This window comes from Pseudomonas sp. Marseille-Q0931, assembly GCF_940789645.1.
GTDB lineage: Bacteria > Pseudomonadota > Gammaproteobacteria > Pseudomonadales > Pseudomonadaceae > Aquipseudomonas.
This window is the reverse complement of record NZ_CALNWT010000002.1, coordinates 1-56,126: the sequence shown is the minus strand read 5'-3', so window position 1 is coordinate 56,126 and position 56,126 is coordinate 1. Positions and strand designations below refer to the sequence as shown.

Sequence of the window (56,126 nt, the reverse complement as noted above, 5' to 3'; positions counted from 1 at the left end):
TGCATCGCCTCGGCTTCGATGCCGCCAGCCTGCGCCAGTGGCATGCGCAGCTTGAAGACGCCGAACAGGTCGCCGAGCTCAACCTGCTCAGCCATTTCGCCTGTGCCGACGAGCGTGGGCATCCGCTCACCGAGCAGCAGGTCGAGCGTTTTCTCGATCTGCTGGACCTGGACTTCAATCATCGCTCGCTGGCCAACTCAGCGGCGGTGCTGACCATTCCCGCCACGCATATGGATTGGCTGCGTCCCGGCATCATGCTCTACGGGGCGACGCCGTTCGCCGAGCTGAGTGCGCGCGAGCTTGGGCTGAGGCCCGCCATGACTCTGGCTGCGCGGGTAATTGCCGTGCGTGAAGTGGCGGCTGGTGAAAGTGTCGGTTATGGCGCGAGCTGGGTGGCGCAGCGGCCCTCGCGGATTGCCACGGTCAGCTGCGGTTATGCCGACGGTTACCCGCGCCATGCGCCGAGCGGCACGCCGGTACTGGTCGACGGGCAACGCGCGACACTGGCGGGCCGGGTGTCGATGGACATGCTGGCGGTGGATATCACCGACCTGCCCGAGGCCGATGTCGATTCGCCAGTGGAGCTATGGGGCGCCAATCTGCCGCTGGATGAGGTGGCGGCAGCCTGCGGCACCATCGGCTATGAGCTGCTGAGCAAAGTCACAGCACGAGTACCGCGTCGCTATATCGGCTAGGCCAGGCCGCTGGGTACTTTGAGAATGTCCAGCTGCAGGCAGGCCTGCTCGGTCAGCTCGCCATCATCACCGTGCACGCGCGCGCCTGAGCGTCCCAGTTCCTTGACGCGGTAGAGCGCTTGGTCGGCGATCTTGTACAGCCCGGTGAAATTCTGCGCATGGAGTGGATAGAGCGCCACGCCGATGCTGATGGTCACACGCAGGCGCTCGGCACCGTAGTGCACCGGCTCGGACAGCTCCGCCAGCAGGCGCTCGGCGATTTCGCGGGCCTGGCTTTCGGCGTCGCTGCCACAGATCAGCACGGCGAACTCGTCACCGCCCAGGCGCGCCACCGTGTCACCCAGGCGCACGTGTTCGCGCAGGCGCCTGGCAATCACCTGCAGCATCAGGTCGCCGGCGGCATGGCCGAAGCGATCGTTGATCGGCTTGAAGTGATCCAGGTCGATCAGCAGCAGCGCCACGCTTTCCTTGTGTCGCTCGGCATGCGCCAGGGCCGACTCGCAGCGCTCGACCAGGTAGCGGCGGTTGGGCAACTCGGTCAGCAGGTCGTGGAAGGCAGCATGCTGCAGCTCGCACTCGCGTTCACGCAGTTGTTCGTTGGTCGCGGCCAGTTCGGCGGTGCGTGCGGTCACCGCAGCCTGCAGCTCATCGGCGCTGGCCTGGAGTTGGGCCAGGCGTGCGGTCTTCTCGCGATCCGCTTGCTGCAGGGCCACGGCGCGCTCCTGCTTGAGTATCTGGATGCGATACGCCAGGGCAAAAGAGAACAGGATGGATTCCGCGGCCACCGCGAGTGGAAATACATAGGCATTCCATTCGGCCGGTTGTAATAAGCCGGTGGTGCGTAGCAGCAGGATGGCCACGCTGCCCAGCACCAGGCCGTAGCCATAAAGGTACAGTTGCGCAGGAAAAAAGCCCTGGCGCCAGCGCACCACTGCACTGCCCAGCGCGGCAGGGATGCTGGTCAGCGACAGCAGCGCGATGGCCCAGGCTGCCAGATAGCGTTGATCGAGCAGGGTCAAGACAATGGCGAAGAGATAGATCACGCAGGCCATGTTCAACAGGTGGTGGGCCCAGCGCACATACTGCTTGGTCTGCAGCAGGGTCTGGGTGAATCGGCTGGCGAACAGGCCCCACAGCGACGGCAGGGTGATGCGGTCGAGCCACGCCGGCACGGGATGATGCGGCCACAGGTACTGCGCACCATGCCCGGTCATGCTCATGATGAATAGCAGGGCGAAGGCGGTGGTCAGCACATACCAGAAGTAGGCTTTGTCGCGCAGCGAGATAAGGATGAACAGGTTGTACAGCAGCAGCGCGAAGACCACGCCGTAGATGGCGCCGAGCGCCAGGTTCTCGCGTGCGGCCAGTTGCGTGAGTTCATCAAGCTGCCAGATGCGCAGCGGGAAGGAATTGCCGGCAGGATCAAAGGTGCGCAGGTAGAAGGTCGTCGGCTGTTCAGTGAGCGGCTGCAGGTCGAACACCATGCGTCGGTAGGGATGGTCGCGACTCTCGCTGAAGGGCACGCGCTCGCCGGACTGGCGCAGCTGCCAGACGCCCTGGCCATTGGGCTGGTAGAGCTGCAGGTCGAGCTGTGTCACCGAGCCGACTTCCAGCACCCAGCGAGCCGGTGCGCGCATATCGCGCTGCAGGGTCAGTTTTATCCACCACGGGTTCAGGCTCTGGCCGACGCTGGCACGACCATTGGCCGGGCGAAAGCGCGACTGCAGCTCAGGGGCCGCGATGTCGTCGATACTCAGGCTGCCTTCCGTGTCTTCCAGCAGCTCGATATGGGCGTTGAGCGGCATGCCGCTGCTGGCGTCGGTGAGCGTCACGGATGCCATGGCCAGGCCCGTGGTCGACAGTCCGAGTAGAAGAACTAGCAGGAAGGCGAAGCGCAGTAGCATAGGTGTCCTGAAGGCGACTGGCCGAATGTTTGAGTATATGCACAGGATTATTATCGGAAGAAAACAATATGGCGTCTGGCTATCGCCGGAAAATGCCTGAATTATCTGCTCTTTCGAGCCCATAACTGGTGGCCGAGACGCCGCATGATGAATTCCAGCCGGGGCGCTTGAGCGCTTGTCATCGAGGCTGCTCACGGCATTAAACCCAGTGGAATAGTCTGGTTTGGTCAAAATTTGTGCTATTATCCGCGCCCCTCGTGATAGCCCATTGATCAAAAAATATGCAAGCTGCCAAGCCGCTGTTCGACTATCCCAAGTATTGGGCCGAGTGTTTCGGGCCTGCGCCCTTCCTGCCAATGAGCCGGGAAGAGATGGACCTGCTCGGCTGGGACAGCTGCGACATCATCATCGTCACCGGCGATGCCTACGTCGATCATCCTTCGTTCGGCATGGCGATCATCGGTCGTCTGCTTGAGGCCCAGGGGTTCCGCGTAGGGATCATTGCCCAGCCGGACTGGCGCAGCAAAGACGACTTCATGAAGCTCGGCGAGCCGAACCTGTTCTTCGGCGTGGCGGCGGGCAACATGGACTCGATGATCAACCGCTATACCGCGGACAAGAAGATCCGCTCCGACGACGCCTACACCCCCGGCGGCATTGCCGGTAAGCGCCCCGATCGCGCCAGCCTGGTCTACAGCCAGCGCTGCAAGGAGGCTTACACCCATGTGCCGGTGATTCTTGGCGGAATCGAGGCGTCGCTGCGTCGTATCGCCCATTACGATTACTGGCAGGACAAGGTGCGTCGCTCGATCCTGATGGACGCCACCGCCGATATCCTGCTCTACGGCAACGCCGAACGCGCCGTGGTCGAGATCGCCCAGCGCCTGTCGCGAGGCGAGCAGGTCGAGGCCATCACCGATGTGCGCGGCACCGCGTTCATTCGTCGTGATACGCCGGATGGCTGGTTCGAGGTCGACTCGACCCGCATCGATCGCCCCGGTCGCGTCGACAAGATCATCAACCCCTACGTCAACACGCAGGACACCGAAGCCTGTGCCATCGAACAGGCTAAAGGCGAGGTTGAAGACCCCAACGAAGCCAAGGTGGTACAGATTCTCGAAAGCCCGCGCATGACCCGCGACAAGACGGTGATCCGTCTGCCGTCGTTCGAGAAGGTGCGCAACGATCCGGTGCTCTACGCCCACGCCAACCGCGTGCTGCACCTGGAAACCAACCCGGGCAACGCCCGCGCGCTGGTGCAGAAGCATGGCGAGGTGGACGTCTGGTTCAACCCGCCACCCATTCCCATGACCACCGAGGAAATGGACTACGTGTTCGGCATGCCCTACGCACGCGTGCCGCACCCGGTGTATGGCAAGGAGAAAATCCCGGCTTACGAGATGATCCGCTTCTCGGTGAACATCATGCGCGGCTGCTTCGGTGGCTGCACCTTCTGCTCGATCACCGAGCACGAAGGCCGCATCATCCAGAACCGTTCCCACGACTCGATCATCCGCGAGATCGAGGAGATGCGCGACAAGGTGCCGGGCTTCACCGGCGTGGTCTCCGACCTTGGCGGGCCGACCGCCAACATGTACCTCATCGCCTGCAAGGACCCGGAAATCGAGCGTCACTGCCGCAAGCCGTCCTGCGTGTTCCCTGGCATCTGCGAGAACCTCAATACCGATCACAGCTCCCTGATCGAGCTGTACCGCAAGGCCCGTGCGCTGCCCGGCGTGAAGAAGATTCTGATCGCCTCGGGCCTGCGTTATGACCTGGCCGTCGAATCGCCAGAGTACGTCAAGGAACTGGTCACCCACCACGTTGGCGGTTACCTGAAGATCGCCCCGGAGCACACCGAGCGCGGTCCGCTGGACAAGATGATGAAGCCGGGCATCGGCAGCTATGACCGCTTCAAGCAGATGTTCGAGAAGTTCTCCAAGGAGGCGGGCAAGGAGCAGTACCTGATCCCGTACTTCATCGCCGCGCACCCGGGCACCACCGACGAGGACATGATGAACCTCGCCCTGTGGCTCAAGCGCAACGGTTTCCGCGCCGACCAGGTGCAGGCGTTCTACCCCTCGCCGATGGCCACCGCCACGGCCATGTATCACTCGGGCAAGAACCCGCTGCGCAAGGTGACCTACAAGAGCGACGGCGTGGAGATCGTCAAGAGCGAGCAGCAGCGTCGCCTGCACAAGGCCTTCCTGCGCTATCACGATCCGAAGGGCTGGCCGCTGCTGCGCGAGGCGCTGGAGCGCATGGGCCGTAGCGATTTGATCGGTAACGGCAAGCACCAGCTGATCCCGACTTATCAGCCGCAGACCGACGAGTACCAGAGCGCGCGGCGCAAGAACTCTACGCCGGCCGGCAGCAAGAAAGTGGGTGCTGGCGGTAAGATTCTGACCCAGCACACCGGCCTGCCACCACGCGCCAGCGATGGCAGCAAACCCTGGGACAAGCGCGAACAGGCCAAGGCTGCTGCCGAAGCGCGCAACCAGCAGGCCGCGCGTGAACGTTCTGGCGCGGGTAAAGGCAAGGGCAGGAAACCGGCGAAAAAGCCTGCCGTACCGCGCTGAGGCAGTCGCAGCACAACGCTTCGCGGACAAGTCCGCTCCCACAGGGTTAAGCAAGCCTGCTGATGTTGTGGGAGCGGGCTTGTCCGCGAATTGTTTTGGCGGCGCAAATGCCTCACGGTTGAGTCACTCCTACGATGGCGCAGGTGGCGTGGAGTGTTGCAGCACTCTCAGCGACGTTCTCCCACCGAGGTAAGCCCACCTATCTTGTGGGAGCGGACTTGTCCGCGAATTGTTTTGGTGGCGCAAAAACCTCGCGGGTGAAGCCTTTCCCAAGGTGTGCGGAAGGCCGTTGCGAAGCTGCGCGGGATTGGCGTATTTCTTATCTGGCACTATAGTGCCAATAATATAAGAACAAATCCGGAGTCCCGCCATGCGTATAGTCGTGCCATCACTGCTCGCCATCTCCCTGACACTTGCCGCTTGTGGGGAACCCGAGGCACCGCCACCTGCTGCCAGTCAGGATTTCCAGAAAGAACTGCAGACCCGGCTGATCAAGGCCAAGCCTGGCGAGGTGATCGAGCTGCCCGAAGGCACCTGGCAACTGGATCGTAGCCTCAGCCTCAAGATCAGTGGGGTGACGCTGCGTGGTGCCGGGATGGGCCAGACCATCCTCAACTTCAAGGGCCAGAAGTCCGGCGCCGAAGGGCTGCTGGTGAGTGCGTCCGACTTCACCATCGAGGACCTGGCGCTGGAAGACACCAAGGGCGATGCGCTCAAGGTCGTAGGCGGCGAGAACATCATCATCCGCCGCGTGCGGACTGAGTGGACCAATGGCCCGGCGACCGAGAATGGCGCTTACGGCATCTACCCGGTGCAGACCGAGAACGTGCTGATCGACGGCGTGGTCGCCATCGGCGCCTCGGATGCCGGCATCTACGTCGGCCAGTCGCGTAACGTGGTGGTGCGCAACAGCCGTGCCGAGCGCAACGTCGCCGGCATCGAGATCGAGAACACCATCGGCGCTGACGTCTATGACAACGTCGCCACCGGCAATACCGGCGGCATCCTGGTCTTCAACATGCCCAATCTGCCGCAGCCGGGGCACACCACACGGGTCTATCGCAACAAGGTCGAAGGCAACAACCACAAGAACTTCGGTCATAAGGGCACACCTGTGGCCAGCGTGCCGGCGGGCTCCGGAGTGTTGGTCAACTCCAACGACAAGGTGGAAATCTTCGACAACGATATTGGCGACCACCGCACCGCCAATGTCATCGTCAGCAGCTACTTCAGCACCGGCTACACCGATCTATCCACCAGCGAGGATTTCGATCCCTATCCGGAGGCCATTCATATCCATGGCAACCGCTTCGGCCCGGCGGGCGATAGCCCGGACAACCTGGAGCTGAAGGCGCTCAAGCTGGCGAAGTTCGGCCTCAACGGTCGTCTGCCGGACATTCTCTGGGACGGCTACGTCAATCCTTCCAAGCTGGAAGGCGGCAAGCTGCCACCCGAACTGGCGATCTGCATCGACAATGGTGACGCCGGCATCGTCAATGTCGACGGGCCTGGTGGTTACAAGAACATCAGCACCGATATCGAGCCGCATCGCTGCGAGCTGCCCCGTTTGCCCGCCGTCGAACTGCGCGCCGCGCTGGAAGAAAAAGGCGAGGGCGCATGAGGAACGGCTGGATATTGCTGTTTGCCGCGCTGCTTGCCGCCTGCGAGCAACAGCCGCGAGCGCCTCTGTATCTGCCCAGTGGCGAGAACTATCCGGAAAAGCTCAGTGGCTGGGGCGTGCTGCAACAGCGCGACGGCCAGCTGCAGCCAGTCGACGGCGTATTGCCCTATGACCTCAATACGCCGTTGTTCACCGACTATGCGCATAAGCTGCGCACCCTCTGGATGCCGCAAGGCAGCAGCGCGCAGTACGGCGAAGCGCGTTTCGATTACCCGCTGGGTACGGTGCTGAGCAAGACCTTCTATTACCCGCGCGACGCGCAGGGACGTTTGCAGCGTAGCGAGCAGCGCGACGCCGAAGCGATAGAGCTTGAACAGGTGAGGCTGATCGAGACGCGTATTCTGCTGCGTCAGGAGCAGGGCTGGGTCGCCTTGCCCTACGTCTGGGATGACGCCCAGCGCGAGGCGACCCTGGACTGGGCGGGCGCCAGCTTCGATCTCGAGTTGGACGGTGAGCGCGGCGAGGTGCTGGCGATCGACTATCAGGTTCCTGACGCCAATCAATGTGCGGGTTGTCATGAAGAGCAGGCCGGCAAGGGCGTGCAGCCGCTGGGGCCGAAGGCGCGCCATCTGAACAAGGATTTCGCCTATGCCGATGGCGCGGCCAACCAGCTGCTGCGTTGGCAGACGGTCGGTTTTCTGCAGGGCGTCCCGGCGCAGGTGAGTGATCTGCCACGCAATGCGCGATGGGGCGAGGCGCGACAGGGAGAAAATCTACAGGCCCAGGCGCGCAGTTACCTGGATGCCAACTGCTCGCACTGCCATAACCCAGAAGGGCCGGGGCGCACCTCCGGCCTGTATCTCGATCCCACCACTCCGCTGAGCATCGCCTACGGGCTATGCAAGCAGCCGGTGGCGGCTGGCAAGGGCTCCGGCGACCGTCTGGTCGACATTCATCCCGGTGCGCCGGAGAAGTCGGTGCTGAGCTTCCGCCTGCACAGCACCGATCCCAGCATCATGATGCCCGAACTGGGACGCTCCACCTCCCACCGCGAAGGGCTGGAGGTGATCGACCGCTGGATCGCCAGTCTCGTTGGCGAGTGCTGAAGTCGGTGTCCGCCTTTCTCAGCTCCTGATCCTCCTTGCCCTGGAGTTGTGCATCCATTCGACCTTGGTGCAGGCGATGCGCCAACGTGGGGCTTGCCGCGGTCGACGGAGCGCAAGAAAGCGGCTTAGCCGCTGGCATAAGTCTTGCGCTGCACAGCCCATCGTCCAGGCTAGCAGGAGGCCGCCGTGTCGATTCATGTCGCGCTGCATCACGTCACCCACTACCGCTACGATCGCGTGGTCAACCTTGGGCCTCAGGTGGTGCGTCTGCGCCCGGCGCCGCACAGCCGCACGCGCATCCTCTCCTACGCCTTGAAGGTCGAGCCGAGTCAGCACTTCATCAACTGGCAGCAGGACCCGCAGGGCAACTACCTGGCGCGCCTGGTGTTTCCGGAGAAGACCCGCGAATTCAGGGTCGAGGTGGATCTGGTCGCCGAAATGGCGGTGTTCAACCCCTTCGACTTCTTCCTCGAGCCCTACGCCGAGCGCATTCCCTTCGCCTATACCGAGGGCGAGCAGCGCGAGCTGGCGCCTTATCTGATCAAGCTGCCGGCCACGCCATTGTTCGCCAGGTACCTGGCCGGTATTTCCCGCGAGCCGGTGCCCAGCATCGACTTCCTGGTCGAGCTGAACCAGCGCCTGGCACATGACATTCGCTACTTGATCCGCATGGAGCCGGGCGTGCAGACGCCCGAGCAGTCGCTGGAGCTGGCCTCCGGTTCCTGCCGCGACTCGGCCTGGCTGCTGGTGCAGTTGCTGCGGCACCTGGGGCTGGCCGCGCGCTTCGTCTCCGGCTACCTGATCCAGCTCACCGCCGACGTCAAATCCCTCGACGGCCCGAGCGGCACCGAACAGGACTTCACCGACCTGCATGCCTGGTGCGAGGTGTACTTGCCTGGCGCCGGCTGGATCGGACTCGACCCAACCTCGGGCCTGTTCGCCGGTGAAGGCCATATCCCGCTGGCCTGCAGTCCGGAGCCGTCCTCGGCGGCGCCGATCACCGGTGGGCTGGACGAGTGCGAGGTGACGTTCGAGCACCTGATGAGCGTCGAGCGCGTGTGGGAGGCGTCGCGCGTCACCAAGCCTTACAGCGAGGCACAGTGGCAGGCGATCCAGGCGCTGGGGCGGCGCATCGACGATGACCTGCAGATGCATGACGTACGCCTGACCATGGGCGGCGAGCCGACCTTCGTCGCCCTCGACTATCCCGATGACGACGAATGGAATACCGCCGCGCTCGGCCCGAACAAGCGCCGTCTGGCCGCCGACCTGTTCCATCGCCTGCGCGAGCACTATGCCCCCAATGCGCTGGTGCATTTCGGTCAGGGGAAGTGGTACCCGGGCGAGCAGTTGCCGCGCTGGTCGCTGAACTGCTTCTGGCGTCGCGACGGCGAGCCGCTGTGGCATGACCCCAAGCTGCTGGCCGACGAGAAGCGCGGCTATGGCGTCACCGCCGAGACCGCCGCTCGCTTTCTCGCCACTCTGGCGTCGCGCCTGGACGTCGATGCCGGCAATGTATTCCCTGCCTATGAAGACTGGTTCTACTACCTGTGGCGCGAGCGTAAGCTGCCGGACAACGTCACCCCGGACGACCCGCGTCTGAGCGACCCGCTGGAGCGCGAGCGCCTGCGCAAGGTGTTCGATCAGGGCCTGGATAAGGTCGTTGGTCATGTTCTGCCGCTGGCGCGACAGGTGATCGGTGAAGGCTGGCAGAGCGGGCGCTGGTTCCTGCGCGACGAGCATTGCCGGTTGCTGCCGGGCGACTCGCCACTGGGCTACCGCCTGCCGCTGGATTCGCTGCCCTGGGTCAGCCAGGCCGATTACCCCTACATCAATCCGGTCGACCCCAGCCAGTCGTTGCCGCCGTTGCCCAGCCCGGCGCAGATCCAGCGGCAGCTGCGTGGCGTCTGGCGTGGCGCCAGTGCCAACGTGCAGAGTGCACGCCCGGCCAGCGGGCAGTCGGCGGCCGGTATCGTGCGTACCGCGTTGTGCGCCGAGCCGCGCGAAGGCCGGTTGTACCTGTTCATGCCGCCGCTGGCGCACCTGGAGGACTACCTGGAGCTGGTCGCGGCCATCGAGTCCGTCGCCGCCGAACTGGATTGTCCGGTGCTGATGGAGGGCTACGAGCCACCGCTCGATCCGCGTCTGCAGTATTTCCGCGTCACTCCCGATCCGGGCGTGATCGAGGTGAACATTCACCCGGCTGCCTGCTGGGACGAGCTGGTCGAGCGCTGCGAGTTCCTTTACGAGGCGGCGCGCCAGTCGCGTCTGTCCAGCGAGAAGTTCATGATCGATGGGCGTCACACCGGTACCGGCGGCGGCAACCACTTCGTCCTTGGCGGCGCGACACCGGGCGATTCGCCCTTCCTGCGCCGCCCCGATCTGCTGCGTAGCCTGATCAGCTACTGGCACAACCACCCGTCGCTGTCCTACCTGTTCAGCGGTCTGTTTATCGGCCCGACGTCGCAGGCGCCGCGTGTCGACGAGGCGCGCAACGACACCTTGTACGAGCTGGAGATTGCCTTCGCGCAGATGCCCGAGCCGGGCCGCGACTGCCCGCCATGGCTGGTCGACCGCCTGCTGCGCAACCTGCTGGTGGACGTCACTGGCAATACCCACCGCGCCGAGTTCTGCATCGACAAGCTGTACTCGCCGGACTCGGCCAGCGGTCGCCTTGGCCTGCTCGAACTGCGCGCCTTCGAGATGCCGCCGCACGCGCAGATGAGTCTGGCCCAGCAACTGCTGCTGCGCGCGTTGATCGCCCGCTTCTGGCAGGAGCCCTACCGCCCGGCCAGGCTGGTGCGCTGGGGCACCGAGCTGCATGACCGCTTCCTGCTGCCGCACTTCGTCGAGCAGGATTTCGCTGACGTGCTGCAGGAACTGTCGGCCTTCGGCTACCCGCTGCGCGCCGAGTGGTTTGCCCCGCACTTGGAATTCCGCTTTCCCAAGGCCGGCGACTTTGCGGTCAAGGGCATCGACCTGGAGCTGCGCCAGGCCCTGGAACCCTGGCACGTGCTGGGCGAGGAGGGCGCCATCGGCGGCACGGTGCGCTATGTCGACTCGTCGCTGGAGCGCATGCAGGTGAAGGTGGCCGGCATGGCGCCGGATCGCTACGTGCTGACCTGCAACGGCGTGCCGGTGCCGTTGCGCCCGACGGGCAAGGTCGGCGAGTTCGTCGGTGGCGTGCGCTTCCGTGCCTGGCAGCCGGCCAGTTGCCTACAACCGACCATCGGCGTGCATGCGCCGCTGGTGTTCGATCTCATCGACACCTGGATGCAGCGTTCGCTGGGTGGTTGCCAATACCATGTCGCGCATCCGGGCGGCCGCAACTACGACAGCCTGCCGGTCAACGCCTACGAGGCCGAGAGCCGACGCCTGGCGCGGTTCTTCCGCCTGGGCCACAGCCCGGGCAAGCGCCTCGTCATGCAGCCGATGGACAATAATGAACTGCCGTTGACCTTGGATCTGCGTCGAAGCTGACGTCGATCCCTACTGTGGGAGGCGCTTTAGCGGCGACGGTTCGCGGCTGAAGCCCCTCCCACAGGTGGGGCCACATCAACCTGCATCATGCTGCACTGCCGAGCCTGCCATGCACGACCTGCTAGCCGATTACCCGCCCCCTGCCGGGGCTTACCACGAACTGCTCGATGCCAAGGGCAACGTGCGCCCGCACTGGCGCCGCCTTTACGAGCAGCTGGCGCGTAGCCGCCCCGAGCACCTGGCGCAGCGCGAGGCCATGCTGGCCCGTCAGATTCAGGAAAACGGCGTCACTTACAACGTCTACGCCGACCCGGACGGTGCCGACCGCCCGTGGGAGCTGGATCTGCTGCCCAACCTGATCCCGGCTGATGAGTGGCAGCAGATCGCCGCTGGCGTAGCGCAGCGTGCGACCCTGCTCAACCGCGTGCTGGCCGATCTCTACGGGCCGCAGAAACTGATCGCCGAGGGTCTGCTACCGACCGAGCTGGTGTTCGGCCACAACAACTTCCTCTGGCCGTGCCAGGGCATGCAGGCACCGGGCGGTACCTGGCTGCATCTGTATGCGGTGGATCTGGCACGGGCACCGGACGGCCGCTGGTGGGTCACCGCCGACCGCACCCAGGCACCCTCCGGCGCCGGCTATGCGCTGGAGAACCGGCAGATCGTCTCGCGCGCCTTCCCCGAGCTGTACCGCGACTTGCGCGTGCAGTACCTGGCTGGTTTCTTTCGCACCCTGCAGGACACCCTGGCGCGCCAGGCACCGAGCGGCGGCGAGACGCCGCTGGTGGTGCTGTTGACGCCGGGGCGCTTCAACGAAAGCTATTTCGAGCATCTGTACCTGGCGCGTCAGCTCGGCTACCCGCTGGTCGAGGGCAGCGACCTGACCGTGCGCGACGCTACCCTCTACCTCAAGACCCTGGCCGGCCTGCGCCGCGTGCATGCGGTGCTGCGCCGCCTCGACGACGACTACTGCGACCCGCTGGAGCTGCGCACCGACTCGGCCCTTGGCGTGCCTGGCCTGCTCGAAGCGGTGCGTCGTGGCCGCGTGCTGGTGGCCAATGCCCTGGGCAGCGGCGTGCTGGAGTCGCCCGGTCTGCCGGGTTTCCTGCCTGCGATCAGCGAGCATCTGCTCGGCGAGGAACTGCTATTGCCGTCCATTGCCAGTTGGTGGTGCGGCGAGCCGCCGGTACTGGACGAGGCGCTAGAGAAACTCGACCAGTTGCTGGTGCGCCCGGCCTTCCCCTCGCAGAGCTTCACCCCGGTGTTCGGTCGTGACCTCGACGAGGCGCAGCGCGTCAAGCTGGCGGCACGCCTCAAACAGCGCCCCTACGCCTATGTGGCGCAGGCGCGGGCCAAGCTGTCGCAGGCGCCGGTGTGGGATGGCAGCGGCCTGCAGCCGCGCGCCATCGGCATGCGCGTGTTCGCCGTGGCCAGTGCCGACGGCTACCGGGTGATGCCCGGTGGTCTGACCCGCGTCGCCGCCGAGGCCGATGCCGAAGTGGTCTCGATGCAGCGTGGCGGTGCGAGCAAGGACACCTGGGTGCTGGGCACCCGGCAGAGCGCGGGTGAGCCCTGGCAGACGCAACGCACCCTCGGCACCGCCGACCTGGTGCGCAGCGACCCCTTCCTGCCCTCGCGCGTGGTGGAGAACCTGTACTGGTTCGGTCGTTACGCCGAGCGCTGCGAGGGCAATGCGCGGCTGCTGCGTATCATGCTGGCGCGCTACGTCGACGATGACGACGATCCGCAGGCGCTGCAGAGCGCCCTGGCGCTGGCGCAGGATCTGGGCCTGCTGGCAGATCCGGAGGAGGGTGAGTTGGAAGCGCGCCTGCTGCAGGCATTGCTTGGCGGCGACTGGCCGGCCAGCCTGCGCGCCAATCTGCAGCGCCTGCAATGGGCGGCAGGCAGCGTGCGCGGCAAGCTGTCCCAGGCCAACTGGCAGGCGCTGGTGGAGCTGCAGCGCGAGGCGCAACTGCTCGAAGGCCAACCGGCCGACTTCGGCGAGCTGCTGGATTTTCTCAATCGCCTGCTGATGTCGCTGGCGGCGCTTTCCGGCTTCGCCCTCGACGACATGACCCGCGACGACGGCTGGCGCTTCCTCATGCTCGGCCGCTACATCGAGCGTCTGCAGTTTCTCTGCGACAGCTTCGCCGGCTTCCTGCGCAGCGGCTCGGCCACCGACCAGTCGGCGCAGGAGTGGCTGCTGGAACTGGGCAACAGCAGCATCACCTACCGCACCCGCTACCTGGCCTCGGCGCAGTTGATCCCGGTGCTCGACCTGCTATTGCTGGATGAGCAGAACCCACATGCCGTGATCTTCCAGATGCGCACGCTGCTGCGTTCGTTGGAGGGACTTCACGAGCGCTTCGAGTTGCCGGCCGAGCGCTACCTGGTCTATCTCGAGCAACAGCTTGCCGCTTTCAATCTCGCCAGCCTGGAAAACCCGCTGTTTGGCCCTGGCAGTACCCGTGCGGTGCTCGAAGGACTGGCCGACCTGCTGGTGGCCATCAGCGAAGCCGCCGGTGCGGTTTCCGATCACCTCGGGCTGCGTTTCTTCGCCCATGTCGATGTCAGCCAGCGGACGCAATCCTCATGAGCAGCGCGCTGTATCAGGTTCTTCACGACACCCATTACCGTTACTCGGCGCCGGTTTCCCTGGCCCAGCAACTGGCGCACCTGTGGCCGCGCGAATGCCCGTGGCAGCGCTGCCACGAGCAGGAGCTGCGCATCGACCCGCAGCCCTGCCAGCGCCGTGACGGCCTGGACGTGTTCGGCAACCCGCTGACCCGCCTGGTGTTCGAGCGCCCGCACGAGCAGCTCAGCGTCAGCGCGCGCTTGCGCGTCGAGGTGCTGGCGCGGGCGCCACTGAATCTCGATGATTCGCCGAGCTGGGAAAAAGCCTGCGCTGCTCTCAGCTACAGCGGCAAGCCGATGGCGCCAGCGCTGCTGGAGGCGGCGCGCTACCGTTTCGAGTCGCCCTACGTGCGTCTCAAGCAGGTCTTCGCCGACTACGCTGATGACTGTTTCACCCCCGATCGTCCGCTGCTGCAGGCCGGTCAGGCGTTGATGCAGAAGATCTTCGATGAGTTCAGCTTCGATGCCGGCGCTACCCAGGTGGCGACACCGCTATTGCAAGTACTGGAAGAGAAGCGCGGTGTCTGCCAGGACTTCGCCCATCTGATGCTCGCTTGCCTGCGCTCACGCGGCCTGGCTGCCCGCTACGTCAGTGGCTATTTGCTGACCCAGCCACCACCCGGCCAGCCACGGCTGATCGGCGCCGATGCGTCGCATGCCTGGATATCGGTGTATTGCCCGCGTCAGGGCTGGGTGGACTTCGATCCGACCAACAATGTGCGGCCGGCCCTGGAACACATCACCCTGGCCTGGGGCCGGGATTTCTCCGACGTGTCGCCGCTGCGTGGAGTGATCCTGGGAGGCGGCAGTCATGATCCGGAAGTGCAGGTCACGGTGCTGCCGCTCGGATAGGCGGGATGAAGGGCCTCGCTTGAGGCCCTGGAGATGACTCAGTCGACCAGCTTCACGCTGCCTTTCATCATCGAGTAATGGCCGGGGAAGGAGCAGAAGAAGCTGTAGTCCTCGCCTGCGGCCAGTTTGCTGACATCGAAGGTCACCGAGGTGCTTTCGCCACCGCCGATCAGGTCGGTATGAGCGATCACACGCTCGTCGCCTGCCTTGAGGTAGCTGGCGTCCGGGCCGGCAGGGATACCGTCGGTGACGATGCCGGGCATGTCGGCGGTCTTGCTCAGCACCCAGTTGTGGCCCATGGCGGTCTTGGGCAGCGAGCCGGTGTGCTTGAGGTTGACGGTAAAGGTCTCGCAGCTTTTGCTGACGGAGATGGCTTGGGTGTTGAAGGTCATCTGGTCGGTCGAGTCGACATCCACCGAGCATTCGGCTGCGAGCAGCGGGGTGCTGGCCAGGCCGAGCAGAGCGATTAGAGCGGCGTTACGCAACATCATGTGAATCCTCCAGCTTCTGAGTTTCCGGTCAGGTCTGGCAAAGATTCGCACAGCTTTCAGTGTTATGGGCTGCGACCGAACGCCACGTCAGGTTATCCCGACAATCTGTGGGTAACTCTGTTGAGAAGCTCTGCAATGGCGCGCCAGAGCCTTATTCTTCGGGCTTTTCGGGTGGCTGGTCAGGTTTTGCTCAGGGCCCATCTGCCAAGCAAAAAATCCTTTGTAATGAATTGATTGCAGTCAGGCCAAGAAAATCTGCGGGCTCAATTCAGCCGATCCGGCTTATCCCCGAAAAGCGTGGAGCAAGCTGTGGATAAGCTTGGGGAAAGTACTTGCCGGCCGCACCTGTCGAAGCGTACCGCCGGCTGATCAGGAAATGACCGACTCAACTAGTTCTCGATGGGCGCAGCATCTGCCACAGGCGTGTGCCGAGGCTGACCAACGGCAGGCTGAGCAAACCGGCGACCACGCCCAGCAGGGCATTGAGGAGCGTCGGCACCACCGCCGAAAGTAGCTGTCCTGCATCCTGCGCGACCCAATCCGCCGCGTGATGCACGGCAGCTTCGACGGGCGGCAGGCCGTGGCTGAGTATCCCGCCGCCGACCATGAACATGGCTGCGGTGCCGATTACCGACAGCGCCTTCATCAGCCAGGGCGCCAGACGCAGGATGCCGCGTCCGCAAGCCTGAGCCAGGGCGCTGGTGCGCTGGCTGAGATAGAGCCCGGCATCGTCCAGTTTGACGATGCCGGCGACCAGCCCGTACACCCCAATGGTCATCACCAGGGCGATGCCGCTTAGCACCAGCACCTGATTGAGGAAGTTGGCGGTGGCGACGGTGCCGAGGGTAATGGCGATGATTTCCGCGGAGAGAATGAAGTCGGTGCGCACGGCGCCGCGAATCTTGTCGCGCTCGAATGCCACCAGGTCGATCGCAGGGTCGGCAACCGCCTCCAGGCGCGCCTGCTGCTCCTCGGGCTCATGCCGATGCAGCAACTTGTGCAGCAGCTTTTCCGCGCCTTCGTAGCAGAGAAACAGGCCACCGAGCATCAGTAGCGGCACCACCAGCCAGGGCGCCACGGCGCTGATCAGCAGGGCGGCCGGCACCAGAATCGCCTTGTTCAACAGCGAACCCTTGGCCACTGCCCAGACCACCGGCAGCTCGCGGTCGGCGCGCACGCCGGTAACCTGCTGGGCATTGAGAGCGAGGTCGTCACCCAGGACGCCGGCGGTCTTGCGTGCGGCGATCTTGGTCATGGTGGCGACGTCATCGAGGACGGTACTGATGTCGTCGATCAGGGCGAGCAGGCTGCTTCCGGCCATGTTGCGGCTTCCGTAAGGAGAGAAGCCGCAGAGCGTAGCATTGTGTTACATGTCTGCGTACAGACTCAGACGGGCGAGCGATCCACCCACTTCGGCGCCACGCTGGGCCGCCACTCGTTCAGCGCGTCGAGCAGGTCCTGTGGGGTGTCTGCGATCTGCAGCATCTCGCGGTGCTGCGGGCGCACGAAGCGTTCGGCGACCAGATGATCGAGAAAATCGCCCAGCTTGCTGTAGAAGCCATTCACCTCCAACAGGCCCAGTGGCTTGGCGTGGTAGCCGAGCTGGCCCCAGGTCCAGACTTCGAACAGCTCTTCCAGGGTGCCGAGGCCGCCGGGCAGGGCGATGAAGGCGTCGGCCAGTTCGGCCATGCGCGCCTTGCGGGCGTGCATGCCATCCACCACTTCCAGGCAGGTCAGGCCACGATGGCCGATTTCGGCACGCTCGAGGCTTTGCGGGATGATGCCGATGACCTCGCCGCCGGCATTCAGCGCCGCATCGGCGACCACACCCATCAGGCCGACGGCGCCGCCGCCATAGATCAGCCGTACGCCGCGTTCGGCCAGGTGCTGGCCAAGCGCTTCGGCGGCCTGACGGTAGATGGGACTGGCACCGGGGCTGGCACCGCAGAAGACGCAGACGCTACGCAGGGACATTAACGGACTCCTTGGCTGAGTGCGCCAAGGGTAACCAGCCGCTGCGCAACCACCAAGGGTCAGTGGCGTGTATCGATGCCGCAGGTGGCGCAGGCGTAGCTGGCGAGCAGTTGCTTGAGCAGGTGTTTGAGGGGCATGGCGCGGCTTCCTGACGCGGGGGACATGTGCTGCAGGCTAGCCCCGGCGCTGGCGCCACGCCCTTAGATTGTTTCGATGGTGGCGATAGCCGCCAGTCGATCAGACTAGCTCCAGTGCACTCATGCCGGCCAGACCGAGCAGTACCACGCCGCAGGCCGCGTAGGTCAGGCGGTGCCAGATCAACGATGCGGCGCGGCGGAACCAATCCACCAGGCCGGCGCAGATGAAACACCAGAGCAGCGACGAGACCATGAAACCGGCGAAAAACACCGCCAGGTGAGTCGGTGTCGGCTGAGCTACGCCGATGGCCGCCATCGCGCCGCCCATGGCCGCCCAGTAGACGATGTTCTGCGGGTTGGTCAGCGACAACGCGGCACCCGCGGCGAAGGCTCCGCCCGCCGCAACCTGGCCGTCGTCGTTTGGCTGCGGCGGGCGATGGGCGTCACGCAAGGACTGGTAGCCGAGCCAGGCCAGATATAAGGCGCTGGCCAAAGTCAGTGGATAACGGATCTGCGCGCTGTCGAGCAACAGCGCCAGGCCGGTCAGACCGAGGGCCGCCCAGGTGGCATCGCCCACCAGAGAGCCGATCTGCACCAGCAATGCCGGCTTGTAGCCGTCGCGCAGGCCACGACGCAGGGTTTCACTGAACACCGCTCCTGGGGCCGCGTTGAAGACGAAGCCGAGCAGCATGGCGGCGAGGAAGAAACTGAACATTGAAGCATCCTTACTAGGCAGGAAACGAAGGCTACTCCCCATAAGCAGACAGCATGCCAGGAGATGAAAATAAAGTTTTCCACGCAGGCTGTTGAAAGAGTTGTGGATAAGCTGGTGGTTCCCATCTACGGCTCTTGAAATACGCCGCTTCCAACCTGCTGGTGAACATTTGAACAGTCGATAATTTCCTTTGTGCACAGGGACTTGACATCTTCCAGTGCTACTTTCGCAGCTCGTTGCGCTTGTCCACGATAGCTGTGGGCGATGCTGTTGATAACTTCTGTACCTCTTGCTGAATCCCACGCATTGCAAGTCTTTCAGCGCTTTGTGCGTTTTCTGATCACTGCTCCGATAGGCCAGTGGGAGGATATGAAAAGCGCCGTTTTGTCCAGAGCTTGTTCTTAGCATCAAGCGGCGCGTGCTGGTTATCCCCTAAAACTGTTGAGCGGACTGTGGATAAACTGGTGAAGAGTCGTCTGATGGCCCGGCGCAGCTGGGTGTCAGGCAAGCGTCGAAGTTTTCGTCAGCCTAGTCAGTGGGCAGCGCGCCTAGCTGGGTGGAGCGCCCGAGTAGTTGCAAGGCGCGGTCCGGATAATCGGTGATCAGGCCGTTGGCGCCCATTTCCAGCAGCCTTCGCATTTCGGGCTGCTCATTGATGGTCCACAGGTGTACCTGCAGGCCACGATGCTGAGCATTGCGCACCAGGCGCGGGGTGGCGAGGGTGAGGCCGCTGTGCTGTGGAGGAATCTGCAATGCCGAGTAGGACGGCGAGAGCACGTCGCTCAGTCCCAGCCAGTTGAGCGCCAGCAGCAAGCGCACCGAAATCGGTCCGGCGGAGGTCGCTACCTCCGGGCAGAGTTGGCGAAAGCGCTGCAGGCTGCGTTCATGAAAGCTGCCGACTATGACGCGGTCGAGCTGATCGTAGGCCGCCAGCATTTCGCAGAGCACGGCCTCCATGCCGACATCGGGCACCTTGAGATCGAGCACCTTGGGCATCAGTGGCAGGCGCTGGAACACTTCTTCCAGCGTGGCAATACGCGTGCCCTGGCCGCGATACGGATAGCTCTGGCCGCCATCGGCGGTCCATTGGTAACCGGCATCCAGCGCTTGCAGCTCTGCGAGATTGAACTGCGCGACTGGGCCCTGGCCATTGGTGGTGCGCTCCAGCGTGTCATCGTGGATGACCACCAGTCGGGCGTCGCGGCTCAGGTGCAGGTCCATCTCCAGCATGTCGACGCCGAGTGCGGCGGCCCGTTCGAAGGCGAACAGGGTGTTCTCAGGCCACAGACCGGCGCCGCCACGATGGGCGATGACCAGTGGATGCTGGCCCAGGTCGTCGAGCACGGCGGGCGTGCTCGCCGGCTTGCTGGTTAGGGCCAGTAGCAGAACGACGGCACCGATCAGCAGCAGCGGGATGAGCAGAAATCGGGTGAGGCGCAGCATAGGCAGGGTCTCGAAACCGGTTCGGGACTTTGTGCCCCAGCGCAGCGGCATTGGCAAGCGCCAATGCTGAGGCCGGTAGTGTGTGCCGTGCGTACCTTAAAACTGTCGCGAGTGGTGCGCCGGGGCGCCCTTTAATAGCCCAACGCACATCCAGAACAGACTCAGCTCGCCAGCAGCCAGACACCGGTCGCTGCCGAAGCGCCGCCAGCGATACGCACCAGCGGTGCCGCGGCTTGTGGCAGGAAACGCACGAGGGCGAAGCCGACGGCATGCAGTGCTGCGGTGGCGACGACGAAGCCGATGGCATAACCGAAGGGGCTGGCCAGATCAGGTAGTTCCAGGCCGTGGGCGACGCCATGGGTCAGGGCGAAGAGGGCGGTCAGCGCCATGGATATCGCTACCGGCAGACGCGCTGCCACGGCTACGAGCAAGCCGAAAGCCAGCACGGAGCCGGCGATGCCGGTTTCCATCATCGGGATCTCCATACCGCCGAAACCCAGCAGGCCGCCGATCAACATGCTGCCGACGAAGGTCACCGGCAGCGCCCAGCGCGCCGCGCCGCTTTGCTGCGCGGCCCACAGGCCGACGGCGAACATCGCCAGCAGGTGATCGAGGCCAAACACCGGGTGGGCCAGGCCGGCCATCAGGCCGGAATCGCCATGCCCAGGATGGGCGAGTGCCACCGCCGGGGAGCAGAGCAGGGCGATGGTGTAGAGGGTTTTGCGCAGATTCATAGAGGTCTCCTTGACTCAGTGGTTAGGGAGAAAGGCGGCCCTCTCCCCCCGGCCCCTCTCCCGCAAGCGGGAGAGGGGAGATTCAGGCGGCGGTGAGCATGCCCTGGCGTTCGATGAAGGCGATGATCTCGTCGAGACCCTGGCCGACTTTCTGGTTGCTGAAGACGAAGGGCTTGTCGCCGCGCATCTTCAGGGTGTCGCGCTCCATCACCTCCAGCGAGGCGCCGACCATGGGCGCGAGGTCGACCTTGTTGATCACCAGCAGGTCGGACTTGCAAATGCCCGGGCCGCCCTTGCGTGGCAGCTTGTCACCGGCGGACACGTCGATCACGTACAGGGTCAGGTCGGACAGCTCCGGGCTGAAGGTGGCGGACAGGTTGTCGCCACCGGATTCGACGATGATCAGGTCCAGGCCCGGAAAGCGGCGGTTGAGCTGCTCCACCGCCTCCAGGTTGATCGAGGCGTCCTCGCGAATCGCGGTATGCGGACAGCCGCCGGTTTCCACGCCGATGATGCGTTCGGGCTCCAGGGCCTCGTTGCGCACCAGGAACTGGGCGTCTTCCTGGGTGTAGATGTCGTTGGTGACCACGGCGATGTTGTAGCGCTCGCGCAGGGCACGGCACAGCGCCAGGGTAAGTGCGGTCTTGCCGGAACCGACCGGGCCGCCGATACCGACACGCAGAGGTTGGCTGTTCATGGGTTGTTGTTCCTCGTCAGGAGCGGAAGAGACGCGAGTACTGGCGCTCGTGCGCCATGCTCGCCAGGGCCAGGCCGAAGGCGGCGCTGCCCCAGTGTTCGGGGGAAAGACTGTTAGCCTGCTGCTGGGCGTCATCGAGCTGCGGCAGCAGGCGACTGGTCAGGCGCTGGGCGGCCTGCTGGCCAAGCGGCAACACCTTCATCAGCACGGCGAGCTGGTTTTCCAGCCAGCCCCAGAGCCACGCGGCCAAGGCGTCATCCGGGCTGATCTGCCAGGCGCGTGCGGCCAGTGCCCAGGCCAGTGCCAGGCCAGGTTCGTCCTGGGCAGCAAGTGCGTCACGCGCTGCCTCGTCCAGTTCGGGCAGGCCTTCGAGCAGTTGCCGCAGCGAATACCCCATCTGCCGGCTCTCTAGGGCCAGCTCGCGGGTTTCGCGGCTGGCGCGGTGCTGTTCGGCCAGTTGCTGCAGGCGCGACCAGTCACATGCGTCCGCTGCGCGGCAGTGAGCCAGCAGCAGCGGGGCTTCGAAGCGGGCGAGGTTGAGCGTCAGTTGATCGGCCAGCCAGTGCTCGGCGCTGTCGGCATCGGTGATCAGGGCGCTGTCGATGGCCCATTCCAGCCCTTGCGAGTAGCTGTAGCCGCCGATGGGCAGCTGTGGGCTGGCCAGGCGCAACAATGCCCAGGCTGGTTTCATGGCGTTGCCTTTGCCTGGCTCGATGGGGGCAGCGTCACTTGCGCACCCCGAATTGGTGCAGGCGCGGACCGTAGTTGAATTCCTCGTCGCCATGATGGGAATGGTGATGGCCGCCGCCGTAGGCACCTTGCTCGGGCTGATAGGGCGCTTCGACGGCTTCGACCGTGGCACCGAGTTGTTCGAGCATGGCCTTGAGCACGTAGTCATCGGGCAGGCGCAGCCAGCCGTCGCCCAGTTGCAGGGCAACATGACGATTGCCCAGGTGGTAGGCGGCGCGCATCAGCTCGAAGGGGCTGGCGCAGGTCACGTGCAGCAGCGGTTCGGCCTTGGCCCGTACACGGACGATGCGCCCGTCCTTGGCCAGCAGGCACTCGCCATCGGCCAGTGCCGGTTGGCCGCGTTCGAGGAACAGGCCTACCTCTTCACCGCCAGTGGTGAAACAGCGCAGGCGGCTCTTGCTGCGGGCTTCGAAGGTCAGTTCCAGTTCGGCGTCGCAGGCGCTCTGCGGCGCGATTCGGGCGTGGATCACCAGCATGCGTATCTATTCCGGGGCAATGTGCCCGGAAATAGTGCAAGTGGCTTGCCAAGGCCGAAGATTGGCGCAGGCCGGGGCGTTCAAGCCCTCTGTGGATAACTTGGCGAAGCGGCCAGGATTGATTTGGTGCGTTTTCGTTTGAAGTGCGCGCTTTTGGTGCGCGTTAGTCCGAGGGCTTGCCGAGGCCCAACCAGTGCTTGCCGCCGACCATGATAAAGCGCAGTTGCTGGATGACCTTGGCTTCTGCAGTGAGATGGGCGGGCAGGGTCTCGGCGGGCGGGTCGATCAGCTCGGGCAGGGTCGCGAACACGGTCTTGACCACCAGGTCCGAGACCACGTCGAGCGCTGCATCGTCGAGGTGCGGCATACGGTTCATCAGCTTCAGATCGGCAGCCAGGTCGCTGGTGATGCGTTCGCGCAGTGCCGCAATGGCCTGGCGCACGGGGCGCGAGCCACCGTATTGCTCGCGGGCGAGGAAGAGGAACTGACCGTGGTTGGCGGCCACTTCGGCAAGAAAGATGCGCACCGATGCGTCGATCATGCCGCGCATTTCGAACTCGTGGCGGCGCACTTGGCGGATCGCCGCGCGGAAGGTCTCGCCGACTTCCGCCACCAGCGCCAGGCCGAGTTCGTCCATGTCGGCGAAATGGCGATAGAAACCGGTGGGCACGATGCCGGCGACACGTGTCACTTCGCGCAGGCTCAGGCTGCCAAAACCGCGGCCGCTTTCCATCAGCGTGAGGGCGGCAGCCATCAGGGCCTGGCGGGTCTGCTGCTTTTGTTCGGCGCGTGGCGTCATGCGAGATCGGGGTCGTTGAGCGATGCCGCACTCTAGCAAATGCGCAGCGCCAGCGTCGAACCGAGCCGACATCGTTCGGTGAACAACTGTTGACTGAAAACTATGCTTTCTGTCAGCCTTGTGTACAAGTGTTCACTGGATTTCTTTCGATGGCTTTACTTTCCCTGTCAGGGGCACGTTGGGTTGCGGGTTGCCTGTGGCCGCTGCGCCAGCTCTGTAGCGGCGGTTGGCTGCGTGAGGCGGATGTCGATCTATGCCTGCGCCAGTTGCACCCGACACTGCGCCTCAATCGTGTGTTCGCCCAAGTCGAAGCGCGTCGTTGGGTGGCTGAAGACATGCTGGCGCTGAAGTTGTGTTGCAATGGCAATGCGCAGGACTGGCGGGCCGGGCAGCATGTCCAGCTGTATCTGGAGCAAAACGGGGTTCGCCACGGACGCAGTTACAGCCTGACGTCGGTGGCAGCCGACGGGCGCATCGAGATCGCGATCAAACGCCAGCCGGATGGGCGCCTGTCCAATCTGCTGCTCGACGACCTTGCGGTCGGTCAGGTGATTGAACTGGGCCGGGCATTCGGTGATTTCGCCTGGCCGCAGGAGCAAGGCTCTGTGCTGCTCCTGGCTGCAGGCAGCGGCATCACGCCATTGCTCGGCCTGCTGCGTGACGCTCTGGCGCGTGGCTTCGCCGCGCCGGTGACACTGCTGCATCAGGTGCGCCGCCAAGGGCAACAGGCGTTTGCCGAAGAGCTGCAGGCATTGGCGGCACGTCATGCCAACGTCCAGGTGCAGTGGGTTTTCAGTGGCGAGGGTGATCGTCTGTCGGCCGAACGGCTGGCCGCGTTGCCGGGCGATCATCTGCGGGTCTGCGGCCCGCGTGGTTTCGTCGAGCAGGCGTGTGGCTGGTGGCATGGCGCCAGACGCGGGAGCAGCCTGCAATCGGAAAGCTTCAGTCCACTTCCGATGCTGGCCGACGTGGAGGACCGCGAGGTCCGCTTGAGCTTCGCCCGGAGCCGGCAGCAGGTCTCTGGCAGCAGCAACGCAAGTCTGCTGGAGCAGGCCGAAGCTGCCGGGTTGCGCCCGGCTCATGGCTGCCGTCAGGGCATCTGCACCAGTTGTACCTGTTTGCTGCTGGCCGGCTCGGTGCGCGATCTGCGCAGCGGCGAGCTGTTCGCTGAACCCCATCAACCCATTCGCTTGTGTGTCAGTGCCCCGCATGGGGATGTGGAGATCGACCTGTGACCGCCCGCCTTGATCGAGAGCTGAGTCCCGCCGAACTCGAGGCCTTCGGCCAGGAATTGGATGCCTTGCGCCAGCGCACGCTGGCCGACCTAGGCGAAAGCGATGCCCGTTATATCCGTCGCGTGCGCAGTGCCGTACGTTTCTGTTGTTGGAGCGGTCGCGCGCTGCTGATGTTCGGCTGGTTCCCGCCAACCTGGCTGCTCGGCACCCTGCTGCTGGGGCTGGGCAAGATCCTCGAGAACATGGAGCTGGGCCACAACGTGATGCACGGCCAGTACGACTGGATGAACGATCCGGAATTCGCCGGTCGCCAGTATGAGTGGGACATCGTCGGGCCGGCCGACTTCTGGCGGCATACGCATAACCATGTGCATCACACCTACACCAACGTGCTGGGCATGGACGATGACGTCGGCTACGGCGTGGTGCGCGTGTTCCCCGAGCAGCGCTGGAAGCCGTTTTATCGCTGGCAACCGCTTTGGGTGACGATCCAGGCGCTGCTGTTCCAGTACGCCGTGGCCATTCAGCACCTGCGCCTGGACAAGCTGATCAAGGGGCGTATCAGCAAGGAGGAAGTGAAACCGCTGGCCCGTCAGTTCGGCGCCAAGCTGGCAAGGCAATGGGTCAAGGATTATCTGGTGTTTCCGCTGCTGGCCTTGCTGCTCGGTGCCAATGCGTTGGCCGTTCTGATCGGCAACCTGGTGGCCAACCTGCTGCGCAATCTGTGGACCTTTCTGGTGATCTTCTGCGGTCACTTCACCGAAAAGGCGGCGGTATTTGCACCCGAGGTATTGGAAAGTGAAACGCGTGGTCACTGGTACCTGCGCCAGCTGCGTGGTTCGAGCAACCTGTCCGGCGGCCCGCTGCTGCATATCCTCACCGGCAACCTCAGCCACCAGATCGAGCATCACCTGTTTCCGGATCTGCCGGCGCGCCGCTATGCCGAGTTGGCGCGTGAGGTGCGTCTGATCGCCGAACGTTACGGTCAGCACTACAACAGCGGGACCCTGTGGGGACAGTTCGCGACCGTCCTGCGGCGCATCTGGATCTACCGTTTGCCCACTGCCGGGATGGCGTGAGTGACTCGGTTGAGCCCGTCACAGGCATGAAAAAGCCCGGCTTGGGCCGGGCTTGTGGGTGTTGCAACAGCGCTCAAGCCGTACGGCCGCGCTGCTCGATCAGACGATCGGAGCCGCCTTCGGCCAACTGTACGCGCTGGGCACCAGGGGTACGCTCATAGCCGCCTTCTGCCAGCTGAACGCGCTGAGCACCGGGGGTGCGTTCGTAGCCACCTTCGGCCAGTTGAACACGCTGGGCACCCGGAGTGCGTTCGTAGCCACCTTCGGCCAGCTGAACGCGCTTGGCACCGGGGGTACGCTCGTAACCGCCTTCGGCCAGCTGAACACGCTGGGCACCCGGAGTGCGCTCATAGCCGCCTTCGACCAGTTGGATGCGCTTGGCACCAGGAGTGCGTTCCGAGCCGTTCTCGGCCAGCGGTGCGAGGGGTTGCTGTTGCACCTGGCTGTCCTTGGCTTCGCCCACCAGAGGGAAAGGCGCGCTGCTCGGAGCGGCGAATACGCTGGTGGTCATCAGGCTTAGAGCGAGGGCGGCGAGGGTCAGTTGAGTTTTCATGTCGTTGTCTCCGTAGGGAGTAATAAGTGGCGTCGGAGGCAATTCTTGAGGACATGAGCGCAGATAAGAACTTGACTGACCTGATAGTGAACATCGATCCCCTCAATACTTGATTGGAGCGCTCTATCTCGGTGCTTCTGGCTGAGTGTCAAGCCTGGCGGCGGATGTTTCGCAAGGCGTCGCGCTGAGCGTTCGGCACGCGTATGCTTGGCGGCCCTCGCGGGTCGAGCTCGATCCGTCCGCTTCAGCAGTCCCAGGAGGCCGCTTCAGCCATGCTCGCCGCACAGGCCATTTTGCCGATCTTCGCTCTGATCGTTCTCGGCTATCTGCTCGGCTGGCGCCAGTGGCTCACCACCGAGTCGGCGGCCGGTCTGGCCAACATCACCTTCAAGCTGTTCATGCCGACACTGCTGTTCGCCGGCATCGCCAAGGCATCGCTTGCCGAGGGCCTGTCGCCTGTATTGCTGCTGGCGTACTACCTGCCGGTGCTGCTGGTGTTCGCGCTGGTCAATGCACTGGCGCATTGGCGGCGCGGTACGGCGACGCCTCTGGGGTTGGTGGCGGCGTTCTCCAACAACGTGCTGGTCGGGATTCCCCTGATCACCAGCCTGATGGGCAACGACGGTCTGCTCTACGTCTTCGCCATCCTGGTGTTTCACAGCCTCACGCTGTTTTCCCTGCACAGCTTTTACGCCGCCTTCGGCAGCCAGGAACGCGTTGACGGCCGCGCGTTGCTGAAGAACCTGGCCAATCCGATGATCATCGGCCTGGGGCTGGGGGCGCTACTCAACCTTTCCGGGCTGCAGGTGCCGGAAAGCCTGTGGCGGGCGATCAGCTGGCTGGGCCAGGCCGCCTTGCCCTGCGCGCTGATCGTGCTCGGCGCCAGCCTGTCGCGCTATCGCCTGCGTCCGACTGGCGAGGCCTGGGGCGTGGCCGCGGCCAAACTGCTGCTGTTCCCGGCACTGGTCTGGTGGCTCAGCGGCCAGCTTCCCGGTCTCAACGAGACCGCGCGCAGCGTGCTGGTGCTGCTCGCCGCCGGCCCCAGCGGAGTCAACGTGATGGCCTTTGCCCGTACGGCCGAAGACAGCCGTAGCGTCAGCGCGGCGATTTCCCTTTCCACGCTGCTGGCGGCGATTACCTTACCGTTGTGGATGCTGCTGGTAGGGTTCTGATTGTTCTGTCTGGCGATTCCCTCTTCCGGGCGATAGGCCTATTCGCAGTGGCCGGCTAGCATCGCGCTTCCGCTCCGTTCAGGACTGCATCGATGAAACGCCTCGCCCACGTGTTGCTCGGCCTGTTGCTGGTGTTCGGGTTGACCCTCGCCGCTTTCGTCGCCCTCAACTGGGCGCCGGACCGTCCCGTCGGCGAGCTCAAGGCACGCTGGGCTCCACCGCCTTCACAGTTCGTCGACATCGCTGGAATGTCGGTGCACCTGCGTGACGAGGGCCGGCGCGATGACCCCGAGCCGATCCTGCTGCTGCACGGCACGTCCGCCAGCCTGCACACCTGGGAAGGCTGGGTGAAAGAACTGGCTCCGCAGCGCCGGGTGATCAGCCTGGATCTGCCCGGCTTCGGCCTCACCGGGCCATTCCCCAATGGAGATTACCGCGTCGAGCACTACACGGCGTTTCTCCTCGCCCTGCTCGATCATCTGCAGGTGAAGCGTGTCGTGCTGGTCGGTAACAGCTTCGGCGGCCAGCTGGCCTGGCGCTTTGCCCTAGCCCATCCCGAACGCAGCGCACGGCTGGTATTGGTGGATGCGGCCGGCTATCCGCGCAACGCCGAGTCGGTACCGATAGGCTTTCGCCTGGCAGGCATCCCGGCCTTGGCGCCGCTGATGAGCCGCTTGTTGCCGCGGAGCATGATCGAGTCGAGCGTGCGCAACGTTTATGGCGATCCGGACAAAGTCGACGATGAACTGGTCGAGCGCTACTACCAACTGACGTTGCGCGAGGGGAATCGGCAGGCCTTGCGCCAGCGCTTCGCTCAGGCCCCCAGCGGCGAGCTGCACGAGCGTATCGGCGAACTGCAATTGCCCACGCTGATCATCTGGGGCGCGCGCGACCGACTGATTCCTCCGGACAATGCCGAGCGCTTCGCCGCCGACATCGCGGGCAGCCAGCGGGTGCTGTTCGATGACCTTGGCCATGTGCCCCAAGAAGAGGACGCGCAGCGCACCGTTGCAGTGCTGATCGCCTTTTTGCAGCGCTGAGGCTCTAGCGCGGTATTTTCCAAGCCTTTGATTTTGTTCGGTGAAGTGCCGGCCGCCAAGGGCTGGCGCGTTTCCTGCTATGGCACGGCGGGGCGGTTGGCTTTGGCGAATCTTCGTCTAGGCTGACGGGATAACGAACAAGAACAGCAGGAAACTGCATGCGCAACGGCATTAGAGCTTTCGTCCGGGTCGTGGACGCATTCAACCTGAGGGTTGGGCGTTTCGCCATGTACCTGATCTTCGCCATGCTGGCGGTGCTGCTGTATTCCTCGATCAGCAAGAGCTTCTTCACGCCGTCGATCTGGACCCTGGAAAGCGCCCAGTTTCTCATGGTCGCCTACTTCCTGCTCGGCGGCGCCTACTCGATGCAGCTCGACGCCCATGTGCGCATGGACCTGGCCTACAGCCGCTGGTCGCCGCGCACCCGCGCCGTGGTCGATGCCATCACCGTGTTCATGCTGATCTTCTATCTGGTGATGCTTCTGATCGGCGGCATCTCCTCCACCGAATACGCCATCGAATACAAGGAGACCAGCTATTCGGCCTGGTCGCCCTACATGGCGCCGATCAAGATCGTCATGTGCTTCGGCATAGCGCTGATGCTGCTGCAGGCCATCGCCACCTTCTTCAAGGATTTCTACGCCGCCCGTGGGGAGACGCTGTGATGAGCTACGAGCTGATCGCGTTGCTGATGTTCTCCTCGATGATGTTGCTGTTGCTTACCGGCAAGCGGGTGTTCGGTGCCATCGGTTTCGTCGCGGCCGCCGCGGCCCTGCTGCTATGGGGCGACGGCGGTTCGGAGATGGCCTTCAGCGCGGCGATGAAACTGATGAAGTGGTACCCGCTGCTGACCCTGCCGATGTTCGTGTTCATGGGCTACATGCTCTCCGAATCGGGCATCGCCGAAGACCTGTACAAGATGTTCCACGTGTGGATGGGGCCGCTGCCAGGCGGGCTGGCCATCGGCACCATCTTCCTGATGGTGGCGATCTCGGCGATGAACGGCCTGAGCGTGGCGGGCATGGCCATTGGCGCCAGCATCGCCTTGCCCGAACTGCTCAGGCGTGGCTACGACAAGATCATGATTACCGGGGTGATCCAGGCCGGCAGCTCGCTGGGGATTCTGATTCCGCCCAGTGTGGTGCTGGTGCTCTACGGCATGATCGCGCGCCAGCCGGTGGGCCAGCTGTGGCTGGCCGGGGCAATTCCGGGCCTGATGATGGCCGGCATGTTCATGCTCTACATCGCCATCCGCTGCCGCCTGCAACCGCAGCTCGGCCCGGCGCTGTCTGCGGCCGAGCGCGAGCAGATCAGTCTGCAGGAGAAGCTGCGCCTGCTCAGCGCCGGGCTGGTGCCGGTGTTCATCTTCCTGTCGATGACCGGCCTGTTCCTGATGGGTTACACCAGCCTGGTGGAAAGCTCGGCAGTCGGCGCAGCGGCGGCGACCCTGGCGGCGCTGTTCAAGCGGCGACTGACCGGCAAGGTGATGGAGGAGACGCTGCGCAAGACGCTCGCCATCAGCTGCATGTTCATGTGGATCATCCTTGCGGCGCTGTGCTTCGGCGCCGTATTCGACGGCCTCGGCGCGGTCAGGGCCATCGAGAACTTTTTTGTCGACAGCCTGCACCTGGGGCCCTGGCAGATTCTGATCATCATGCAGCTGTCGTTCATCCTGATGGGCATGTTCCTCGATGACACCGCCATGCTGGTGATCGTCGCGCCGCTGTACATCCCGCTGGTCGGCGCCCTGGGCTTCGATCTGGTCTGGTACGGCGTGCTCTACACCATCACCTGCCAGATCGCCTACATGACGCCGCCGTTCGGCTACAACCTGTTCCTCATGCGGGCGATGGCACCGCCCGAAGTGACCCTGCGCGACATCTACGTCTCGGTCATCCCCTTCGTCATCATCATGGCCCTGGCGCTGACCCTGGTCATGGTCTTCCCGCAGCTGGCGCTGTGGTTGCCGCAACTGCATTACGGCGGTTGATTCACGGAAATCGGCGCGCCTGGCGCGCCAACAGTCGAGCCGGCACCCGCCGGACACTGGCAAGGCCGCCGCGGTGCACGCGGCGGCAATGAGCGGTTGTATTGCATCTGCATCGACACTATTGGAGAGACCAGCATGAGTACGAGACGCGATTTCCTGAAAACCGCCGCGGTCGGCACCGCCGCCCTCGGCTCGGCGCATATCTACGCCGCCGAGCCGAAGAAGATCACCTGGCGCCTGCAGACCTACGCCGGTGCGGCGCTGGCCGAGCACGTGATCAAACCCTCGATCGACGCCTTCAACAAGGCGGCCAATGGCCAGATGGAGATCAAGCTGTACTTTGCCGACCAGCTGGTGCCCACTGGCGAGCTGTTTCGCGCCATGCAGCGCGGCACCATCGACGCGGTGCAGAGCGACGACGATTCGATTGCCGCGCCGGTGGATGTCTCGGTATTCGGCGGCTACTTCCCCTTCGCCACCCGCTACAGCCTCGACGTGCCGGTACTGTTCGAGCAGTACGGCCTCAACGAAATCTGGGCCGAGGCCTATGGCGAGGTCAAGGGCGTGACCTGGCTTGGCGCCGGCGCCTGGGACCCTTGCCACTTCGCCACTGTCGAGCCGATCAGAAAGCTCGATGACCTCAAGGGCAAGCGCATCTTCACCTTCCCTACCGCCGGCAAGTTCCTTTCGCGCTTCGGCGTGATCCCGGTGACCCTGCCCTGGGAAGACGTCGAGGTGGCGATCCAGACCGGCGAGCTGGACGGCATCGCCTGGTCCGGCATCACCGAGGACTACACCGTCGGCTGGGCCAACGTCACCAAGTACTTCCTGACCAATAACATCTCCGGCGCCTGGTGCGGCTCCTACTTCGCCAACTCGGACAAATGGGCGGAGGTGCCCGAGCATCTCAAGACCCTGTTCAAGCTGTGCATGGACAGTTCCAACTACTACCGCCAGCACTGGTATTGGGGTGGCGAGGCGCAGTTGCGCGTCGAGGGCGGCAAGCTGGAACTGACCTCGATCCCTGCCGAAGAATGGGCCACGGTGGAGGCCGAAGCGCAGAAGTTCTGGGACGAAATCGCCAAGACCAGCCCGCGCTGCGCCAAGGTGGTGGACATCTTCAAGAAGTACAACGCGCTGATGGCCAAGGCCGGGGCGCCTTATCGCGGTTGATGTCATTGAATAAGCCAGAGCGCCCGTACCGAGCGGTATGGGCGCGGTTCTATCCAGCTCGGCATCGCGCCAGGCAGATTTTTCCCTGCGTTCGCCTGCCATCCCGGCAATCCTGTACCACACTCTATGAGCCTGAAACGGACGCTATACCAAGCGTCGTGCTGCGCTCGTGCATTGTCGGCCTTGCCTGGCCGATCATCGATGCCCAGCCCTGAGCTTGACCCGCTTGCCATAACAACAAGACACAGGGGTTAGCATGTTCAAACCAAGGGATGTAAAGACCCTGGGCGATGCGCGGCGCATCGTCGAGGAGCGTGGCCTGAGCCACGTGAAGGTCGGTCTGTTCGACAACGATGGGGTGATGCGCGGCAAGTACATGAGCCGCAGCAAGTTCTTCTCGGCCCTGGAGCACGGCTTCGCCTTCTGCGACGTGGTGCTCGGCTGGGATGTGAAGGATCAGCTCTACGACAACACCCAGTACACCGGCTGGCACAGCGGCTATCCGGACGCACCGGTACGCATCCTGCCGCACAGCTGCCGCGAGATTCCCTTCGAGAACGGCATGCTGCTGTTTCTTGCCGAGTTCGACCAGCAGGCCGAGGCGGTGTGTCCGCGCGGTACGTTGCGCCGGGTGATCCAGCGCTGCCAGGACATGGGCTTCGAGCCCTATGCGGCGCTGGAGTACGAATTCTTCATGTTCGATGAAACCCCGGACTCGGCGCGGGCCAAGGGTTTTCGCGACCTCAAACCGTTCACCCCGGACTGGTTCGGCTACTCGATGATTCGTAATTCGGTGCATGCCGAGCTCTACCACCAGATACTGGCTATGGGTGAAGAGATGGATTTCCCCATCGAAGGCCTGCACACCGAGACCGGGCCAGGGGTGCTCGAGGCAGCGATTGCCGTCGATCGCGCCGAGGCGGCGGCGGACAAGGGCGCGCTGTTCAAGACCTTCATGAAGGTACTGGCCCAGCGCAACGGGCTGATGGCCACCTTCATGGCCAAGTGGTCGGGCAAGTATCCGGGGCAGAGCGGGCACATCCATGTGTCGCTGCGTGACCGCAAGACGGACAAGTCGGCGTTCTACGACCCCGATCAGGCGCACAACATGAGCAAGCTGCAGCGACATTTCCTCGCCGGCCAGCAGCGCCTGATGCCGGAGTTCCTGTGCATGGTGGCGCCGACCCTGAACAGCTACCGGCGCCTGATTCCTGGTTTCTGGGCGCCTACCGATGCGACCTGGGGCGTGGAGAACCGCACCGCAGCGCTGCGCGTGATCCCCGGCAGTGACAAGTCGCAGCGCCAGGAATATCGCCTTGGCGCCGCCGACGGCAACCCGTTCCTGGCGTTGTCGGTGGCCATCGGCTCGGGCCTGTACGGGATCATGCAGGAGTGGGAGCCGACCGACCCGGTCAGCGGCAACGCCTATGCGGTCAAGCATCCCGAGGAGCTGGCGCTGCCCCGCACGCTGTGGGACGCCGCGCAGCGCCTGAAGGGCTCGCAGGCTGCGCGCGAGCTGTTCGGCGATGCCTTCGTCGAGCACTTCGCCGCCAGCCGGGAATGGGAGGAGCGCGAATACCGCCGCCACGTCAGCGACTGGGAGCTGGATCGCTACTTCGAAATCATCTGATTCCACCGACCGTAGCCCGGATGCAATCCGGGGCGGTTTCGTCGAGTGTCCCCCGGATTGCATCCGGGCTACGAAGGCAAGATTCGCGGAGCACCTTATGAGCAAGCTGCAATGCATTTCCCCCATCGATGGCTCGGTCTACGTCGAGTGTCATCTGGCCTCCAATCCCGAGGTACTGGTGGCGCTAGCCAAGGCCGAGCTGGCGCAGCAGGCCTGGAAGCAGACGCCGCTGCGTGAACGCATCGCCATCGGCCGGCGCGCCATCGAAGCCTTCGCTGCCCGTGAGGCGCAGCTGGCCGAGGAGCTGTGCTGGATGATGGGACGGCCGATTCGCTACGCCGCCGGTGAGATACGCGGCTTCGTCGAACGTGCCAGCCATATGGCGGATATCGCCGAGGGCTCGCTGGCCGATATCCGCCTGCCGGACAAGGCCGGTTTCACCCGCTTCATTCGCCGTGAGCCACTCGGCCTGGCGCTGATCATCGCGCCCTGGAACTACCCCTATCTGACTGCCGTCAACGCGGTGATGCCGGCCCTGCTGGCGGGCAATGTGGTATTGCTCAAGCATTCGGCGCAGACACCGTTGTGCGCCGAACGCATGGTGGAGGCCTTCGCCGAGGCCGGCCTGCCCGAAGGCGTATTCCAGTACCTGCACCTGAGCCATGGCGAGACCGAGGCCTTGATTCGTTCGCCGAGCATCGACCATGTCGCCTTCACCGGTTCGGTGCCAGGGGGCGCGATGGTCGAGCGTGCGGCGGCCGGACGTTTCATCAGCGTCGGGCTGGAGCTGGGCGGCAAGGACCCGGCCTACGTCCGCGCCGATGCCGATCTTCAGCATGCGGTGGAAACCGCCATCGAGGGTGCCTTTTTCAACTCCGGGCAATCCTGCTGCGGTATCGAGCGCATCTACGTGCACGCGTCGCTGTACGACGAATTCGTCGAGCGTGCCGTGGCGCTGGTGCGCCAGTACAAACTGGGGCGTTCGGACGATCCTGAAACCACCCTGGGCCCCGTGGTGCGCAGCGATGCCGCCGACTTCGTCCGTGCTCAGATCGCTGAGGCGGTCGAGCAGGGCGCCAAGGCGCATATCGACCCGGCCGAATTCCCCCTGGATGCGCCGGGCACGCCCTACCTGGCGCCGCAGGTGCTGACCAACGTCAGCCATGAAATGCGCGTGATGACCGAGGAATCCTTCGGCCCCGTGGTGGGCATTCAGAAGGTTGCCAGCGACGAGGAAGCGCTGGCGCTGATGAACGACAGCGAGTTTGGCCTGACCGCGGCGATCTTCAGCCGTGATGTAAATGCCGCCATGGCCCTGGCTGATCGGGTTGAGGCCGGCACAGTGTTCCTCAACCGCTGCGACTACCTAGATCCCGGCCTGGCCTGGACCGGCGTGAAGCACTCGGGACGCGGCTGCACCTTGTCGCGGGTTGGCTACGAGCAGCTGACCCGGCCGAAATCCTTCCACTTCAAGACTCAGTTGTGAGGTCGCGCCATGATTCTCGATCAGTACCGCATGAACTGGAATTACCCCACCTCGATGCGCGTCGGTATCGGCCGTGTCAGCGAGCTGGCCGAGGCCTGCCGCCAACTAGGTATGCGTGCGCCGCTGCTGTGTACCGACCCCGGCCTGGCTTCGTTACCGATGATCGACGCGGCACTGCGCCAGTGCCGCGATGCCGGGCTGAATGCCGGGCTGTTCTCGGCCATCAAGGGCAACCCCACCGGCGCCAACGTGACCGATGGTGTCGCCGCATTCAAGGCGGGCGGGCATGACGGCGTGATTGCCTTCGGTGGCGGCTCGGCGCTGGACGCCGGCAAGGCCATCGCCCTGATGGTGGGGCAGGATCGACCACTTTGGGATTTCGAGGATATCGGCGACAACGCCAGCCGGGTCAATGTCGCCGGCATGGCGCCGGTGGTGGCGGTGCCGACCACGGCCGGCACCGGCTCGGAAGTCGGTCGCGCCTCGGTGATCACCGACGACGCGGCGCATGTCAAACGCATCATCTTCCACGCGCGGATGCTGCCTGCGCTGGTGATCCTCGACCCGGAACTGACCGTCGGCCTGCCGGCGAAGATCACTGCTGCCACCGGTATGGACGCGCTGTCGCACAGCCTGGAGGCGTTCTGCTCGCCGTTGTTTCACCCCATGGCCGAGGGCATCGCCCTGGAAGGCATGCGCCTGGTGCAGCAGTACCTGCCGCGTGCGGTCGCCCAGGGTGCGGATGTCGAGGCGCGGCTGCAGATGCTGGTGGCCTCGAGCATGGGCGCTACCGCTTTTCAGCGCGGCCTCGGTGCGATGCACGCGCTGGCGCACCCGCTGGGTGCGCTGTACGACGCCCACCACGGCCTGCTCAATGCGGTGCTGATGCCCTACGTGCTGGTGGCTAACCGTGGCGCCATCGAGCCGCAGATGGAAAAGATGGCGCGCTACCTGGCGCTGCCTGGCAGCGGCTTCAATGCGGTGCTCGATTGGGTGCTGGCGCTGCGCAGCGAGGTGGGCATCCCCCATAGCCTGAGCGAGATTGGCATCGACGATGCGCGCATCGAGCAGGTCGGGCGTATGGCCGAAGTGGACCCGTCAGCCGGCACCAACCCCATCGCCTTCAGCGCTATGCAGTACAGCGCATTGCTCGAAGAAGCGCTACGCGGGATGCTGTAGCCCGGATGCAATCCGGGGACATTTGGCCTGCTGCCCCGGATTGCATCCGGCCTACGGGGCGGGCGTTTACTGCCCGGCGGCGTCCAGCTGTTCTTGCAGACGCTGCTGGGCCTGCTGGTTGACCTGCTCAATCTGCTGCTTGAGCTGCGCCATCTGCTGCTGTTTCTGCGCCGCGTCCTGTGCCTGCAGGGTGGCGGTGGTAGCCGTTTCCGGACCGCCACAGGCAGCGAGCAGCAAAGGGCTGAACAACAGGGCGAGGCGGATCGGGCGCATGGTGACTCCAAGGGGCAAAAGCGTTACGGGATAGGCGGTTAGCCCCCTCTCCCATTTATGGGAGAGGGTTGGGGAGAGGGCAAGCCGCGTCCTATTCTTCAGCCTGCTCCGCCTGCAAGGCTTCCAGCGCCGGGGCGGCGTAGATACCCACTTCCACCGCCAACTCCATTACCCGCGGCAGGTCGCTGGCATACACCAGCACCGCCTGCAACTCGTCATCCAGCGGTTCGCTGAAATCCACCAGCACGTAGCCGCCGGTTTCCGGTGACAGCGCCGAGAGCTGCACCTGGATGCGGTTGAGCGCCTTGAGCGGTTCGGTCTTGGCCAGTTGCTTGGCCTTCAGTACGAACTGCACTTGCGGGCCGAAGGATTCGGTGATGCGCTGGAACAGCTCTTCATAGCTGTCGGCCTGAAACAGCACCGTCTCCGGCAGGCTGCCGATCACCACCCATTCGCCCAGCGGGATAGGGAATTCGTCGTCGTAGTTGACGTCCGGATTGGCGGCGAGGAACGCGGCCGGGTCGGCATAGGCCTGCGCCGCCTCATCGGCGATACGCGCGATCTCGTCTTCGGCCAGGCAGCCGGAGCTTATCTTGGCGATCAGTTCTTCCAGCTGGGCTTGCATCGGGGCATTCCTGTAACGAGGGCGAAGGCGCGCAGGATAACAGGTCGTTTTCACCCCGGTCTTGCCGATGCAGTGGTTTTTCAGCGGCCTGTCGCGGCAAGGCGCGCCGCGCTAGAAGTAGGCCAGCAGGCGGCCGAGGCTCATCGCCAGCAGCCAGAGCAGCAGCGACAGCGCCGCCTGCATCCGGCCGAGCAGCGGTGCGTGCAGGTCCCAATTGGCCAGTCGGGAGTTCCACAGGCGACGAAATAGCAAAGCGTTGCCGATGGCCAGGGCGATCAGCAGCAGCTTGAGCTGCAGTAGACGGTCAACGGTCAGCGGCCCGGCGTCGGCGGCGAATAGGCAGAAGCCGCTGCCTAGCAACAACACCAGACCCAGCACTGCCAGCGGCGTCAGCGTCCGCGACACGGCAGGCAGTGAGAAAGCGCGGCCGGCGCCAAGCAGACGCGCATCAAGCAGCAGCATCGGCCCCAGCAGCAGAACCAGGCCCAGCAGGTGCAGCAGGTTCAGCGCAGGATAGAGCAGTGTCGAGCTGCGCATCTGCGTGCCCAGTGCCGAGGCTTCGAGCCAGGCCGCCCAGGCGATCAGGCTGTCCATCTACCTGAGTTCGATGGTGCGACCGTCGACGATGATGCGTTCGGCGCGGATCTCCGGGGTGCCGTCCTTGCGTGGGTAGCCGACTATGGTCACGGTCTTGCCCTCCGTCAGGTCGGCTTCCGGCAGGCCACGTGCCTGCAGGCGGTTGATTGGGGCGAGGATCACCTGCCAGGTGCGCCCGTCATGCTCGATGCTCACGTCGGCGTGAGGGTTGCGGTAGCTGACGCTCTGCAGCGGCACCTCCAGGGTCAGTGGCTGATCCGAGTCATAGGAGCTCCAACCATGGTGGGCCTGGGCGAGGGAGCCGGCCAGCAGCAGGCCGAGGGCGGTGGCAACGAGCAGCAGTTTCTTCAGCATGGCGATCACCCGGTGGGCTGATTGAACACCGGGTAAACCTAGACGCTGAGACCGGCGCCGGGGCGCACCGGCACATTTGGAAACAGAATGGCGCCAGCCTCAGCCGTAGCGTTTCTTCGCCTCGATGGCCAGGCCACTGCCGATGCTGCCGAAGGTATTACCCTCCACGCTACGCGCGTTGGGCAGCATCGCTGCCACGCTCTGGCGCAGCGCCGGCACGCCACTGGAACCACCGGTGAAGAACAGCGTATCGACCTGATCGGCCGCGACGCCGGCATCGGCCAGTAGCTGTGTGAGGCTGGCGCGAATGCGTTCGAGCAGCGGCTCGATGGCGTTCTCGAACAGCGGGCGGGTCAGTTCGGCGACCAGGCCCGGTTCGACGCGCGACAGGTCGATGGGGCGCGTGTGCTGTTCGCTGAGGGCGATCTTGCTTTCTTCCACCTGCATCGCCAGCCAATGCCCGGCGCGCTGTTCGATCAGACCGAAGAGGCGGTCGATGCCGGTCGCGTCGACGATGTCGTAGCGCATGTTCTGCAGGGCCAGTTGGGTCTTCTGCGCGTACAGCGCATTGATGGTGTGCCAGGTGGCCAGGTTGAGGTGGTAGCTGGTGGGCATGAAGGCGTCGCTCTTCATCCTGCTGCCATAGCCGAACAGCGGCATCACGCCGGCCAGCGACAGCTGCTTGTCGAAGTCGGTACCGCCGATGTGCACGCCGCCGGTGGCCAGGATGTCGCCCTGGCGCTCGGCCAAGTGGTGACGCTCGGGCGCCAGGCGCACCAGGGAGAAGTCCGAAGTACCGCCACCGATGTCGACGATCAGCACCAGCTCCTCGCGCTCCAGGCTCGACTCGTAGTCGAAGGCCGCGGCGATGGGCTCGTACTGGAAGGACACCTCCTTGAAACCGAGCTTATGCGCCACGGCCACCAGGGTGTTCTGCGCCTCCTGGTCGGCGGCCGGGTCGTCGTCGACGAAGAACACCGGGCGGCCCAGCACCACTTCCTCGAAGGCGCGCTCGGCCTGGCTTTCGGCACGCTTCTTCAGCTCACCGATGAAGAAGCCGAGCAGGTCCTTGAACGGCAGGGCGCTACCCAGCACGGTGGTCTCGCTCTTCAGCAGCTTGGAGCCGAGCAGGCTTTTCAGCGAGCGCATCAGGCGCCCTTCATAGCCTTCCAGATACTCGTGCAGGGCCAGACGGCCGTAGACCGGGCGGCGCTCTTCGGTGTTGAAGAAGATCACCGAGGGCAGGGTGATCTTGCCGTCTTCCAGGGGCAGCAGGCTGTCCTGGCCGGGGCGCAGCCAGCCGACGGTGGAGTTGGAGGTGCCGAAGTCGATGCCGCAGGCGCGGGCAGGCGTAGAAAAGGACATGGAAACGCAGGGCCGAAAAAATGGCCGCGTATTCTATGCCAGCGCCGCGGTGGCGGCGAGTCGTCAGGACGGCAGGTTGTTGCCTCGCTGTTTTTCCTTCCACTGGTTCCATTCGAAGCCCAGCACCACCAGCAGCGACAGGGCGAAGGGCAGCAGCAGGTAGAACATGCGGAACACGATCAGCGCGGCCAGTACATCGGCGGCGGGTATCTCCGGCAGGGCGGCGAGAAAGGTCACTTCCAGCACGCCCAGGCCACCCGGCGCGTGGGACAGCAGCGCCAGGGAGAAGGAGGCGAGGAACACGCCGAGCACCACCAGGTAGCCGGGGTGATTATCGGCCGGCAGGGCGAAGTAGATGATCGCCGCCGCGCACAGCAGCTCCAGCGGGCCGGCCAGCAATTGGCGGCTAACGATGGGCAGGCGTGGATATTCCACGTGCAGCTTGCCCAGCGTCCAGGGTTTGAACTGGCGCCACGAGCCCAGCACGTAGAGGCCGACCAGGCTCAGCAATACGCTGCCGATCACCACCGATACCAGCGGCGTGATATTGGCCACCCGGTGGACCAGGTCGGGCTGGGCGATCAGTACGCAGCCGCTGGCGAGCAGGGTGCCGAGAGCGAAGGTAAAGGAGCAGAAGACGATGAGAATGCCGATTTCCTGCGGGGTCAGGCCTTTGCTGCGATAGGCCCGATAGCGCACCACGGCCCCGGAGAACACCGAGGCGCCAATATTGTGCGCCAGTGCGTAGGTGGTGAAGGAGCACAGGGTGATGAAGCGCCAGGGAATCTTCTTGCCCAAGTGAGCGACGGCGATGCGGTCGTACCAGGCCAGTGCCCAGTAAGCGCCGAGGGTGGCCACTGCAGCGAGCAGCCAGTTCATGTGCGAGATCGCCTCGAGGCTGCCCTTGATCTCGTCGAGGGAAATATTGCGCAGTTCGCGATAGAGCAGGAAGCCAGAAAGCACCACGGCACTGAGCCCGATCAGCGTCCAGATCAGGTCGCTGCGCTTCAGTTTGGGTTTGGCTTCTACGACAGACACCGCTATTCCTCGCTCATCAAGCCCCAGAGTTGTGGGGCCGCATGCCTCTGACGAGGCGGCTGTTCACCGGCTGGCCGACCGTTGGCGGATTGTGCCCGCACGGCGCGCTGCGCAGTATCAGGGAGCCGCCGCCAGTACTCAACTGGCAGGCATGCAGGCGCCCCTTAGTAGTTGTGTCAGCGATTGTCCCGATACGTTCATATCCAGGCTAGGGTCAGCGCCGCCAGCACCGCGTAGCGGCTGGCTTTGGCCAGGGTGACGATGAGCAGGAATATCCACAGGCGCTCGCGCATCACCCCGGCGACCAGCGTCAGTGGGTCGCCGATCACCGGCATCCAGCTGAGCAGCAACGACCAGCGCCCGTAGCGCGCGTACCAGGCCTGCGCCTGCTGCAGCCGAACCGGGCTGACCGGAAACCAGCGCCGCTCGCGGTAATGTTCGATCGAGCGCCCCAGCAGCCAGTTGACCCATGAGCCCAGCACGTTGCCCAGCGTCGCAGCCAGCAGCAGCGCCCATAGCGGATGCTGGCCGGCCAGCAGTAACGCCACCAGAACGGCTTCGGACTGCAGGGGTAACAGCGTTGCCGCGCCGAAGGCGGAAAGAAACAGACCCAGGTAAGCGGAAAGCCCGAACATGTTCAGCGCTGCCGACCCGCAGGTCGGCGCGGCTCAGCTCTGCGATTCCTGGCCGGTGTTGGCCATGATCTCTTCCAGGCTCAGCCCGGTCAGGCCATGAATGGTCTTCCACAGGTAGTAGAAGATGGCCATCAGCATGATCATCGAGGGAATGGCGATCATCGGATAGCTGAGCAGCGTCATGCGCCCGAGTTCGTCGTTGAACGCCTCGGTACCGGCCGGGCTGACCACGATCCACTTGGCCAGCACGTAGTTCATGAACGAGGAGAAGAAGAAGGTGCCGCTGAGCCAGTAGGTCGCGCGCATCAGCCGTGTTTCGAAGTGTTCGACATGGCCGCCCTGTTCCAGGCGATCATGGATCTTGTCGACGTTGAGCACGGTCTTGTTGAACAGAAGGGTGCGGATCAGCGGGTAGCGGGTGCGAGTCGAGACCAGCACGGCGATGCCGATCAGACCGGGGATCAGGGCTTCTTTGACCGCCAGCCATTGGGTGTCGAGCTTTAACAGGCCGATGCCGCCGGTGAGCGCGACGCTGACAAGGCCGAGCAGGGCGATGAAATTGAATTTGCGGTATTTGATCAGCTCGAACGCGCCCCAGCCCAGGGGGAACGCCAGGGCCAGCAGCAGCGCGCCGTCGGCACCGAGGCGGTGCTCGCCACTGAGCTTCATCAGAATGAACGAGGGAATCAGGATGCTGATGGCCAGATCGATCAGCGGGCGGGGCTTGTGCGTCGGGGTACGGCTGTCAGTGGTGGCGGTCATGGTAGCTGGAGTCTGCGTAGGAAGCCCGATGATCGCCTGCCCGGCGCGCCAGAGCTAGCCCGACTGTCGGTTTTGAATGTGAAAAAGTATGAGTCGACAGCTTGCCGACAGGAGTAGCACCGTGCAATAGCGCTGCTAAAGTGATGGCGAGGCCCTGGAGTCGAACATGCCAAGAATCATCCCCTTCATTTGCCTGCTGCTGAGCGCCTGGGGCCTGGCGGCGCCACCGTCCTGGGCGCGCGACTGCATCGGCCTGGTGCCGGCCGGCACCTCGTCCTACTGGGCCGAGCTGGAGGCCGGGGCGAGGCGCACCGCCGAGGATCTGCAACTGCAACTCTATACCCGTGGCCCCGCGCATGAGGGTAGCGTCGAGGTGCAACTGCAACTGATCGATCATGTCCTCGCCCATGGCTGCAAGGCGCTGATCATCGCTCCGGCCGGAGATGCCATCGACGACCGTATCGTGGCCCTGCGCGCCGAGGGTATTCCTACCGTCTACGTCGACCGCAGTGTCGCCGGTGAGGGCGCCTATGCGCTGGTGGCGACCGACAATTTCCTTGCCGGCCAGTTGGCCGGGCAGCAGTTGGCCGAACGCCTCGGGCGGGGTGGTCGGGTCGGCGTGTTGCGCTTGCGCCCGGGTCTGCAATCGACCGAGGAACGCGAGCGCGGTTTTCTGCTCGCAGCGCAATCGGCGGGGCTGCAGGTGGTATTCGACACCTACCTGGGCGATGACCGCCAGCGCATCGTCGAGGCCCTGAGTGAGCAATTGCCCAGACTCGACGGCCTGTTCAGCCCCAATGGCAGTGGCAGCCGCGCCACCCTGGCGGCCCTGCGCCAGTTGGGCAAGGCCGGACAGGTAGACTTCGTTGGTTTTGACGGTGGCGAGCCGCTGTTCGGTGCATTGCGTGAGGGGCAGATTCAGGCCCTGTTGCTGCAACAGCCACAAGCCATGGGTGACCATGCGGTGCGCCTGGTGCAGCGCGCTCTGAGCGGCGAGCGGGCCATTACGCGGTTGCAACTGCTGCTCGAGCCGAGGGTGATGACCGCCAGGGAACTGGCCGAGACCGCCGCGCCAGCGCAGCCTTGGTGATGGATGCGCTAGGCGTTTATGATCCTGCGTCGGCCGCCCTGAATTCGCTGTAGGGCGGCCCTTGACGGTATGACGTATGAACCTGAAATACCCGGTTGCCCTGCTGTTGCTCCTTTGCAGTCTTGGCGCTCATCTGTCGGCTGCCGAGTTGCGGCTGTACACCGAAGACTATCGACCGTTCAGCTATCTGCAGGACGGCAAGCCGAGCGGCATGGCAGTGGAGGTGGTCGAGGCGCTGATCCGCCGTACCGGCGAAACCGCGCGCATCGAATTGGTGCCCTGGACGCGCGGCTATCACCAGGCTCGTCATCAGGCCGACACCGCGCTGTTTTCCACCGTGCGCACGGCGCAGCGTGAAGCCGAGTTCCAGTGGGTCGGGCCGATCGCGCGGGGCTACACGCGGTTCTACACGCACAAGGATGCCGGGTTGCGGGTCACCAGCCTCGATGACGTGCGCCAACTCGGTACCCTCGCCGTGCCCAAGCAGTGGTACAGCTACGAAGTGCTTCGCCAGCAGAATCTGGATAACCTCTACGGCGTGCCGACCCCGCAGGACATGCTGCGCATGTTTCGCCATGGCCGGGTCAAGTTGTTGCTGGCCAACACCCTGACCCTCGATGGCATGCTCGCTGAACAGGGTATGAATGCCGAGCAGTTGCAGGAACAGTTCGACCTGATGCCCAACGATTCCTATATCGCCTTCTCCCTGCAGACCGATGCCGCGCGTGTCGCCCGTTGGCAGCGGGCCCTTCAGGACATGCGCGATGATGGCAGCCTGGCGCGTATCTACAGGCACTGGTTTCCAGGCGCCGACGAGCGAGCGTTGGCCGATTTGCTTCGCGCCGAGTGAAGCTGCTGCGTGGCGTAACGCGTCTTGCTAGGTTGCAAGCGGGAGGGGGCTGATGGGCAAGCGCTTGCATCGATGGTTGTGTGTCGTGCTGGTGGTGCTATGTGCGCCAGCGGCGGCGCAGCTGCGTCTGCTCACCGAGGATGCACCGCCGATGAGCTTCATGCGCGATGGTGAGGCCAGCGGCTTTTCCATCGATGTGGTCAGAGCCTTGCTGGCGCGCACCGGTGATAGCGGGCGGATCGAGCTGATGCCCTGGACGCGTGCCCTGCATCTCGCCCAGCAGGACGAAGACATCGCGCTGTTTTCCACCGTGCGTACGCCCGAGCGTGAGGACAGATTCCACTGGGTCGGCCCCATCGTCGTTGGTACCACCAGCTTCTACTCGCTGAAATCCCACCACTTCGTCATCGACACGCTGCAGCAGGCTGCAGCCAGTGGGCCGCTGGCACTGCCCAAACAGTGGTACACCTTCGAGATCCTGAGCGCCAAGGGTTTTGACAACCTGTACGGCGTGCCCAGTTCGAAGCATATGATGACCTTGCTCAAGCATGGCCGGGTCAAGCTGATCGCCACCGAGGACCTGACTCTGGCTGGCGAGCTCGCCGCCGTGGAGCTCAAGCCACAGGATGTCACTGCGCATGTGCCGTTCATGCGCTCGGCCTATTACATCGCCTTTTCCCCGCAAACCTCGGTGGTGCGTGTGGCGCGCTGGCAGCGGGCTTTGCAGCAGATGCACGAGGACGGCAGCCTCGAAGCCATTCTCAGGCGCTGGCTGCCGCACGCAACGATGCCGCCGATGGAACCGTAGCGGCTCGCCTGGCGACTGGTTAACCTGAACGCTGCAATTCACCGAGCCCGATCATGTCGCGTCCCAATGTCACTCTCGATCTACGCAGCCGCGCCGGATTGTTCGCTCACCTGGGGGCGATGGAACGGGCGGGCGTGCCCATCGATCGAGCGCTGGCCAGCCTGGATCTCGGTGTGCGCCATGAAGCCGCCGTGAAGCGCTTGCGACAGATGGTTGGCAACGGACGCGACCTGGCGACTTCCAGCCAGTTGACTGGCGTGTTCACGCCATTGGAAAGCGGCTTGGTGCGCGCTGCGCAGGAGGCCGGCGCGTTGGCGCATATCTACGAGCAATTGGCGCAGCGTTACGATGAGCAGGCACGCCACGCCGCCGAACTCGTCTCACGTTTGCTGCTGCCCGCCGGCGTGTTGATGCTGGCGCTGGCGGTCAAACCCTTGCCCGCCTTGGTCGCTGGAAACCTGAGTGTCGCCGGCTACCTCGCGGCCGTGCTGCTACCCGTATTGTGGCTATCGATATTGCTGTTTGGTGCTCGAGCACTGTGGCGCCGCTGGCAGCAGCGGCGAGCCGATCAACCGGGCTCTTTTGACGATCTGCTGCTGGCCCTGCCAGTGCTCGGCAGCCTGCAGCGCCGCGCGGACCTGCGAAATTTCTGCGATAGCCTCGGGCTGTTGCTGGAGGCCGGCATGCCCGTGCTCGACGCCTTGCCACGCGCCTGTAATACGGTGAGCAGCATAAGGCTACGGCGGGATTTCGCCAGCCTGGCGCCGCGAGTCGCCGCCGGGCAGTCGCTGGTGCGTGCCTTCGATGCGCTGAACTTTCCCGGCAAAGCCATGCTGATCGGCGTGCTTAATACCGGTGAAGCGACCGGCCGCCCGGGCGAGGCATTGCTGCGTTTCGCCCGCCTGCAGGCGCAGCAGCTGGCCGCGAGCCAGCAGATGCTGGCGAGCTGGGCGCCACGGCTGTTCTATCTGGCCGTCGCCATCTGGATGGCATACGGCCTGCTGACCGGCGGCGGCTTCTTTCCGGCGCTGCCCGCGGAGCTGGCTGGCCGATAAATTGCTGGTCATTGACCACGGCGAGCCGTCTGAAAGCTGGCAGCAAGTGCCTTGCGCTAGCATTGGTCACGTCTACGCCATTACTAAAACGAGAAAAAAGCGATTCAACCGACTTTGGAATACGCCCCATGCCCATCCTGCAACGTGCATCCCACCATGAGCTACGCAGCGCCTTTCGTGCACTGCTCGCTTCCGACCGCTGCTACCACACCGCTTCGGTCTTCGACCCCATGTCCGCCCGTATTGCCGCCGATCTCGACTTCGAAGTCGGCATCCTTGGCGGCTCCGTCGCCTCTCTGCAGGTGCTCGGCGCGCCGGACTTCGCCCTGATCACTCTTAGCGAGTTCGTCGAGCAGGCCACGCGCATCGGCCGTGTCTCACGTTTGCCGGTGATCGCCGACGCCGACCACGGCTATGGCAACGCGCTCAACGTGATGCGTACCGTGGTCGAGCTGGAGCGTGCCGGCGTTGCCGCGCTGACCATCGAGGATACGCTGCTGCCGGCCCAGTTCGGCCGCAAATCCACCGACCTGATTTCCATCGAGGAGGGCGTCGGCAAGATCCTCGCGGCGCTGGAAGCACGCGTCGACCCGGAGCTGGCGATCATCGCCCGCACCCATGCCGGTGTGCTGGATGTGGACGAAGTGATCCGTCGCACCCGCGCCTACGAGGCGGCTGGCGCCGATGGTATCTGCCTGGTCGGGGTCAAGGATTTTGCCCATCTGGAGCAAATCGCCTCTGGCCTCAAGGTGCCGCTGATGCTGGTCACCTACGGTAACCCCGAGCTGCGCGACAACCAGCGTCTGGCCCGGCTCGGCGTACGCATCGTGGTCAACGGCCACGCCGCCTACTTCGCCGCGATCAAGGCCACTTACGATTGTCTGCGCGAACAGCGCGGCGCGCAGCAATGCGACCTCAACGCCACCGAGCTGACCCACAAGTACACCATGCCCGAGGATTACATCCGCTGGGCCAAGGAGTTCATGGAAGTCCGCGAGTAGCGACAGGCTGCACTTGCACTTCGCGTCTCCCGGGCGCATATCTGTCCAGGGAACGCGAGGAGGTGGAGCATGGCAGGTGGTTGGGCAAGCGACGACGCAGTTCAGGAACAGATCGACAGCAGCATCGAGGACGCCGTCTCGCGTGCGCGCAGCCAGCTGCCGAAAGGCGAAAGCCTGCGTCACTGCGAAGAATGCGATGCGCCCATTCCCGAGGCTCGTCGCCAGGCGATTCCCGGCGTGCGCCTTTGCGTCAAGTGCCAGGCCGAGCACGACCGGGAAAACGCCGCCTATAGCGGTTATAACCGCCGGGGCAGCAAGGACAGCCAGTTGCGTTGAACAAGCGGTACGGCACCTCTACGAGTCCTGATGGTCTAGTGCTACTACAACCGTGACTCAGGAAGAGGTGCCTGCATGACGATTTTCGAAGCCTTACGCATCAGCCACGACATCCAGCGCGAACTGGCGCATAAACTGATCGCCACCCAGGGCGACAGCGCCGAGCGCCACGCCTTGTTCTCTCAGCTCAAGCACGAGCTGGCCGTGCATTCGGTGGCCGAAGAGCGTCATTTCTACATCCCCCTGATGCAGCAGGATGCGGGCGTCGATCTGTCACGCCACGCCATCGCCGAGCATCACGAGATGGATGAAATGGTCGAGGGCCTGGAGGAAACCGACCCCAGCAGCCCCAGCTGGCTAGCGCAAGCCAAGGCGCTGGCGGAAAAGGTCGAGCATCACCTCAAGGAAGAAGAACACACCTTCTTCCAGATGGCCGGCAAGCTGCTACGCGACAAGGAGAAGCAGCAACTGGCCGGCGACTATCTCAGCGCCTACGACGAGATGAAACAGGCGTCCTGATGTTTTAGCTAGTCTGTATTGCAATGGTGGGTTGCACCCGCCCTACCCATGATCCGTAGGGCGGGTGAAACCCGCCATCGACTATCTGCAACAAGGACGTTGCCATGCCTGACTACCGCCGCGCCGCCGTTCCTGGCGGCACTTTTTTTTCACGCTGGTCAGCGAGCGGCGCCAGCCAATTCTCACCCGCCCCGATATCCGCCAGGCCTTGCGCGAAGCAATCGAGACGGTGCGCCTGAGCCAGCCCTTCGCAATCGACGCCTGGGTATTGTTGCCCGATCATCTGCATGCCATCTGGCGCCTGCCGCCCGGTGACAGGGATTTCTCCAATCGTTGGCGATTGATCAAGCGGCATGTCACCCATGCTTGCGGCAGCGCTTACCTGCGCGACGACCTGATGAGCGAGCGGCGCCGGGTGAAGGGGCAAGGCTCGTTATGGCAGCAGCGCTTCTGGGAGCATCTGATTCGTGACGAGCGCGACTACGCGCGGCATTTCGACTACCTGCACGGCAACCCGCTCAAGCACGGTTTGGTCACGCGTGTGCGGGACTGGCCTTGGTCGTCGTTTCACCGCTGGGTGAAGGTAGGGGTTTACCCCGTGGATTGGGGTGGGGATACAAGCATCGATGATTTGGGTGCCGGCGAATGAATTGGCGGGTTGCACCCGCCCTACAGGTTGCCACAGGCGGGGCAATCGCCTATCCGGTAGGGCGGGTGAAACCCGCCAGGGATGTCAGAACAGAAAATACCGCTGCGCCATCGGTAGCACTTCGGCTGGCTCGCACCAGAGCAACTGGCCGTCAGCCTTGACCTGATAGTTCTGCGGATCGACCTCGATGTTCGGCAGGTAGCCGTTGTGGATCAGGTCGTTCTTCTGCACTTCGCGGCAGCCTTTGACTACGCCGATCTTCTTCTTCAGCCCAAGCTGCTCGGGCACGCCGGCGTCGAACGCCGCCTGGCTGATGAAGGTGATGCTGGTGGCATGCCGGCTGCCGGCGTAACTGGCGAACATCGGCCGGTAGTGCACCGGCTGCGGCGTCGGGATCGAGGCGTTGGCGTCGCCCATCAGGCTGGCGGCAATGGCGCCGCCCTTGAGGATCAGCGTCGGCTTCACGCCGAAGAAGGCCGGGCGCCAGAGCACCAGATCCGCCCACTTGCCCACTTCGATCGAGCCCACCTCGTGGCTGATGCCGTGGGTGATGGCCGGGTTGATGGTGTATTTGGCGATATAGCGCTTGGCGCGGAAGTTGTCGTTGCCGGGGGCGTCCTCGGGCAGCGGGCCGCGCTGCTGCTTCATCTTGTCGGCGGTCTGCCAGGTGCGCGTGATTACCTCGCCGACGCGGCCCATGGCCTGGCTGTCGGAGCTGATCATGGAAAACGCGCCCAGGTCGTGGAGGATGTCTTCGGCAGCGATGGTTTCGCGGCGGATGCGGCTCTCGGCAAAGGCCACGTCCTCGGCGATGCTCGGGTCGAGGTGATGGCAGACCATGAGCATGTCCAGGTGCTCGTCGATGGTGTTCTTGGTGAACGGCCGGGTCGGGTTGGTCGAGGACGGCAGCACGTTGGGGAAGCCGCAGGCCTTGATGATGTCCGGGGCGTGGCCGCCGCCGGCACCCTCGGTGTGGTAGGTGTGGATGGTGCGGCCCTTGAATGCGCCGAGGGTAGTCTCGACGAAGCCGGACTCGTTCAGGGTGTCGGTGTGGATCGCCACCTGCACGTCGTATTCGTCGGCCACGCTCAGGCAGTTGTCGATGGCCGCCGGGGTGGTGCCCCAGTCCTCGTGCAGCTTCAGACCGATGGCGCCGGCCTTGACCTGCTCGATCAGCGGCTCCGGCAGCGAGGCGTTGCCTTTGCCGGTAAAGCCCAGGTTCATCGGGAAGGCATCGGCGGCCTGCAGCATGCGCGCCATGTGCCATGGGCCGGAAGTGCAGGTTGTGGCGTTGGTGCCGGTGGCCGGGCCGGTGCCGCCACCGATCATGGTGGTGACGCCGCTCATCAGCGCCTCTTCAATCTGCTGTGGGCAGATGAAGTGGATATGGGTGTCGATGCCACCAGCGGTGAGGATCATGCCTTCGCCAGCGATCACCTCGGTGCCGGCACCGATGGCGATGGTCACGTCCGGCTGGATATCCGGGTTGCCGGCCTTGCCGATGGCGGCGATGCGTCCGTCCTTGAGGCCGACGTCGGCCTTGATGATGCCCCAGTGGTCGATGATCAGCGCGTTGGTGATCAGGGTGTCGACCACGTCGGCGGCGCACAGCTGGCCCTGGCCCATGCCGTCGCGGATCACCTTGCCGCCGCCGAATTTCACTTCTTCACCGTAGGTGGTGAAGTCCTTTTCGACTTCGATCCACAGGTCGGTATCGGCCAGGCGCACCTTGTCGCCGACGGTGGGACCGAACATGTCGGCATAGGCTTGTCTGCTGATTTTCATATTCGCTTCCCTTGTGGCGCGAAGGCTGGCGCGTATTTTTCTGTCTGTCAGGGGATTAGGCGCTGTGGTTCTTTTGTAGGAGCGGCTTTAGCCGCGAAATAGTTATCGCGGCTAAAGCCGCTCCTACAAGAGTCACCTCAATCCAGGTCGCCCATTACTCGGCCGGCGAAGCCGAACACCCGGCGCGCACCGCTCAGCTCGACCAGCTCCACATCACGGCTCTGCCCGGGTTCGAAGCGCACCGCAGTGCCGGCCGGAATATTCAGGCGCATGCCGCGTGCGGCGGCGCGGTCGAACAGCAGGGCGTCGTTGGTCTCGAAGAAGTGGTAGTGCGAGCCCACCTGGATCGGCCGGTCGCCACTGTTGGCCACGGAGAGGGTCAGGGTGCGGCGGCCGGCATTGAGCTCGATCTCGCCATCGGCAATCTGGTATTCGCCGGGAATCATGGGCTGCTCACTCCAGAGTCAGTTGCATAAAGGTCAGATCCAGCCAGCGGCCGAACTTGCGGCCGACCTGGGGCATTTGCCCAGTGGTGACGAAGCCGAGGCGCTGGTGCAGGCGGATCGAGGCGGCGTTCTCCGACTCGATGGCGGCGACCATGACGTGCAGGCCGGCTGCGCGGGCGCGTTCGATCAGTGCCTGCATCAGCGCCGGGCCGAGCCCTTGGCCACGTTGATCGCTACGCACGTAGACCGAATGCTCGATGGTGTGGCGAAAGCCCTCGATGCTGCGCCAGGTACCGTAGCTGGCGTAGCCGATCACCTCGCCGCTGGTATCGCGCGCCACCAGCACGGGAAAGCCCGCTGCCGTGCGTTCGGTCAGCCAGGCGCGACGGTTGGCCAGGTCCACCAGGGTCTCGTTCCAGATCGCCGTGGTGTGCTGCACCGCGTCGTTGTAGATGGCGAGGATGCCGGGCAGGTCGGCTTCACTGGCGTTCGCTATTTCGTAGCTCATGGTTATGCAATCGGTTGGTGTACGGTCACCAGCTTGGTGCCGTCGGGGAAGGTGGCTTCGATCTGGATTTCCGGGATCATCTCCGGCACGCCCTCCATCACCTGATCACGGGCTAGCAGGGTGGTGCCGAGGTGCATCAACTCGGCGACGGTCTGGCCGTCGCGCGCGCCTTCGAGCAGCGCGGCGGAGATGTAGGCCATGGCTTCCGGGTAGTTCAGCTTCACCCCGCGCGCCAGGCGGCGCTCGGCCACCAGGCCGGCGGTGAAGATCAGCAGCTTGTCTTTCTCGCGTGGACTCAGATCCATCGTTCGCTCCAGTTCATGGGGAGACTGCAGGCAGCCTCCGCCTCAGGTATTCCAGATTCGGGGTGGCACTGCTTCACGCCCCAGCAGCGCCGGACGCAGCAGGCGCCAGAGTTCGATCAGCCAGGCACGCGCCTTGAGCGCTTCACTGGCCAGGCAGCGCGCGACCAGCAGGCCCGCGAGCTGGCTGAGGTCACCGCGTACGCCGTCGATCCTTAGCTCGCGGCAGCGCTCCAGCAGGTCGCCTTCCACTTCACCGCTGACCAGTAGTGTGGCGAACACCGGCTGGCCGTCCAGGCCAATGGGTGAGTCGAGCAGGCCGTCGCCGCCGATCACGCGCTGGCGCTCGTGCCAGAGCAGTTTGCCGTCGCGACGGATATCCAGCGCAGCCTGAAAATGGCCGCTGGCAAAGCGCTCGTCGGCGGCGGGGCGGCCGAGAGCAACGATGTCCCAGTAGAACAGACGAGCATCGCCGTGCAGCTCGATCTGCGTGTGCAGTTCGGCCTGGGCGCCGGCATAGAGGATGGTTTCCTGCGGTAGCCATTCCAGGGTGGCGCCAGCGTCGACACGCAGGCGCAGATCCTGCCGGGCGACACCGGCCGCGCGGTACCACTTGGCCGCGCCGGGGCTGGTGAGTTGCACCCAAGTGTTCTCGCCCGCATGGGCCGAGATATCCAGGATGTCACCACCGGCGATGCCGCCGGGCGGGTGGACGATGATGTGCTGGCACACCTCCGGTCCTTCGGCATACAGGTGCTTCTGCACCCTTAGAGGGCCAAGGTGGCGCCTGCGCACTGGCGTGGTGCGTTCGCCGTGGCGCGCGTAAGCCAGCTCCAGCTCGGCAGGCCAGCTTGGCGTGAACAGGGCGGCAGGCAGATTCATGTTAAGGCAGCGGTTCCGCAGGATAGTTGACCGAGTGGGCAAGCAAGAGGCGTGCCCTGAACCAATTCGGTGCGTGGTTGCCCGCAGGCATGCAGCGCCAGGAGCCGTCGCGGCTAAAGCTCCTCCCACAGGCGAGCGACCTTCAGATGGCCACCAGCCCGCGCACACCTTCGGCTTCCATGTTCTCGCCACGGCCGTGCTGGACGATCTCGCCACGGCTCATCACCAGGTACTGGTCGGCCAGCTCGGCAGCGAAGTCGTAGAACTGCTCCACCAGCAGAATGGCCATGTCGCCACGGGCGGCGAGCTTCTTGATCACCGCGCCGATCTCCTTGATCACCGAGGGCTGGATGCCTTCGGTGGGTTCGTCGAGGATCAGCAGGCGCGGCTGGCTGGCCAGTGCGCGGCCGATGGCCAGCTGTTGCTGCTGGCCGCCGGACAGGTCGCCGCCACGGCGATGCTTCATCTCGCGCAGTACGGGGAACAGCTCGTAGACGAACTCGGGCACGGTCTTGGCCTGGCTGCCGGGAAAGCGTGACAGCCCCATCAGCAGGTTCTCTTCCACCGTCAGGCGGCCGAAAATCTCGCGGCCCTGCGGCACATAGGCGATGCCGGCGTGTACGCGTTGGTGCGGTTTGAAGCCGGTGATGGGCTTGCCTTCCCATTGCACGTTGCCGTCCTTGGCCGGGATCAGGCCCATCAGACATTTGAGCAGGGTGGTTTTGCCCACGCCGTTGCGGCCGAGCAGGCAGGTGACTTCGCCGACCTTCACGTCGAACGACAGGCCACGGAGGATGTGGCTGCCGCCGTAATACTGGTGGAGTTGTTGGACTTGCAGCATGACGTACCTCTCGTGCCCACGCTCTGCGTGGGTATGCAACTGACGACGCTCCGCGTCGTTGGAACGCGGCGCGTTCCGGGAAGGGTTCCCGCGCGGGCGCTATGCCGTCTCGCAGTGGAAACCATCAATTTTCTTCGCGGCTGAAGCCGCTCCTACAGGCATGATGGATGTCTCGTAGGAGCGGCTTCAGCCGCGAATCAGAGAGCGTTGGCTCAGCGCCCCAGATAAACCTCAATCACCCGCTCGTCGTTCTGTACCTGCTCCAGCGAGCCTTCGGCCAGCACGCTGCCCTGGTGCAGTACGGTGACGTGATCGGCGATGGAGCCGACGAAGCCCATGTCGTGCTCAACCACCATCAGCGAGTGCTTGCGTGCTAGCGACTTGAACAGCTCGGCGGTGAACTCGGTCTCGGCGTCGGTCATGCCGGCCACCGGTTCGTCGAGCAGCAGCAGGTGCGGCTCCTGCATCAGCAGCATGCCGATCTCGAGGAACTGCTTCTGGCCGTGGGAGAGCAGGCCAGCCGGGCGGTTGCGCGAGGCTTCCAGGCGAATGGTGGTCAGCACTTCCTCAATGCGATCCTTCTGCTCGCCACTGAGCCTGGCGCGCAGGCTGGCCCATACCGACTTGTTGGTCTTCTGTGCCAGCTCCAGGTTTTCGAACACCGTCAGCGCTTCGAACACCGTCGGCTTCTGGAACTTGCGGCCAATGCCGGCCTGGGCGATCTGCACTTCGCTCATGCTGGTCAGGTCGTACTGCTCACCGAAGTAGGCCACGCCGTTGTCCGGGCGTGTCTTGCCGGTGATCACGTCCATCATGGTGGTCTTGCCGGCGCCGTTGGGGCCGATGATGCAGCGCAGCTCGCCGACGCCGATGTACAGGGTCAGGTTGGTCAGCGCGCGAAAACCGTCGAAGCTGACGTTGATGTCTTCCAGAGTGAGGATAGTGCCGTGGCGAACGTTGACGCCCTTGCCGACGTTCTTGCCGGTGTCCAGCGCCAGGCCGGTGGGGTCTAGAGCGGCTTCGAGCATGGTTTCAGATACCGGAGTGGCTTTCATTGATCCTTCTCCTTGCGCAGCAAGCCCACCACGCCACGCGGTAGATACAGGGTGACGACGATAAACAGCGCACCCAGGGCGAACAGCCAGTATTCCGGGAAGGCCACGGTGAACCAGCTCTTCATGCCGTTGACCAGGCCGGCGCCGAGCAGCGGGCCGATCAGCGTGCCGCGACCGCCCAGGGCGACCCACACGGCCGCTTCGATGGACTGGGTCGGCGCCATTTCGCTGGGGTTGATGATGCCCACCTGCGGCACGTACAGCGCGCCGGCCAACCCGCACAGCACCGCGGAGAGCACCCAGATAAACAGCTTGTAGCCGCGTGGGTCGTAGCCGCAGAACATCAGGCGGTTCTCGGCGTCACGCAGAGCGGTGAGCACGCGGCCGAACTTGCTGCGCGCCAGGCGAAAGCCCAGGTACAGGCTGCCCACCAGCAGCACCACGGTGGCGAAGAACAGCGCGGCGCGAGTGCTCTGCGCGGTGATGTCGAAGCCGAGGATGCGGGTGAAACCGGTAAAGCCGTTGTTGCCGCCGAAGCCGGTTTCGTTGCGGAAGAACAAGAGCATGCCGGCGAAGGTCAGTGCCTGGGTCATGATCGAGAAGTACACGCCCTTGATTCGCGAGCGGAAGGCGAAGAAGCCGAACACCAGGGCCAGCAGGCCAGGCGCCAGTACCACCAGGCACATGGCCCAGAGGAAGCTGGAGGTGCCGTACCAGTACCAGGGCAGTTCGCTCCAGGCCAGGAAGCTCATGAAGGCCGGCAGCCCGTCGCCCGCCGACTGGCGCATCAGGTACATGCCCATGGCATAACCGCCGAGGGCGAAGAACAGGCCATGGCCCAGCGACAGCATGCCGGCGTAGCCCCAGACCAGGTCCAGCGCCAGGGCGACGATGGCGTAGCAGAGAATCTTGCCCACCAACGTCAGGCTGTAGGCCGAGACGTGCAGGGCGTGGTCGGCCGGCAATAGGTGTAGCAGCGGCATGGCGATCAGCACGGCCAGCACCAGCAGGCCGATGGCCAGCGAAACCTGCGGGCCGAGCTTGGCTGTGGCGCGAGCGAGAACGGTTTGGTTCAGTGGCATGGTCATCAGTCGATCACCCGTCCTTTGAGAGCGAAGAGGCCTTGCGGGCGTTTCTGGATGAACAGGATGATCAGCGCGAGGATGAGGATCTTGCCGAGCACGGCACCGATCTGCGGCTCGAGGAACTTGTTCACCACGCCGAGGCCGAAGGCGGCCAGCACGCTACCGGCCAGTTGGCCGACGCCGCCGAGTACCACCACCAGGAAGGAGTCGATGATGTAGCTCTGGCCTAGGTCCGGACCGACGTTGCCGATCTGGCTCAGGGCCACGCCGCCTAGGCCAGCTATCCCTGAGCCGAGGCCGAAAGCCAGCATGTCCACGCGGCCGGTGGGCACTCCGCAGCAGGCGGCCATGTTGCGGTTCTGGGTTACCGCGCGCACGTTGAGGCCCAGGCGCGTCTTGTTCAGCAGCAACCAGGTCAGGACCACGACGAACAGGGCGAAGCCGATGATGACGATGCGGTTGTACGGCAGCACCAGGTTCGGCAGCACCTGCACGCCGCCGGACAGCCAGGCCGGGTTGGCCACTTCGACGTTCTGCGCGCCGAAGGTGACGCGCACCAGTTGAATGAGGATCAGGCTGATACCCCAGGTGGCCAGCAGGGTTTCCAGCGGGCGGCCGTAGAGATGGCGGATCACCGTGCGCTCCAGCGCCATACCGATGCAGGCGGTGACCAGAAAGGCGATCGGCAGCGCGGCCAGCGGGTAGAGCGTGAGGTATTCGGGGGCCAGGCGCTGGAAGCTCAGCTGCACCACATAGGTGGTGTAGGCGCCGAGCATCAGCATCTCGCCGTGGGCCATGTTGATCACCCCGAGCAGGCCGAAGGTGATGGCTAGACCGAGGGCGGCGAGCAGCAGGATCGAACCCAGCGACAGGCCACTGAAGGCCTGACCGAGCAGTTCACCGATCAGCAGTTTGTTCTTCACCTGGGCCAGGCTCTGCTCGGCAGCGGCGCGCACGCTGGCATCGCTTTCTTCGCCATCGAGCAGGCTTTGCAAGCGGGTGCGGGCAAGCGGGTCGCCGGTCTTGCCCAGGCGCTCCACAGCCGCCAGGCGCACTGCGGGGTTGGCGTCGCTTAGCTGCAGATTGGCCAGGGCCAGGGTGATGGCGTCCTGCACGGCTTCGTCCGCTTCGATGCTCATTCGGCTCTCGAGCAGCGGCAGCAGAGCCGGCGGTGTGTTGCGCTGCAGTTGCCGGGCAGCCTCGAGGCGCACGTGTGCGTCGTTGTCGAGCAACTGATGGCTGGCCACGGCGAAGCCGATCAGACCGCGCAGGCGGTTGTTCAGACGCAGTTTGCGTGGCGTGCCATTGGCTTCGGCGTCGCCATCAGCGGCCTGCCAGGCGCCGTCCTGTTCGATGAAGGCGCGTTTGTCGGTATCGCCGCCGACGCGGCCCTGCTGCAGGGCTTGCAGCAGTGGCATACGTTCGGGGCTGGGCGCGGCGGCCCAGTCCTGCAACAGCTTGGCCTGCTTGCTGGCATTGGCGGCGACGAAATCGTCGGCCTCGCCAGCGTTCGCCGCCAGTGGCAGCAAAAGCAGCAGGCTTAGGAGAATTCGGGTAAGGGCAGTGGGCATAAGGGTGTCCTTGGCGTAGCCCGGATGACGTCCGGGGCGAGCTTCCCGGATTGCATCCGGGCTACGGCGG

Annotated in this window: 54 protein-coding genes (1 of these 54 running past the window's edge); 25 read left to right on the top strand and 29 right to left on the bottom strand. The window is 64.3% G+C overall.

Going from position 1 to position 56,126, the window contains the following annotated elements:
• Positions 1-695, top strand: the 3' portion of a protein-coding gene (alr, locus tag P3C50_RS06640; protein WP_275545393.1) for an alanine racemase. The gene continues 382 nt to the left of window position 1, outside the view; only the last 695 of its 1,077 coding nucleotides appear in the window; its start codon lies beyond the left edge, outside the window; its stop codon occupies positions 693-695.
• Here the strand turns inward: alr and P3C50_RS06635 are convergent.
• Positions 692-2,599: a GGDEF domain-containing protein gene (locus P3C50_RS06635; protein WP_275545392.1), complete on the bottom strand. Its 1,908-nt coding sequence runs from the start codon at positions 2,597-2,599 to the stop codon at positions 692-694. The genes alr and P3C50_RS06635 overlap by 4 nt on opposite strands.
• A 281-nt stretch (positions 2,600-2,880) precedes the next feature.
• Here P3C50_RS06635 and P3C50_RS06630 point away from each other — a divergent pair, with 281 nt between their 5' ends.
• From P3C50_RS06630 to P3C50_RS06605, 6 genes are all read left to right on the top strand, one after another.
• Complete coding sequence (locus P3C50_RS06630; protein WP_275545391.1) at positions 2,881-5,178, top strand: YgiQ family radical SAM protein; 2,298 nt, start codon at positions 2,881-2,883, stop codon at positions 5,176-5,178.
• A gap of 370 nt (positions 5,179-5,548) precedes the next feature.
• On the top strand, positions 5,549-6,799 hold the full coding sequence (locus tag P3C50_RS06625; protein WP_275545390.1) for a parallel beta-helix domain-containing protein: 1,251 nt from the start codon (positions 5,549-5,551) through the stop codon (positions 6,797-6,799).
• Positions 6,796-7,905 (top strand): SO2930 family diheme c-type cytochrome, encoded by a 1,110-nt coding sequence (locus P3C50_RS06620; protein ID WP_275545389.1) that lies wholly within the window; start codon positions 6,796-6,798, stop codon positions 7,903-7,905. The genes P3C50_RS06625 and P3C50_RS06620 overlap by 4 nt, the downstream gene beginning before the upstream one ends.
• A gap of 186 nt (positions 7,906-8,091) precedes the next feature.
• Entirely contained in the window at positions 8,092-11,385 is a 3,294-nt protein-coding gene (locus tag P3C50_RS06615; protein ID WP_275545388.1) for a DUF2126 domain-containing protein, read from the top strand.
• A gap of 109 nt (positions 11,386-11,494) precedes the next feature.
• Positions 11,495-13,981: a circularly permuted type 2 ATP-grasp protein gene (locus P3C50_RS06610; RefSeq protein WP_275545387.1), complete on the top strand. Its 2,487-nt coding sequence runs from the start codon at positions 11,495-11,497 to the stop codon at positions 13,979-13,981.
• Positions 13,978-14,871, top strand: a complete 894-nt coding sequence (locus P3C50_RS06605) for a transglutaminase-like domain-containing protein (protein WP_275545386.1) — start codon at positions 13,978-13,980, stop codon at positions 14,869-14,871. The genes P3C50_RS06610 and P3C50_RS06605 overlap by 4 nt, the downstream gene beginning before the upstream one ends.
• 38 nt (positions 14,872-14,909) lie before the next feature.
• Here the strand turns inward: P3C50_RS06605 and azu are convergent, their stop codons facing one another.
• From azu to P3C50_RS06555, 10 genes are all read right to left on the bottom strand, one after another.
• Complete coding sequence (gene azu / locus P3C50_RS06600; protein WP_275545713.1) at positions 14,910-15,359, bottom strand: azurin; 450 nt, start codon at positions 15,357-15,359, stop codon at positions 14,910-14,912.
• A gap of 388 nt (positions 15,360-15,747) precedes the next feature.
• The gene (locus P3C50_RS06595) at positions 15,748-16,683 is read right to left on the bottom strand and encodes a DUF808 domain-containing protein (RefSeq protein WP_275545385.1); all 936 of its coding nucleotides are present in this window, start codon (positions 16,681-16,683) and stop codon (positions 15,748-15,750) included.
• Between the two features lie 65 nt (positions 16,684-16,748).
• The gene (locus P3C50_RS06590) at positions 16,749-17,336 is read right to left on the bottom strand and encodes a TIGR00730 family Rossman fold protein (RefSeq protein WP_197857078.1); all 588 of its coding nucleotides are present in this window, start codon (positions 17,334-17,336) and stop codon (positions 16,749-16,751) included.
• A 237-nt stretch (positions 17,337-17,573) separates the two neighbouring features.
• Complete coding sequence (locus tag P3C50_RS06585) at positions 17,574-18,188, bottom strand: LysE family transporter (protein WP_275545384.1); 615 nt, start codon at positions 18,186-18,188, stop codon at positions 17,574-17,576.
• Between the two features lie 528 nt (positions 18,189-18,716).
• Positions 18,717-19,631, bottom strand: a complete 915-nt coding sequence (locus P3C50_RS06580; protein WP_275545383.1) for a glycerophosphodiester phosphodiesterase — start codon at positions 19,629-19,631, stop codon at positions 18,717-18,719.
• 161 nt (positions 19,632-19,792) lie between these two features.
• Positions 19,793-20,365, bottom strand: a complete 573-nt coding sequence (locus P3C50_RS06575) for a HupE/UreJ family protein (protein ID WP_275545382.1) — start codon at positions 20,363-20,365, stop codon at positions 19,793-19,795.
• Between the two features lie 82 nt (positions 20,366-20,447).
• A complete protein-coding gene (ureG, locus tag P3C50_RS06570; RefSeq protein ID WP_013713893.1) occupies positions 20,448-21,062 on the bottom strand; it encodes an urease accessory protein UreG in 615 nt (204 codons plus the stop codon).
• A gap of 16 nt (positions 21,063-21,078) precedes the next feature.
• Positions 21,079-21,753 carry an urease accessory protein UreF gene (locus tag P3C50_RS06565; protein ID WP_275545381.1) on the bottom strand — a complete coding sequence of 225 codons (675 nt, stop codon included), beginning with the start codon at positions 21,751-21,753 and terminating at the stop codon, positions 21,079-21,081.
• 34 nt (positions 21,754-21,787) lie between these two features.
• Positions 21,788-22,288, bottom strand: a complete 501-nt coding sequence (gene ureE, locus P3C50_RS06560; protein WP_275545380.1) for an urease accessory protein UreE — start codon at positions 22,286-22,288, stop codon at positions 21,788-21,790.
• A 163-nt stretch (positions 22,289-22,451) separates the two neighbouring features.
• Positions 22,452-23,087, bottom strand: a complete 636-nt coding sequence (locus P3C50_RS06555) for a TetR family transcriptional regulator (protein ID WP_013713896.1) — start codon at positions 23,085-23,087, stop codon at positions 22,452-22,454.
• A 149-nt stretch (positions 23,088-23,236) separates the two neighbouring features.
• Here P3C50_RS06555 and P3C50_RS06550 point away from each other — a divergent pair, with 149 nt between their 5' ends.
• Both P3C50_RS06550 and P3C50_RS06545 read left to right on the top strand, forming a co-directional pair.
• Complete coding sequence (locus P3C50_RS06550) at positions 23,237-24,322, top strand: ferredoxin reductase (RefSeq protein WP_275545379.1); 1,086 nt, start codon at positions 23,237-23,239, stop codon at positions 24,320-24,322.
• Positions 24,280-25,401, top strand: coding sequence for a fatty acid desaturase family protein (locus P3C50_RS06545; protein ID WP_275545378.1), 1,122 nt, complete (start codon positions 24,280-24,282; stop codon positions 25,399-25,401). The genes P3C50_RS06550 and P3C50_RS06545 overlap by 43 nt, the downstream gene beginning before the upstream one ends.
• A gap of 73 nt (positions 25,402-25,474) precedes the next feature.
• On the opposite strand, the gene P3C50_RS06540 is transcribed toward P3C50_RS06545, so the two are convergent.
• Entirely contained in the window at positions 25,475-25,954 is a 480-nt protein-coding gene (locus tag P3C50_RS06540) for a hypothetical protein (protein WP_197857086.1), read from the bottom strand.
• A gap of 272 nt (positions 25,955-26,226) precedes the next feature.
• On the opposite strand from P3C50_RS06540, the gene P3C50_RS06535 reads away from it, so the two are divergent.
• The 8 genes from P3C50_RS06535 (at position 26,227) to P3C50_RS06500 (ending at position 35,624) form a co-directional block, all read left to right on the top strand.
• On the top strand, positions 26,227-27,126 hold the full coding sequence (locus P3C50_RS06535; protein ID WP_275545377.1) for an AEC family transporter: 900 nt from the start codon (positions 26,227-26,229) through the stop codon (positions 27,124-27,126).
• Positions 27,127-27,218: 92 nt separating this feature from the next.
• Positions 27,219-28,166 (top strand): alpha/beta fold hydrolase, encoded by a 948-nt coding sequence (locus P3C50_RS06530; protein WP_275545376.1) that lies wholly within the window; start codon positions 27,219-27,221, stop codon positions 28,164-28,166.
• Between the two features lie 158 nt (positions 28,167-28,324).
• On the top strand, positions 28,325-28,831 hold the full coding sequence (locus P3C50_RS06525) for a TRAP transporter small permease subunit (protein WP_275545375.1): 507 nt from the start codon (positions 28,325-28,327) through the stop codon (positions 28,829-28,831).
• Positions 28,831-30,156 (top strand): TRAP transporter large permease subunit, encoded by a 1,326-nt coding sequence (locus tag P3C50_RS06520; protein WP_275545374.1) that lies wholly within the window; start codon positions 28,831-28,833, stop codon positions 30,154-30,156. Before P3C50_RS06525 ends, P3C50_RS06520 begins: the two co-directional genes overlap by 1 nt.
• 135 nt (positions 30,157-30,291) lie before the next feature.
• The gene (locus tag P3C50_RS06515; RefSeq protein ID WP_197857091.1) at positions 30,292-31,329 is read left to right on the top strand and encodes a TRAP transporter substrate-binding protein; all 1,038 of its coding nucleotides are present in this window, start codon (positions 30,292-30,294) and stop codon (positions 31,327-31,329) included.
• A gap of 256 nt (positions 31,330-31,585) precedes the next feature.
• The gene (locus P3C50_RS06510) at positions 31,586-32,959 is read left to right on the top strand and encodes a glutamine synthetase family protein (RefSeq protein ID WP_275545373.1); all 1,374 of its coding nucleotides are present in this window, start codon (positions 31,586-31,588) and stop codon (positions 32,957-32,959) included.
• 97 nt (positions 32,960-33,056) lie between these two features.
• Positions 33,057-34,445, top strand: a complete 1,389-nt coding sequence (locus tag P3C50_RS06505) for an aldehyde dehydrogenase family protein (RefSeq protein ID WP_275545372.1) — start codon at positions 33,057-33,059, stop codon at positions 34,443-34,445.
• A gap of 9 nt (positions 34,446-34,454) precedes the next feature.
• Entirely contained in the window at positions 34,455-35,624 is a 1,170-nt protein-coding gene (locus P3C50_RS06500) for an iron-containing alcohol dehydrogenase (protein ID WP_275545371.1), read from the top strand.
• Between the two features lie 66 nt (positions 35,625-35,690).
• On the opposite strand, the gene P3C50_RS06495 is transcribed toward P3C50_RS06500, so the two are convergent.
• The 8 genes from P3C50_RS06495 to P3C50_RS06460 form a co-directional block, all read right to left on the bottom strand.
• The gene (locus P3C50_RS06495) at positions 35,691-35,897 is read right to left on the bottom strand and encodes a hypothetical protein (protein ID WP_275545370.1); all 207 of its coding nucleotides are present in this window, start codon (positions 35,895-35,897) and stop codon (positions 35,691-35,693) included.
• 91 nt (positions 35,898-35,988) lie between these two features.
• Entirely contained in the window at positions 35,989-36,522 is a 534-nt protein-coding gene (locus P3C50_RS06490; protein ID WP_275545369.1) for a hypothetical protein, read from the bottom strand.
• Positions 36,523-36,633: 111 nt separating this feature from the next.
• On the bottom strand, positions 36,634-37,116 hold the full coding sequence (locus P3C50_RS06485; protein WP_275545368.1) for a hypothetical protein: 483 nt from the start codon (positions 37,114-37,116) through the stop codon (positions 36,634-36,636).
• The gene (locus tag P3C50_RS06480) at positions 37,117-37,473 is read right to left on the bottom strand and encodes a DUF6152 family protein (RefSeq protein WP_275545367.1); all 357 of its coding nucleotides are present in this window, start codon (positions 37,471-37,473) and stop codon (positions 37,117-37,119) included. It abuts the gene before it with no gap.
• Between the two features lie 99 nt (positions 37,474-37,572).
• Positions 37,573-38,838: an Hsp70 family protein gene (locus P3C50_RS06475; protein WP_275545366.1), complete on the bottom strand. Its 1,266-nt coding sequence runs from the start codon at positions 38,836-38,838 to the stop codon at positions 37,573-37,575.
• Between the two features lie 63 nt (positions 38,839-38,901).
• The gene (locus P3C50_RS06470; protein WP_275545365.1) at positions 38,902-39,876 is read right to left on the bottom strand and encodes a lysylphosphatidylglycerol synthase transmembrane domain-containing protein; all 975 of its coding nucleotides are present in this window, start codon (positions 39,874-39,876) and stop codon (positions 38,902-38,904) included.
• A gap of 197 nt (positions 39,877-40,073) precedes the next feature.
• Entirely contained in the window at positions 40,074-40,511 is a 438-nt protein-coding gene (locus P3C50_RS06465) for a YqaA family protein (RefSeq protein ID WP_275545364.1), read from the bottom strand.
• 33 nt (positions 40,512-40,544) lie between these two features.
• Positions 40,545-41,273, bottom strand: coding sequence for a VC0807 family protein (locus P3C50_RS06460; protein ID WP_197857101.1), 729 nt, complete (start codon positions 41,271-41,273; stop codon positions 40,545-40,547).
• Positions 41,274-41,439: 166 nt separating this feature from the next.
• On the opposite strand from P3C50_RS06460, the gene P3C50_RS06455 reads away from it, so the two are divergent.
• The 8 genes from P3C50_RS06455 (at position 41,440) to P3C50_RS06420 (ending at position 47,581) form a co-directional block, all read left to right on the top strand.
• Positions 41,440-42,363 (top strand): substrate-binding domain-containing protein, encoded by a 924-nt coding sequence (locus P3C50_RS06455; RefSeq protein WP_275545363.1) that lies wholly within the window; start codon positions 41,440-41,442, stop codon positions 42,361-42,363.
• Between the two features lie 76 nt (positions 42,364-42,439).
• Positions 42,440-43,213, top strand: a complete 774-nt coding sequence (locus P3C50_RS06450; protein WP_275545362.1) for a substrate-binding periplasmic protein — start codon at positions 42,440-42,442, stop codon at positions 43,211-43,213.
• Positions 43,214-43,265: 52 nt separating this feature from the next.
• Complete coding sequence (locus P3C50_RS06445) at positions 43,266-44,021, top strand: substrate-binding periplasmic protein (protein WP_275545361.1); 756 nt, start codon at positions 43,266-43,268, stop codon at positions 44,019-44,021.
• Between the two features lie 53 nt (positions 44,022-44,074).
• The gene (locus P3C50_RS06440) at positions 44,075-45,076 is read left to right on the top strand and encodes a type II secretion system F family protein (RefSeq protein WP_275545360.1); all 1,002 of its coding nucleotides are present in this window, start codon (positions 44,075-44,077) and stop codon (positions 45,074-45,076) included.
• A gap of 137 nt (positions 45,077-45,213) precedes the next feature.
• Positions 45,214-46,077: an isocitrate lyase/PEP mutase family protein gene (locus tag P3C50_RS06435; protein WP_275545712.1), complete on the top strand. Its 864-nt coding sequence runs from the start codon at positions 45,214-45,216 to the stop codon at positions 46,075-46,077.
• A 69-nt stretch (positions 46,078-46,146) separates the two neighbouring features.
• Positions 46,147-46,413, top strand: coding sequence for a DksA/TraR family C4-type zinc finger protein (locus P3C50_RS06430; RefSeq protein WP_197857106.1), 267 nt, complete (start codon positions 46,147-46,149; stop codon positions 46,411-46,413).
• Between the two features lie 75 nt (positions 46,414-46,488).
• Positions 46,489-46,932 carry a hemerythrin domain-containing protein gene (locus P3C50_RS06425; protein ID WP_275545359.1) on the top strand — a complete coding sequence of 148 codons (444 nt, stop codon included), beginning with the start codon at positions 46,489-46,491 and terminating at the stop codon, positions 46,930-46,932.
• Between the two features lie 154 nt (positions 46,933-47,086).
• A complete protein-coding gene (locus P3C50_RS06420; RefSeq protein ID WP_343252187.1) occupies positions 47,087-47,581 on the top strand; it encodes an REP-associated tyrosine transposase in 495 nt (164 codons plus the stop codon).
• A gap of 84 nt (positions 47,582-47,665) precedes the next feature.
• Here P3C50_RS06420 and ureC read toward each other — a convergent pair whose 3' ends face one another.
• The 9 genes from ureC to urtB form a co-directional block, all read right to left on the bottom strand.
• On the bottom strand, positions 47,666-49,366 hold the full coding sequence (ureC, locus tag P3C50_RS06415; RefSeq protein ID WP_275545357.1) for an urease subunit alpha: 1,701 nt from the start codon (positions 49,364-49,366) through the stop codon (positions 47,666-47,668).
• Positions 49,367-49,503: 137 nt separating this feature from the next.
• Positions 49,504-49,812: an urease subunit beta gene (locus P3C50_RS06410; protein WP_197857109.1), complete on the bottom strand. Its 309-nt coding sequence runs from the start codon at positions 49,810-49,812 to the stop codon at positions 49,504-49,506.
• Between the two features lie 7 nt (positions 49,813-49,819).
• On the bottom strand, positions 49,820-50,320 hold the full coding sequence (locus tag P3C50_RS06405) for a GNAT family N-acetyltransferase (protein WP_275545356.1): 501 nt from the start codon (positions 50,318-50,320) through the stop codon (positions 49,820-49,822).
• A 2-nt stretch (positions 50,321-50,322) separates the two neighbouring features.
• Positions 50,323-50,625, bottom strand: a complete 303-nt coding sequence (gene ureA / locus P3C50_RS06400; protein WP_275545355.1) for an urease subunit gamma — start codon at positions 50,623-50,625, stop codon at positions 50,323-50,325.
• A 42-nt stretch (positions 50,626-50,667) separates the two neighbouring features.
• Complete coding sequence (locus P3C50_RS06395) at positions 50,668-51,504, bottom strand: urease accessory protein UreD (protein WP_275545354.1); 837 nt, start codon at positions 51,502-51,504, stop codon at positions 50,668-50,670.
• Between the two features lie 142 nt (positions 51,505-51,646).
• Entirely contained in the window at positions 51,647-52,345 is a 699-nt protein-coding gene (urtE, locus tag P3C50_RS06390) for an urea ABC transporter ATP-binding subunit UrtE (protein ID WP_275545353.1), read from the bottom strand.
• A 212-nt stretch (positions 52,346-52,557) separates the two neighbouring features.
• On the bottom strand, positions 52,558-53,400 hold the full coding sequence (urtD, locus tag P3C50_RS06385) for an urea ABC transporter ATP-binding protein UrtD (protein WP_275545352.1): 843 nt from the start codon (positions 53,398-53,400) through the stop codon (positions 52,558-52,560).
• Complete coding sequence (urtC, locus tag P3C50_RS06380) at positions 53,397-54,488, bottom strand: urea ABC transporter permease subunit UrtC (RefSeq protein ID WP_275545351.1); 1,092 nt, start codon at positions 54,486-54,488, stop codon at positions 53,397-53,399. Before urtC ends, urtD begins: the two co-directional genes overlap by 4 nt.
• Positions 54,488-56,056, bottom strand: coding sequence for an urea ABC transporter permease subunit UrtB (urtB, locus tag P3C50_RS06375; RefSeq protein ID WP_275545711.1), 1,569 nt, complete (start codon positions 56,054-56,056; stop codon positions 54,488-54,490). The genes urtC and urtB overlap by 1 nt, the downstream gene beginning before the upstream one ends.
• Positions 56,057-56,126: the final 70 nt, after the last annotated feature.

Bases quoted from the DNA above. Each gene is read 5' to 3' on its own strand.
- P3C50_RS06635 (WP_275545392.1), bottom strand. From the start codon at position 2,599: ATGCTACTGCGCTTCGCCTTCCTGCTAGTTCTTCTACTCGGACTGTCG.
- P3C50_RS06630 (WP_275545391.1), top strand. From the start codon at position 2,881: ATGCAAGCTGCCAAGCCGCTGTTCGACTATCCCAAGTATTGGGCCGAG.
- P3C50_RS06625 (WP_275545390.1), top strand. From the start codon at position 5,549: ATGCGTATAGTCGTGCCATCACTGCTCGCCATCTCCCTGACACTTGCC.
- P3C50_RS06620 (WP_275545389.1), top strand. From the start codon at position 6,796: ATGAGGAACGGCTGGATATTGCTGTTTGCCGCGCTGCTTGCCGCCTGC.
- P3C50_RS06610 (WP_275545387.1), top strand. From the start codon at position 11,495: ATGCACGACCTGCTAGCCGATTACCCGCCCCCTGCCGGGGCTTACCAC.
- P3C50_RS06605 (WP_275545386.1), top strand. From the start codon at position 13,978: ATGAGCAGCGCGCTGTATCAGGTTCTTCACGACACCCATTACCGTTAC.
- azu (WP_275545713.1), bottom strand. From the start codon at position 15,359: ATGTTGCGTAACGCCGCTCTAATCGCTCTGCTCGGCCTGGCCAGCACC.
- P3C50_RS06595 (WP_275545385.1), bottom strand. From the start codon at position 16,683: ATGGCCGGAAGCAGCCTGCTCGCCCTGATCGACGACATCAGTACCGTC.
- P3C50_RS06590 (WP_197857078.1), bottom strand. From the start codon at position 17,336: ATGTCCCTGCGTAGCGTCTGCGTCTTCTGCGGTGCCAGCCCCGGTGCC.
- P3C50_RS06585 (WP_275545384.1), bottom strand. From the start codon at position 18,188: ATGTTCAGTTTCTTCCTCGCCGCCATGCTGCTCGGCTTCGTCTTCAAC.
- P3C50_RS06580 (WP_275545383.1), bottom strand. From the start codon at position 19,631: ATGCTGCGCCTCACCCGATTTCTGCTCATCCCGCTGCTGCTGATCGGT.
- P3C50_RS06575 (WP_275545382.1), bottom strand. From the start codon at position 20,365: ATGAATCTGCGCAAAACCCTCTACACCATCGCCCTGCTCTGCTCCCCG.
- ureG (WP_013713893.1), bottom strand. From the start codon at position 21,062: ATGAACAGCCAACCTCTGCGTGTCGGTATCGGCGGCCCGGTCGGTTCC.
- P3C50_RS06565 (WP_275545381.1), bottom strand. From the start codon at position 21,753: ATGAAACCAGCCTGGGCATTGTTGCGCCTGGCCAGCCCACAGCTGCCC.
- ureE (WP_275545380.1), bottom strand. From the start codon at position 22,288: ATGCTGGTGATCCACGCCCGAATCGCGCCGCAGAGCGCCTGCGACGCC.
- P3C50_RS06555 (WP_013713896.1), bottom strand. From the start codon at position 23,087: ATGACGCCACGCGCCGAACAAAAGCAGCAGACCCGCCAGGCCCTGATG.
- P3C50_RS06550 (WP_275545379.1), top strand. From the start codon at position 23,237: ATGGCTTTACTTTCCCTGTCAGGGGCACGTTGGGTTGCGGGTTGCCTG.
- P3C50_RS06540 (WP_197857086.1), bottom strand. From the start codon at position 25,954: ATGAAAACTCAACTGACCCTCGCCGCCCTCGCTCTAAGCCTGATGACC.
- P3C50_RS06535 (WP_275545377.1), top strand. From the start codon at position 26,227: ATGCTCGCCGCACAGGCCATTTTGCCGATCTTCGCTCTGATCGTTCTC.
- P3C50_RS06530 (WP_275545376.1), top strand. From the start codon at position 27,219: ATGAAACGCCTCGCCCACGTGTTGCTCGGCCTGTTGCTGGTGTTCGGG.
- P3C50_RS06525 (WP_275545375.1), top strand. From the start codon at position 28,325: ATGCGCAACGGCATTAGAGCTTTCGTCCGGGTCGTGGACGCATTCAAC.
- P3C50_RS06520 (WP_275545374.1), top strand. From the start codon at position 28,831: ATGAGCTACGAGCTGATCGCGTTGCTGATGTTCTCCTCGATGATGTTG.
- P3C50_RS06515 (WP_197857091.1), top strand. From the start codon at position 30,292: ATGAGTACGAGACGCGATTTCCTGAAAACCGCCGCGGTCGGCACCGCC.
- P3C50_RS06510 (WP_275545373.1), top strand. From the start codon at position 31,586: ATGTTCAAACCAAGGGATGTAAAGACCCTGGGCGATGCGCGGCGCATC.
- P3C50_RS06505 (WP_275545372.1), top strand. From the start codon at position 33,057: ATGAGCAAGCTGCAATGCATTTCCCCCATCGATGGCTCGGTCTACGTC.
- P3C50_RS06500 (WP_275545371.1), top strand. From the start codon at position 34,455: ATGATTCTCGATCAGTACCGCATGAACTGGAATTACCCCACCTCGATG.
- P3C50_RS06495 (WP_275545370.1), bottom strand. From the start codon at position 35,897: ATGCGCCCGATCCGCCTCGCCCTGTTGTTCAGCCCTTTGCTGCTCGCT.
- P3C50_RS06490 (WP_275545369.1), bottom strand. From the start codon at position 36,522: ATGCAAGCCCAGCTGGAAGAACTGATCGCCAAGATAAGCTCCGGCTGC.
- P3C50_RS06485 (WP_275545368.1), bottom strand. From the start codon at position 37,116: ATGGACAGCCTGATCGCCTGGGCGGCCTGGCTCGAAGCCTCGGCACTG.
- P3C50_RS06480 (WP_275545367.1), bottom strand. From the start codon at position 37,473: ATGCTGAAGAAACTGCTGCTCGTTGCCACCGCCCTCGGCCTGCTGCTG.
- P3C50_RS06475 (WP_275545366.1), bottom strand. From the start codon at position 38,838: ATGTCCTTTTCTACGCCTGCCCGCGCCTGCGGCATCGACTTCGGCACC.
- P3C50_RS06465 (WP_275545364.1), bottom strand. From the start codon at position 40,511: ATGTTCGGGCTTTCCGCTTACCTGGGTCTGTTTCTTTCCGCCTTCGGC.
- P3C50_RS06460 (WP_197857101.1), bottom strand. From the start codon at position 41,273: ATGACCGCCACCACTGACAGCCGTACCCCGACGCACAAGCCCCGCCCG.
- P3C50_RS06455 (WP_275545363.1), top strand. From the start codon at position 41,440: ATGCCAAGAATCATCCCCTTCATTTGCCTGCTGCTGAGCGCCTGGGGC.
- P3C50_RS06450 (WP_275545362.1), top strand. From the start codon at position 42,440: ATGAACCTGAAATACCCGGTTGCCCTGCTGTTGCTCCTTTGCAGTCTT.
- P3C50_RS06445 (WP_275545361.1), top strand. From the start codon at position 43,266: ATGGGCAAGCGCTTGCATCGATGGTTGTGTGTCGTGCTGGTGGTGCTA.
- P3C50_RS06440 (WP_275545360.1), top strand. From the start codon at position 44,075: ATGTCGCGTCCCAATGTCACTCTCGATCTACGCAGCCGCGCCGGATTG.
- P3C50_RS06430 (WP_197857106.1), top strand. From the start codon at position 46,147: ATGGCAGGTGGTTGGGCAAGCGACGACGCAGTTCAGGAACAGATCGAC.
- P3C50_RS06425 (WP_275545359.1), top strand. From the start codon at position 46,489: ATGACGATTTTCGAAGCCTTACGCATCAGCCACGACATCCAGCGCGAA.
- ureC (WP_275545357.1), bottom strand. From the start codon at position 49,366: ATGAAAATCAGCAGACAAGCCTATGCCGACATGTTCGGTCCCACCGTC.
- P3C50_RS06410 (WP_197857109.1), bottom strand. From the start codon at position 49,812: ATGATTCCCGGCGAATACCAGATTGCCGATGGCGAGATCGAGCTCAAT.
- P3C50_RS06405 (WP_275545356.1), bottom strand. From the start codon at position 50,320: ATGAGCTACGAAATAGCGAACGCCAGTGAAGCCGACCTGCCCGGCATC.
- ureA (WP_275545355.1), bottom strand. From the start codon at position 50,625: ATGGATCTGAGTCCACGCGAGAAAGACAAGCTGCTGATCTTCACCGCC.
- P3C50_RS06395 (WP_275545354.1), bottom strand. From the start codon at position 51,504: ATGAATCTGCCTGCCGCCCTGTTCACGCCAAGCTGGCCTGCCGAGCTG.
- urtE (WP_275545353.1), bottom strand. From the start codon at position 52,345: ATGCTGCAAGTCCAACAACTCCACCAGTATTACGGCGGCAGCCACATC.
- urtD (WP_275545352.1), bottom strand. From the start codon at position 53,400: ATGAAAGCCACTCCGGTATCTGAAACCATGCTCGAAGCCGCTCTAGAC.
- urtC (WP_275545351.1), bottom strand. From the start codon at position 54,488: ATGACCATGCCACTGAACCAAACCGTTCTCGCTCGCGCCACAGCCAAG.
- urtB (WP_275545711.1), bottom strand. From the start codon at position 56,056: ATGCCCACTGCCCTTACCCGAATTCTCCTAAGCCTGCTGCTTTTGCTG.